This is a genomic window from Clavibacter sp. GW821-FHT01D01, assembly GCF_059422605.1.
Genome location: NZ_JBWKXC010000001.1, coordinates 1 through 57,333, shown reverse-complemented (window position 1 = coordinate 57,333; position 57,333 = coordinate 1). Strand labels below are relative to the sequence as shown.

46 protein-coding genes (1 of these 46 only partly in view) are annotated in these 57,333 nt (G+C 73.1%); 26 read left to right on the top strand and 20 right to left on the bottom strand.

Features of this window, described 5'->3' with window-relative positions:
• A protein-coding gene (locus AC07VC_RS00230; protein ID WP_494674877.1) for a maleylpyruvate isomerase family mycothiol-dependent enzyme crosses the window boundary here: on the top strand, positions 1-579 show its 3' portion. It extends 72 nt beyond the left edge of the window; the window shows 579 of its 651 coding nt (coding positions 73-651); its start codon lies off the left edge, out of view; its stop codon occupies positions 577-579.
• Between the two features lie 175 nt (positions 580-754).
• On the opposite strand, the gene AC07VC_RS00225 is transcribed toward AC07VC_RS00230, so the two are convergent.
• Entirely contained in the window at positions 755-1,297 is a 543-nt protein-coding gene (locus tag AC07VC_RS00225; protein ID WP_494674878.1) for a hypothetical protein, read from the bottom strand.
• A 262-nt stretch (positions 1,298-1,559) separates the two neighbouring features.
• Between AC07VC_RS00225 and AC07VC_RS00220 the strand changes: the two genes are divergently transcribed.
• Complete coding sequence (locus AC07VC_RS00220; protein ID WP_317229703.1) at positions 1,560-1,952, top strand: hypothetical protein; 393 nt, start codon at positions 1,560-1,562, stop codon at positions 1,950-1,952.
• Between the two features lie 117 nt (positions 1,953-2,069).
• Here AC07VC_RS00220 and AC07VC_RS00215 read toward each other — a convergent pair whose 3' ends face one another.
• The 3 genes from AC07VC_RS00215 to AC07VC_RS00205 form a co-directional block, all read right to left on the bottom strand.
• Positions 2,070-5,270, bottom strand: coding sequence for an alpha-mannosidase (locus AC07VC_RS00215; protein WP_494674879.1), 3,201 nt, complete (start codon positions 5,268-5,270; stop codon positions 2,070-2,072).
• Between the two features lie 63 nt (positions 5,271-5,333).
• Positions 5,334-6,677 (bottom strand): 6-phospho-beta-glucosidase, encoded by a 1,344-nt coding sequence (locus AC07VC_RS00210; protein WP_494674880.1) that lies wholly within the window; start codon positions 6,675-6,677, stop codon positions 5,334-5,336.
• On the bottom strand, positions 6,674-7,420 hold the full coding sequence (locus AC07VC_RS00205; RefSeq protein ID WP_258071837.1) for a DeoR/GlpR family DNA-binding transcription regulator: 747 nt from the start codon (positions 7,418-7,420) through the stop codon (positions 6,674-6,676). Before AC07VC_RS00205 ends, AC07VC_RS00210 begins: the two co-directional genes overlap by 4 nt.
• A gap of 201 nt (positions 7,421-7,621) precedes the next feature.
• Between AC07VC_RS00205 and AC07VC_RS00200 the strand changes: the two genes are divergently transcribed.
• From AC07VC_RS00200 to AC07VC_RS00170, 7 genes are all read left to right on the top strand, one after another.
• Positions 7,622-8,626: a carbohydrate kinase family protein gene (locus AC07VC_RS00200; RefSeq protein ID WP_494674881.1), complete on the top strand. Its 1,005-nt coding sequence runs from the start codon at positions 7,622-7,624 to the stop codon at positions 8,624-8,626.
• Positions 8,627-8,688: 62 nt separating this feature from the next.
• A complete protein-coding gene (locus tag AC07VC_RS00195; protein WP_494674882.1) occupies positions 8,689-9,975 on the top strand; it encodes an ABC transporter substrate-binding protein in 1,287 nt (428 codons plus the stop codon).
• A complete protein-coding gene (locus AC07VC_RS00190) occupies positions 9,972-11,006 on the top strand; it encodes a carbohydrate ABC transporter permease (RefSeq protein ID WP_172407142.1) in 1,035 nt (344 codons plus the stop codon). The genes AC07VC_RS00195 and AC07VC_RS00190 overlap by 4 nt, the downstream gene beginning before the upstream one ends.
• Complete coding sequence (locus AC07VC_RS00185) at positions 11,003-11,926, top strand: carbohydrate ABC transporter permease (RefSeq protein WP_494674883.1); 924 nt, start codon at positions 11,003-11,005, stop codon at positions 11,924-11,926. The genes AC07VC_RS00190 and AC07VC_RS00185 overlap by 4 nt, the downstream gene beginning before the upstream one ends.
• Positions 11,923-12,687 (top strand): glucosamine-6-phosphate deaminase, encoded by a 765-nt coding sequence (locus AC07VC_RS00180; protein ID WP_494674884.1) that lies wholly within the window; start codon positions 11,923-11,925, stop codon positions 12,685-12,687. Before AC07VC_RS00185 ends, AC07VC_RS00180 begins: the two co-directional genes overlap by 4 nt.
• Positions 12,688-12,806: 119 nt before the next feature.
• The gene (locus tag AC07VC_RS00175; RefSeq protein ID WP_494674885.1) at positions 12,807-15,797 is read left to right on the top strand and encodes a glycoside hydrolase family 2 TIM barrel-domain containing protein; all 2,991 of its coding nucleotides are present in this window, start codon (positions 12,807-12,809) and stop codon (positions 15,795-15,797) included.
• A 122-nt stretch (positions 15,798-15,919) separates the two neighbouring features.
• Positions 15,920-16,492 carry an NADPH-dependent FMN reductase gene (locus AC07VC_RS00170; RefSeq protein WP_494674886.1) on the top strand — a complete coding sequence of 191 codons (573 nt, stop codon included), beginning with the start codon at positions 15,920-15,922 and terminating at the stop codon, positions 16,490-16,492.
• Positions 16,493-16,555: 63 nt separating this feature from the next.
• Here the strand turns inward: AC07VC_RS00170 and AC07VC_RS00165 are convergent, their stop codons facing one another.
• The 5 genes from AC07VC_RS00165 to AC07VC_RS00145 are packed head-to-tail and all read right to left on the bottom strand — an operon-like array spanning position 16,556 to position 22,111.
• Positions 16,556-17,464, bottom strand: a complete 909-nt coding sequence (locus AC07VC_RS00165) for an ABC transporter ATP-binding protein (RefSeq protein WP_494674887.1) — start codon at positions 17,462-17,464, stop codon at positions 16,556-16,558.
• Positions 17,461-18,360 (bottom strand): ABC transporter ATP-binding protein, encoded by a 900-nt coding sequence (locus tag AC07VC_RS00160; RefSeq protein WP_494674888.1) that lies wholly within the window; start codon positions 18,358-18,360, stop codon positions 17,461-17,463. Before AC07VC_RS00160 ends, AC07VC_RS00165 begins: the two co-directional genes overlap by 4 nt.
• Positions 18,357-19,352, bottom strand: a complete 996-nt coding sequence (locus tag AC07VC_RS00155; protein ID WP_094114833.1) for an ABC transporter permease — start codon at positions 19,350-19,352, stop codon at positions 18,357-18,359. Before AC07VC_RS00155 ends, AC07VC_RS00160 begins: the two co-directional genes overlap by 4 nt.
• A 17-nt stretch (positions 19,353-19,369) precedes the next feature.
• Positions 19,370-20,356, bottom strand: coding sequence for an ABC transporter permease (locus tag AC07VC_RS00150; protein ID WP_374953174.1), 987 nt, complete (start codon positions 20,354-20,356; stop codon positions 19,370-19,372).
• A 60-nt stretch (positions 20,357-20,416) separates the two neighbouring features.
• Entirely contained in the window at positions 20,417-22,111 is a 1,695-nt protein-coding gene (locus tag AC07VC_RS00145) for an ABC transporter substrate-binding protein (RefSeq protein WP_104344843.1), read from the bottom strand.
• A 166-nt stretch (positions 22,112-22,277) separates the two neighbouring features.
• Between AC07VC_RS00145 and AC07VC_RS00140 the strand changes: the two genes are divergently transcribed.
• Entirely contained in the window at positions 22,278-23,579 is a 1,302-nt protein-coding gene (locus AC07VC_RS00140) for an ROK family protein (protein WP_494674889.1), read from the top strand.
• A 48-nt stretch (positions 23,580-23,627) separates the two neighbouring features.
• On the opposite strand, the gene AC07VC_RS00135 is transcribed toward AC07VC_RS00140, so the two are convergent.
• The gene (locus AC07VC_RS00135) at positions 23,628-24,575 is read right to left on the bottom strand and encodes a LacI family DNA-binding transcriptional regulator (RefSeq protein WP_494674890.1); all 948 of its coding nucleotides are present in this window, start codon (positions 24,573-24,575) and stop codon (positions 23,628-23,630) included.
• A 111-nt stretch (positions 24,576-24,686) separates the two neighbouring features.
• On the opposite strand from AC07VC_RS00135, the gene AC07VC_RS00130 reads away from it, so the two are divergent.
• Together AC07VC_RS00130 and AC07VC_RS00125 are read left to right on the top strand one after the other, a co-directional pair.
• Positions 24,687-25,895 carry an ROK family transcriptional regulator gene (locus tag AC07VC_RS00130; RefSeq protein ID WP_317230957.1) on the top strand — a complete coding sequence of 403 codons (1,209 nt, stop codon included), beginning with the start codon at positions 24,687-24,689 and terminating at the stop codon, positions 25,893-25,895.
• 159 nt (positions 25,896-26,054) lie between these two features.
• Positions 26,055-28,553 (top strand): glycoside hydrolase family 2 protein, encoded by a 2,499-nt coding sequence (locus AC07VC_RS00125; RefSeq protein ID WP_494674891.1) that lies wholly within the window; start codon positions 26,055-26,057, stop codon positions 28,551-28,553.
• 15 nt (positions 28,554-28,568) lie between these two features.
• Here the strand turns inward: AC07VC_RS00125 and AC07VC_RS00120 are convergent, their stop codons facing one another.
• Positions 28,569-30,863: a beta-L-arabinofuranosidase domain-containing protein gene (locus tag AC07VC_RS00120; protein ID WP_494674892.1), complete on the bottom strand. Its 2,295-nt coding sequence runs from the start codon at positions 30,861-30,863 to the stop codon at positions 28,569-28,571.
• Positions 30,864-31,104: 241 nt separating this feature from the next.
• On the opposite strand from AC07VC_RS00120, the gene AC07VC_RS00115 reads away from it, so the two are divergent.
• From AC07VC_RS00115 to AC07VC_RS00100, 4 genes are all read left to right on the top strand, one after another.
• The gene (locus AC07VC_RS00115) at positions 31,105-32,391 is read left to right on the top strand and encodes an ABC transporter substrate-binding protein (RefSeq protein WP_494674893.1); all 1,287 of its coding nucleotides are present in this window, start codon (positions 31,105-31,107) and stop codon (positions 32,389-32,391) included.
• Positions 32,388-33,338: a carbohydrate ABC transporter permease gene (locus AC07VC_RS00110; RefSeq protein WP_494674894.1), complete on the top strand. Its 951-nt coding sequence runs from the start codon at positions 32,388-32,390 to the stop codon at positions 33,336-33,338. Before AC07VC_RS00115 ends, AC07VC_RS00110 begins: the two co-directional genes overlap by 4 nt.
• The gene (locus tag AC07VC_RS00105; protein ID WP_494674895.1) at positions 33,335-34,240 is read left to right on the top strand and encodes a carbohydrate ABC transporter permease; all 906 of its coding nucleotides are present in this window, start codon (positions 33,335-33,337) and stop codon (positions 34,238-34,240) included. The genes AC07VC_RS00110 and AC07VC_RS00105 overlap by 4 nt, the downstream gene beginning before the upstream one ends.
• Positions 34,241-34,332: 92 nt before the next feature.
• Positions 34,333-35,355 (top strand): LacI family DNA-binding transcriptional regulator, encoded by a 1,023-nt coding sequence (locus AC07VC_RS00100; protein WP_494674896.1) that lies wholly within the window; start codon positions 34,333-34,335, stop codon positions 35,353-35,355.
• On the opposite strand, the gene AC07VC_RS00095 is transcribed toward AC07VC_RS00100, so the two are convergent.
• The 3 genes from AC07VC_RS00095 to AC07VC_RS00085 all read right to left on the bottom strand — a co-directional run bounded on the left by AC07VC_RS00095 (position 35,352) and on the right by AC07VC_RS00085 (position 39,149).
• Positions 35,352-36,416, bottom strand: coding sequence for a LacI family DNA-binding transcriptional regulator (locus AC07VC_RS00095; RefSeq protein WP_494674897.1), 1,065 nt, complete (start codon positions 36,414-36,416; stop codon positions 35,352-35,354). The two genes, AC07VC_RS00100 and AC07VC_RS00095, sit on opposite strands and share 4 nt — an antisense overlap.
• Positions 36,417-36,464: 48 nt before the next feature.
• Positions 36,465-37,721, bottom strand: a complete 1,257-nt coding sequence (locus AC07VC_RS00090) for a Gfo/Idh/MocA family protein (protein ID WP_494674898.1) — start codon at positions 37,719-37,721, stop codon at positions 36,465-36,467.
• Between the two features lie 159 nt (positions 37,722-37,880).
• The gene (locus AC07VC_RS00085; protein WP_494674899.1) at positions 37,881-39,149 is read right to left on the bottom strand and encodes a glycoside hydrolase family 27 protein; all 1,269 of its coding nucleotides are present in this window, start codon (positions 39,147-39,149) and stop codon (positions 37,881-37,883) included.
• Between the two features lie 122 nt (positions 39,150-39,271).
• Here AC07VC_RS00085 and AC07VC_RS00080 point away from each other — a divergent pair, with 122 nt between their 5' ends.
• Positions 39,272-40,288 carry a LacI family DNA-binding transcriptional regulator gene (locus AC07VC_RS00080; RefSeq protein WP_494674900.1) on the top strand — a complete coding sequence of 339 codons (1,017 nt, stop codon included), beginning with the start codon at positions 39,272-39,274 and terminating at the stop codon, positions 40,286-40,288.
• 26 nt (positions 40,289-40,314) lie between these two features.
• On the opposite strand, the gene AC07VC_RS00075 is transcribed toward AC07VC_RS00080, so the two are convergent.
• On the bottom strand, positions 40,315-42,561 hold the full coding sequence (locus tag AC07VC_RS00075) for a glycoside hydrolase family 36 protein (protein ID WP_494674901.1): 2,247 nt from the start codon (positions 42,559-42,561) through the stop codon (positions 40,315-40,317).
• A 202-nt stretch (positions 42,562-42,763) separates the two neighbouring features.
• Here AC07VC_RS00075 and AC07VC_RS00070 point away from each other — a divergent pair, with 202 nt between their 5' ends.
• The 8 genes from AC07VC_RS00070 (at position 42,764) to AC07VC_RS00035 (ending at position 52,829) form a co-directional block, all read left to right on the top strand.
• Positions 42,764-43,738: a carbohydrate ABC transporter permease gene (locus tag AC07VC_RS00070; RefSeq protein WP_317229904.1), complete on the top strand. Its 975-nt coding sequence runs from the start codon at positions 42,764-42,766 to the stop codon at positions 43,736-43,738.
• Positions 43,739-43,746: 8 nt separating this feature from the next.
• Positions 43,747-44,712 (top strand): carbohydrate ABC transporter permease, encoded by a 966-nt coding sequence (locus tag AC07VC_RS00065; RefSeq protein WP_317229903.1) that lies wholly within the window; start codon positions 43,747-43,749, stop codon positions 44,710-44,712.
• A gap of 11 nt (positions 44,713-44,723) precedes the next feature.
• Positions 44,724-46,112 (top strand): ABC transporter substrate-binding protein, encoded by a 1,389-nt coding sequence (locus tag AC07VC_RS00060; protein WP_494674902.1) that lies wholly within the window; start codon positions 44,724-44,726, stop codon positions 46,110-46,112.
• Positions 46,113-46,204: 92 nt separating this feature from the next.
• Positions 46,205-47,005, top strand: a complete 801-nt coding sequence (locus AC07VC_RS00055) for an NAD-dependent epimerase/dehydratase family protein (protein WP_104291315.1) — start codon at positions 46,205-46,207, stop codon at positions 47,003-47,005.
• Between the two features lie 398 nt (positions 47,006-47,403).
• Positions 47,404-48,714, top strand: coding sequence for an MFS transporter (locus tag AC07VC_RS00050; RefSeq protein WP_494674903.1), 1,311 nt, complete (start codon positions 47,404-47,406; stop codon positions 48,712-48,714).
• Positions 48,715-48,818: 104 nt separating this feature from the next.
• Positions 48,819-51,545: a phosphoenolpyruvate carboxylase gene (locus tag AC07VC_RS00045; protein ID WP_494674904.1), complete on the top strand. Its 2,727-nt coding sequence runs from the start codon at positions 48,819-48,821 to the stop codon at positions 51,543-51,545.
• A gap of 767 nt (positions 51,546-52,312) precedes the next feature.
• Entirely contained in the window at positions 52,313-52,579 is a 267-nt protein-coding gene (locus AC07VC_RS00040; RefSeq protein ID WP_494674905.1) for a hypothetical protein, read from the top strand.
• Between the two features lie 94 nt (positions 52,580-52,673).
• Positions 52,674-52,829 carry a hypothetical protein gene (locus AC07VC_RS00035; RefSeq protein ID WP_494674906.1) on the top strand — a complete coding sequence of 52 codons (156 nt, stop codon included), beginning with the start codon at positions 52,674-52,676 and terminating at the stop codon, positions 52,827-52,829.
• Between the two features lie 42 nt (positions 52,830-52,871).
• On the opposite strand, the gene AC07VC_RS00030 is transcribed toward AC07VC_RS00035, so the two are convergent.
• Entirely contained in the window at positions 52,872-53,177 is a 306-nt protein-coding gene (locus tag AC07VC_RS00030; RefSeq protein WP_094116877.1) for a DUF7882 family protein, read from the bottom strand.
• Positions 53,178-53,815: 638 nt separating this feature from the next.
• On the opposite strand from AC07VC_RS00030, the gene AC07VC_RS00025 reads away from it, so the two are divergent.
• Positions 53,816-54,310, top strand: coding sequence for a GNAT family N-acetyltransferase (locus AC07VC_RS00025; protein ID WP_494674907.1), 495 nt, complete (start codon positions 53,816-53,818; stop codon positions 54,308-54,310).
• Here AC07VC_RS00025 and AC07VC_RS00020 read toward each other — a convergent pair.
• From AC07VC_RS00020 to AC07VC_RS00005, 4 genes are all read right to left on the bottom strand, one after another.
• Positions 54,200-55,057: a CPBP family intramembrane glutamic endopeptidase gene (locus AC07VC_RS00020; RefSeq protein ID WP_494674908.1), complete on the bottom strand. Its 858-nt coding sequence runs from the start codon at positions 55,055-55,057 to the stop codon at positions 54,200-54,202. The genes AC07VC_RS00025 and AC07VC_RS00020 overlap by 111 nt on opposite strands.
• Positions 55,058-55,215: 158 nt before the next feature.
• Positions 55,216-55,572, bottom strand: a complete 357-nt coding sequence (locus AC07VC_RS00015; RefSeq protein ID WP_494724441.1) for a GntR family transcriptional regulator — start codon at positions 55,570-55,572, stop codon at positions 55,216-55,218.
• Positions 55,573-55,594: 22 nt separating this feature from the next.
• Positions 55,595-56,530, bottom strand: coding sequence for a hypothetical protein (locus AC07VC_RS00010; protein WP_494674910.1), 936 nt, complete (start codon positions 56,528-56,530; stop codon positions 55,595-55,597).
• Positions 56,531-56,955: 425 nt separating this feature from the next.
• On the bottom strand, positions 56,956-57,333 hold a 378-nt coding region (locus AC07VC_RS00005), incomplete at its 5' end, for a hypothetical protein (RefSeq protein ID WP_494724440.1).

The following is a 57,333-nucleotide window of genomic DNA, read 5'->3' as shown; positions in this document are numbered from 1 at the left end:
GCGGGGGTGCCCGCGGACCGGTGGTCGCGGCCGTCCCCGTGCCCGGGGTGGGACGTCCATGACGTCGTCGCGCACCTGATCGACTCCGCGCGGACGACCCGGTGGGGCTTCGCCCGGCGGATGGTCGCGGCCCGCCTCGACTTCGACCGCGACAACGCGGCGGGCATCGCGCGCGAACGGCGGGCGGACCCCGCGGAAACGCTGGCCGCGTTCGCGCGGGTCATCACGATGACGCGGACGCCGCCGGCGCCGGCGGCGACCCGGCTCGTCGAGGCCGTCGTCCACGGGGAGGACGTGCGGCGACCGCTCGGGCTCGTGCGCGAGTACCCCGTCGAGGCCGTCCTCCCGGCGCTCCGGCACCAGCTCCGCACCTCCGTCGCGATGGGCGGCGGTCGGCAGCTCGCGGCCGGCTTCCGCGTGGTCGCCCTCGACGCCGACCTCGTGTCCGGCACGGGCCCGGAGCTGCGCGGCACGGCCCTGGCGCTCCTGCTCGCCGTGTCCGGGCGCCCCGTCGGACCCGACGAGCTGTCGGGCCCTGCGGCGTCCGCGTTCCGGCAGCGGGGCTCCGGCCGGGTCTGATCCGGACCGGCCTGATCCGGACCGGCCTGATCCGGACCGGCCTGATCCGGACCGGCCTGATCCGGGCAGGGTCGATCCCGCTGTCCCGGACCACCTGGGCCACGACGGCGACGGCGGGGCGCCCAGGGCACCCCGCCGTCGTCGTCGCACCGCGGATCCGTGTCCGCGCCGGGCGTCAGCCTGTGAAGCGGTCGATCCAGCCGGCGACCGGACGCTGCTGCTCGCCCTGCTGGGCGGCGAGCACGACGAGCACGGCGGTCGCCGCGGGGATGATCCACTGCAGCGCCTTCTGCTTCCGCTGCGCCGCCTCGAGCTCCTTCGAGACGCCGGCGCCGGGCTCGGTGGTGCCCGCGGGGGCCTCGTCCGAGTGCTTCGCCATCTTCGCGCCGACGAGCGCCGAGTAGAGCGTCGTGCCGGCGGCCGCGATGGTGAGCACGGCCTTCACGTTCGTGTTGCTGCGCGCCTCGCCCTGGCCCGCGAGGCGGCCCTTGTTGGCGTAGATGAGCCCGAGGCCGCCGATGGCGTGCGTGGCGAGCGCACCGAGCTGCACCGGCGCCCACTTCGCCCAGCCGATCGAGGAGAGGCGGAGCCGCTCCTGCGGCTGCTTCGCCGCGGCCGCAGCGCCGTTCAGGCCGACCGCGCCCATGAGGGAACCGCCGAACCAGGCCGCGAGGCCGAGGTCGTGCATGCTCCGGATCACCGTGTTGCGTTCTGACATCGTCGTTCTCCTAGTCGTCGTCGATGGGCCGGCCCGCGGGTCGGCCGGATGTCCCGTGCGTGGGACGCTACGCCCGGGAACGCGCAGTGTGTGGGCCGATGCCGGATGCCCAGGTGGCGTCCGGCGGGGCGCCCGGAGGCGTCACCTCAACGTCAGCTGGGAGTCCCGCGACTGCACCTTGGCGCTCCTCGCGGTCCCCGGTTCGGTGGGACGTGGAGCCCGTCGAGCGACGGGCCCGCGAGCGGTCGAGGGGATGCGTGCCATGGGCAAGGCGTGGATGGTGATGGTCGCGGCGGTGCTCGGCGGCCACGGTTTCGTGGGGCTGTTCATCGAGGGGTCGCACCTCCTCGGGATCCTCAACGTCGACCTCTTCGTCGACGTCCTCTACCTCCTGAGCGCGGGCGTGCTGCTGTTCGCGGGCACCCGCCAGCTCCGCCCCCTGCCGATCCGCGCGACGCTGGCGGCGTTCGGCGGCCTCTTCACGCTGATGGGCGTGCTCAGCATCGTCGACAACGAGCTCGGCGGCCTCACGCCCACCGGCTTCACGATCGTCGACGACTTCCTCTTCTTCGGGATCGGCCTGTCGGGCCTGGCGCTCGCGGCGACCCCCAGCTCCGTCGAGCCGCTGACGACCGGCGGCCGGGCGCTCAACTAGCGGCGTCCGACCCGCGCCGTCCGACCCGCGGCGCGCGACCCGCACGACCGACGAGGGCGCGACCCGGCCGGAGCCGGGGCGCGCCCTCGTGTCGTCGTCCGCGGTCGCGGGCGCGGATCAGGCCCGGTGGATACGCACGGTGACCACCTGGAACGGCCGCAGCGCGATGCGCACCCCGGCGGCGTCCGCGTCCGGCTCGAACGCGATCGAGCGCGGGAAGCCCTCGCCGAGGGGGCGCTCCAGCACGTCGACCTCCGTGAGGCGGTCGGCGTCGAGGTGCGCCTCGAGGCGCGTGACGGCGCGCGCGCCGGTGGACTCGTAGAGCCGCACGATGACGTCGCCGGACCCGTCGTCGGCGAGCTTCAGCGCCTCGATCCGCACCGTGCCGCCGTGCACGGAGACGAGCCCCGACGCGGTCGGCAGCGAGGACGGGACGGCACCGGCGGACGCGGACGCGGGCGCGACGGCCGACGCGGGCGCGGTGCCGGCCGGTGCCGCGGTGGCGTCGCCCGGGTGCACCACGCGCACGGGCAGGTTCTGCTCGAGCCCCGCGTCCGCGGCGCCCTCGATGCCCACGCCGGGCACGAGCGCGTACTCGAAGCGGTGGTGGCCGATGTCCTGCGTCGGGTCGGGGGAGCGCGCCGCGCGGACCAGGCTGATCCGCATCTCGGTCTCGACCTCGCCCGAGGCGCCGACCGTGCGCGTCACGTCATGCCCGTAGCTGCCGGCGTTGGTGAGCGCGACGCCGTAGCCCGGCTCCTCCACGTGCAGGTACCGGTGCGCCATCACCTCGAAGCGCGCCTCGTCCCACGAGGTGTTCGTGTGGGTGGGGCGGCGGACGTGCCCGAACTGGATCTCGGCGCTGTGGTGCTGCGCGTGGATCGTCAGCGGGAACGTGACCTTCAGGAGCTTCTCGTCCTCGAGCCAGTCGAGGTCGGCCGTGGCGTGGATGCGCGCGTCGTCGGCGTGCAGCGCGACCCGCTGGACGACGCGGGAGCGCCCGAACTGCCGGACCACCTCCACGACCGCGCGGAGCGGCGAGTCCTCGACGAGCTCGACCGACGCGGCCTCGACGAGGTCGGTGCGGCTGGCGCGGTAGTGGGCGTCGACGTCCCACGCGTCCCACGCGGTGGGGATGTCCTCGTGCAGCTGCAGCAGGTTCGCGGTGCGGCCGGCGGGCACGAGCTCGCGGTCGGCGTGACGCAGGTCGAGGATCGACGTGATGAGCCCGCGGGCGTCGAGCGTGACGCGGAGCAGGCCGTTGTCGAGCACCGTGCCCGCGGCGTCGCGGGTCGTCGTGACGGGGGAGGCGGGCTCCACGGCGACGAGCGGCGCGATGCCGCTGCCGGGCACCGCGACGAGCGCGAGCGCGGATCCGTCGGGGGCCTCGACGAGCGCCGTGCGCGCATGCCCGGTGGAGTTCACCGCGAACGCGCCGGAGCCGACGCCCTCGCCGTCCGCCACGGCCCGGGCGGTGACGCGCGCGATGGCGTCGGCGACGAGCGCGTCGAGCTCGGCGAGGCTGCGGACGTAGTCCTCCTCGTTCTCGCGGTGCACCCACGCGATGGAGGAGCCGGGGAGGATGTCGTGGAACTGCTGCAGCAGCGTCTGCTTCCACAGCCGGTCGAGCTCCGCGTACGGGTAGTCGGCGCCCGTGCGCACCGCGGCGATGGTCCACCACAGCTCGGCCTCGCGGAGGCGGTGCTCGGCCTGGCGGTTGCCGCGCTTCTCGCGGGCGTGGCTGGTGGAGGTGCCGCGGTGGAGCTCCAGGTACAGCTCGCCGACCCACACGGGCGCATCGGGGTACTCGGCCTCGGCCTTCCGGAAGAAGTCGTCGGGGTGCTCGACGATGACCTTCGGCGAGCCCTCGAGGTCGGCCGTGCGGCGCTGGCGCTCCATCATCTCGCGGGTGGGGCCGCCGCCGCCGTCGCCGTAGCCGAAGGGCGCGAGCGACATCGTGGCCCGGCCCTTCTCGCGGAACTGCCGCACCGCGTGGTGCGTCTCCTCGGCCTCGAGGGTCGAGTTGTAGGTGTCGATGGGCGGGAAGTGCGTGAAGATCCGCGACCCGTCGATGCCCTCCCAGTAGAAGGTGTGGTGCGGGAACGTGTTCGTCTGGTTCCAGGAGAGCTTCTGCGTGAGGAACCAGTCGAGGCCCGCGAGCTTCGCGATCTGCGGGAACGACGCCGTGTAGCCGAACGAGTCGGGCAGCCACACGCCGTGCGTCTCGACGCCGAGCTCCTCCTGGAAGTAGCGCATCCCGTGGGTGAGCTGGCGGATCATCGCCTCGCCGCCCGGCAGGTTGCCGTCGGGCTCGATCCACATGGACCCGACCGGGTACCAGGTGCCGTCCGCGATGGCCTGCTGGATGCCCGCGAAGACCGTCGGGTAGTTCTCCTTCACCCAGACGTACTGCTGCGCCTGCGAGCACGCGAAGCGGAAGTCGGGGTACTGCTCGGCGAGCTTCAGCACGTTCGAGAAGGTGCGCGCGGTCTTCCGCTTGGTCTCGCGGATGGGCCAGAGCCAGGCGCTGTCGATGTGGGCGTGACCGACGCCGCTCAGCGTGTGGGCGCTCGGGACGGCGGGGCGCGACAGCACCTCGGCGAGCTCGGCCCGCGCGGCGGCCGCGGTGCCGACGATGTCGTCCATCGCGAGCACGTCGAGCGCGCGCTCGACGGCGCGCAGCACCTCGTGGCGGCGGGGCTCGGTCTCGGGCAGCTCCATCAGGAGCTGGTAGAGCACCTCCACGTCGAACCGGAGCGCCCACACCTCGGGCTCGAACACCGCGAGCTCCGCCTGGCGGAAGCGGTAGATGGGCTCGACCGGGGCCGTCGCCTTGTCGCCGTACGGCGTGGGCACGAACTCGTTCACCAGGATGTCCGGGTTGCCCGCGGCCTCCACCAGGAAGCGCACCTGCTCTCCCCCCGCGGCCTCGTCGGCGAGGCGCACGTAGGTGTTGCGCGGGTGGATGCCCTTGACCGGCACGCCGTCCATGGTGTGCACGAGGCACTCGGCCTGGTTGCCCGGCCAGTCGCCGATGAAGCCCGGGTCGATGAGGAGCTCCACCGTGCGGCCGGCCCACTCGGCGGGCACCTCGCCCGTCACCTCGAACCACCACGTGGACCACGCACGGCCCCACGGCTGGCCGAGCTCGAACGGCGCGTACTCCTGCCGCATGGCCTCCGCGACGGGGACGGGCTCGTCGGGCGCCATCCACGCGCGGAGGGTCACGGGCGTCTTCGTGGAGTACACGGCGGGGGTGATCCGCTCGTCGAGCGCGCGGAGGATCCGCTCCTGGACGAGCTTCTGGTTCTGGTGCATGGGGGTCCTTCGGGAGGTCGGGAGGCAGGCGGGCGGGTGGCCGCGGCAGGTGGGGCCGGCGCGTCAGCGGAGGTAGGAGAGCACCGGGAAGGCGTGCATCGCGTCCTCGAGGAGCGAGCGCGCGACCGTCACGGAGTCGACGAGCGGGTGGTGGGCGAGGGCGCGGACGGCCGCGGCGCGGGATCCGCCGAGCCCGGCCTCGATCGTCTGCCGCTCGACGTACTTGGCGTTCGTCACGAGGCCCACCCCGAAGTCGGGCAGCTCCGTGCCGGCCACCGGGTGCGCGCCCGAGGCGTCGACCACGCACGGCACCTCGACGACGGCGTCCGCGTCGAGGGCCGCGAGGGTGCCGCGGTTCCGAACGTTGAGGATGAGCCGGGCGCTCTGGTCGTACGCGATGCCGCGCATGAGCGCGATCGCGACGTCCTCGTAGCCGCCGGAGACGAGGTCGTCCTCGTCGCGGTCGCCCATGCCGGCCGACTGGCGGTTGGTGGCCATGTACGTGGTCTCGCGGTCCAGGCGCGTGCGCTCCCAGAGCGCCAGCGCGGACACGTCGTGCCGGTGCTCCAGCTGCGCGTAGAACCGGCCCTGCTGCTCCACGAGGAACGCGCCGCGGGTCTGTGCGGCGAGCTGGTCGGCGTGCCGCACCTCGCGCCGGAAGTAGTAGTAGTGCAGGTACTCGTTGGGCACCGCGCCGAGCTCGGTGACCCACTCGGCGCCGAACAGCCGGCCCTCCTCGAAGGTGCCGATGAGGTCGGGCCGGGCCATGAGGTCCGGCAGCACGTCGCGGCCGTCGACCCGGAGCCCGCGCAGCCAGCCGAGGTGGTTGAGGCCCGCGTAGTCGATGACCACGTCGTCGCCCGTCACCCCGAGCGCGCCGAGCACGCGGCGGGCGAGTCCGATGGGGGAGTCGCAGATGCCGATGACGCGGTCGCCGAGCACGCGCGACATGGCCTCGGTGACGACGCCCGCCGGGTTCGTGAAGTTGATGACCCACGCGTCGGGGGCCTGCACGCGGATCCGCTCGGCGAGGTCCATGACCACCGGCAGCGTCCGGAGCGCGTAGGAGATGCCGCCGTAGCCGACGGTCTCCTGCCCGATGACGCCGTGCGCCATGCCGAGCCGCTCGTCGCACGAGCGCCCGGCCATGCCGCCCACGCGGATGGCCGAGAACACGAACGCGGCGCCCGCGAGCGCCTCGTCGAGGTCCGTGTGCAGCGTGACGACGGGGGCGTCGGCGTACGCCGCGGCCTGCTCGGCGAGCACGCGCGCGACGGCCGTGAGGCGCACCTCGTCGGTGTCGTAGAGGGCCACGTGCGAGACGCGCCCGGCCTCGTGGTCGCGCAGCAGCGCCGAGTAGACGAGCGGGACGCGGAAGCCGCCCCCGCCCAGGATGGTCAGTCTCATGCGACGGTCACCGATACTCCCTTGTCCGCGAGGCCCTGCGACACCCGCGCGTGCGGGGCGGCCTCGGTGATCAGCTGCGTCAGAGACGCGGTGGGGGCGACACGGCCGGCGCCGGTGCCCGGGAACTTGGAGGAGTCGGCGAGCACCGTCACCCGGTCGCTCACCTCCGCCATCGCGCGCTTGATGGGCACCTGGGCCATCGTCGTGTCGCGCAGGTCGCCGTTGTCGGCGATGCCGCTCACGCCCACGAAGGCGTGGTCGGCGTGCAGCATCCGGAGGCTCTCGGCCGTGAGCGGGCCGGAGACCGAGCGGTAGACCGGATCCCAGTCGCCCGGCAGCAGGATGAGCCGCACGGCCCGGTCGTCGCGCAGCACGTCGAACGCGGCGATGCTCGCCGTGATCACCGTGAGCGGGCGTCCGCGCAGCTGCTCGGCGAGGTGCAGCGTCGTCGTGCCGATGTCGAGCACGACCGACTGGCCGTCCTGCACCTGGGCCGCGGCGGCACGGGCGATGCGCTGCTTGGCCTCGCGGTTCACCTGCTCGACCTCGGCGAAGGGCGCGTCGGCCTCCACGAGCACGGCACCGCCGTGGGTGCGCCGGAGCGCCCCCTGCTCGTCGAGGCGCGCCAGGTCGCGGCGGATGGTCGCGTCGCTCGTGCCGGCGGCCTCGGCCAGCTCGGCGACCGTCGCGCTGCGGGTGGCGCGCAGCCGGTCGAGGATCACGAACTCTCGGGCGTCTCTCATGGACTGAACATTAGCGCGCAAGATCGAGCAGAAACAATCTTGTAATAATCAAAGTCTTCCATCCATGTGCTCACATGGGCTAGAAACGTCACTACCGGTCGACGGCTCCCGCCGACCCGGTCCCGCCGGCAGCGTCGCCGTCGGCGGACCCCCACCGCTCGCCGTCCCGCACGGCGCCACCCGACGAAGCAGAGGTCCCGAGTGTCCGCAGCACCCCGCCCCGAGCGGTCCGCCGGCCTGCTGGTCGTGGGCCAGCTGTTCGCGGACGTCGTGTTCGGCGAGCTGCCGGGCGGCCCGCGGCCCGGCCACGAGATCTGGACGTCGTCGTTCGGCCACGGCCCCGGCGGCATCGCCAACTTCGCCCTCGCCGGCGCCCGCCTCGGCGTGCCGACCGCCATCGCCGCCGCCGTCGGCCGCGATCCGTTCTCCCACCTGGTCCGCGGCGCCCTCGCCGCCGAGGGCGTCGCGCTCGACCACCTCGTGACCCTCGACGACTGGGCGCTGCCCGTCACCGCCTCCCTCGGGTACGACGACGACCGGGCCCTCGTCACGGGCGGCGTCCCGTGCCCGCTCGGCTCCGACGAGCTGATCCCGGGCGACGTGCCCGCGGCCGCCGCGGCGCTCGTGCACCTGGACCCGCACCGCAGCTCCTGGATCGGCCGCGCCGCCGCCGCGGGCACCGACGTCTACGCGGACGTCGGCTGGGACCCGTCCGAGCGCTGGGACCCCGCCATCCTCGACCAGCTCGACGAGTGCCACGCCTTCCTGCCGAACGAGCTCGAGGCCGTCGCGTACACGGGCGCCGACTCCGCCGTGGGCGCCGCCCGCGCGCTCGCCGCTCGCGTGCCGCTCAGCGTCGTCACCTCCGGATCGCGCGGCGTCGTCGCCGTCGACTCGGCCCGCGGCGAGGAGGTCGTGCGCCCGCCGCTCGCCGTGCGCGCCATCGATGCGACCGGCGCGGGCGACGTGTTCGGGGCGGCGCTCGCCGCCTCCGCCGCCGCGCCCTGGACGCTGACCCAGCGCGTGGACCTCGCGTGCCTGGTCGCGGGGATCACGGTCACCCGCCCCGGCGGCGCGTCCGGCGCCCCGCGGCTCGCGGAGCTCGTGCCCTGGCTGCGCGCCCACCCCGACGCCGCCGAGCCCGGCCGCTACGACTACCTCGCCGACGCCCTCGACCACCCCGACGGCGCCCGGCTCCTCGCCTGACGCCCCCGTACCCGGATCCCCCGCCCGCCCCTCCGCCCCACCCCACCGAATCGAGAACCACCATGTCCCACCACCCCGCCCGCCGCACCCGTGCCCAGCGCCTCGTCGTCGGCGTCGCGACCCTCGCGCTCGTCGCGCCGGTCCTCGCCTCCTGCTCGTCGTCGTCGGGATCCTCGGCCGGCGGCGAGCTCGACCTGTGGATCTGGCCGGACGGCCTCAGCCAGACGGTGCTCGACACGGTCCCGGACGCGGTGCCCGGCACCACGCTCAACGTCTCGACCATCGGCGGCGACTTCAAGCAGAAGCTCGTGACGACGTTCACGGGCCGCTCGGGCCTGCCGTCCGTCACGGGCGTCAAGGGCGAGGACATGCCGTACTTCCTCAGCGAGGACGGCCTCTTCGAGAACCTGGACGACCTGGGCGCGCAGGACATCGCCGACCAGTACCCCGCGTGGAAGCTCAAGGAGGCGACGACGGAGGACGGCGAGCTCATCGGCCTCCCCATCGACATCGGCCCCACCGCGCTCTACTACCGCGCCGACGTGTTCGCCGCGGCCGGCCTGCCCAGCGAGCCCGAGGAGGTGGCCGCGGCCACCGCCACCTGGGACGACTACTTCGTCTTCGGCAAGAAGCTGAAGGACGCGACCGGCGGCGCGATCTTCGTCGACGCGTCCGACGTCTTCACCAAGTCCATCGGCCAGGGCACCACGCGCTTCGTCGACGAGTCCGGCGACTTCACGGGCGACAGCCCCGAGATCAAGGAGGCGTGGGACCGCGCGGTGCTCGCCTACCAGGACGGCCTCACCGCCAACGTGACCGACGGCAGCCCCGACTGGGCGTCCGCCATCACCAACGGATCCCTCCCCGCGCTCCTCGGCGCCTCCTGGTACCAGGCGGACCTCAAGAGCGCGACGGCGGACACGTCCGGCGACTGGCGCGTGGCGCCCATGCCCGGGGGACCGGCCAACATCGGCGGCTCGTTCCTCTCCATCCCCGCCGGCACGGAGGACCCGGAGGCCGCGTTCGCGGTCATCAAGGACGTGCTGAGCGAGGACAACCAGGTCACCGCGTACGCCGACAAGGGCATCTTCCCCTCGGCCACCGCCGCCTACGACTCCCCGGAGCTGCAGCAGGGCGACGAGTTCTTCGGCGGCCAGTCGACCGTCGGCGTCTTCGCCGACGCCGCCGCGGAGATGCCCACCGCCTACGTCAGCCCCTACGACAACCAGGTCCAGGCCGCGTTCGTCACGGAGCTGCAGAACGTCACGTCGCTCGGCAAGGACCCGGCGCAGGCCTGGACCGACGCCGTCGCCGCGGGCGAGGCCGCGCTGAAGACCGCGAAGCAGTGATCCCGACCGTCGTCCGCCCGGGCGGGCGTCTGCGCGCGTCCTCCCGGGCGGGCGCGGGTGCCCCGGGCCCCGCGCGCTCCCGCGGGGCCGCCGGCACCCGCGGCATCCGCCGCACGTGGCCGTACTACGTCGCGATCGCGCCGTTCTTCCTGCTGTTCCTGGTCTTCGGCCTGTTCCCGGCGCTCTACTCGCTCGTGCTCTCGTTCCAGGACTGGAACGGGCTCGGCACCGCGGAGTGGGTGGGCCTCGCCAACTTCCAGGCCCTCGCGGCCGACGCCACGTTCTGGCTGTCGATCCGCAACACGCTGATCATCTTCGCGCTGTCGACGTTCCCGATGATGGCCATCGCGGTCGTCGTCGCCGCCATGCTCAACTCGGCGAAGCGCCTCAGCACCTTCTACAAGATCAGCTACTTCGTGCCGAACGTGACCTCGGTCGTCGCCATGGCCGTGCTGTTCGGCTCGATCTTCGGCGACAGCTTCGGGCTCGTGAACGCGGGCCTCCGCGCGATCGGCCTCGACGGCGTGCCGTGGCTCTCCACGCCGTGGGCGATCCAGGTGACCATCGCCGTGCTCATCACGTACCAGTGGACGGGCTACAACGCGATCATCTTCCTCGCCGGCATGCAGGCCATCGGCACGGAGGTCTACGAGGCCGCCAAGCTCGACGGCGCCGGCGCCATCCGCACCTTCTGGTCGGTGACGCTGCCGCTGCTGCGCCCCACGATCCTCTTCGTGCTGGTGGTCTCGACCATCACGGGCCTCCAGAGCTTCACGGAGGCGCAGGTGCTCACCGCCTCCTCCAGCACCACCAACCCGAACTCGGGCGGCGCGGGCCAGGCCGGCCTCACCACCGTCCTGTACTTCTACCAGCAGGCCTTCAACTACAACCGCTTCGGCTACGGCGCCGCCATCGCGTGGGGCGTCTTCCTGCTCGTGGTGATCTTCTCCATCATCAGCTTCCGGCTCGGGTCGGAGAAGAAGGAGAAGGTCGCGAAGGCGCCCGGCACGAGGAAGGGACACCGCGCATGAGCACGACCGTCCACGCGGCGGGCTCCGCCGCGGCCCGCATCGCCGACCAGGCCTCCGGGCGCCCGCGCGACGAGCGCACCGGCCGCCCCGCCGGCCGCCGCCAGCTGCCGCCCGGCCGGGTCGTCCTGCACGGGGTCCTGTTCGCCGGGTCCATCGTCAGCCTGTTCCCGCTCTACTGGCTCGTGGTCATGGCGAGCAACACCACGAGCGACATCTACAAGTCGCCGCCCGTGCTCGTGCCGGGGCCGTACCTGTGGGAGAACATCCAGGCGGTGTTCCGCACGATCGACTTCGGCGGATCGCTCATGAACACGGTCATCGTGGCCGTCTCCATCACGGTGCTGGTGCTGTTCTTCGACTCGATCGCGGCGTTCACGTTCGCGAAGTACGAGTTCCCCGGCCGTCGCCCGCTGTTCGCGCTGCTGCTCGTGACCTTCATGCTGCCCGCGCAGCTGTCGGTGATCCCGCAGTTCGTGACCATGATCAACCTCGGCTGGGTCGGCCAGCTGCAGGCGCTCATCGTGCCCGCCGCCGCCAACGCGTTCGGCATCTTCTGGCTGCGGCAGTTCATCGTCTCGAGCGTGCCGGACGAGCTCATCGACGCAGCCCGCATCGACGGGGCCGGGTTCTTCCGGCAGTACCTCACGGTGTGCCTGCCGCTCATCCGTCCGGGCCTCGGCTTCCTCGGGATCTTCACCTTCATCGCCGCGTGGAACGACTACCTCTGGCCGCTCATCGTGCTCAACGACCCGGGCACGCTGACGCTGCAGGTGGCCATGAGCCAGCTGAACAGCGCCCACGGCAAGGACTACGGCATGGTCATGGCGGGCGCGCTGCTCGCGGTGATCCCGCTCATCATCGTGTTCCTCATCGGCGCCAAGCAGTTCATCGGGGACATCGCGAAGGGCGCCCTGAAGTGACGGCCGCGTCGACGCGCGCGCCCCGCGTCCGCGCCGTGGACGACCGGGCCGCCCTGGGGTCCGCCGCCGCCGACGTGGTGCAGGCCTTCCTCGCCGGGTCGCCGGCGGGCGTGCTCGGCGTCGCGACCGGGTCGAGCCCCGAGCCGCTCTACGCGGAGCTCGCCCGGCGGCACGCGGACGGCGCGCTCGCGGTCGCGGGCATCGCGCTCGTGGCGCTCGACGAGTACGTAGGGCTCCCCGCCGGGCATCCCGAGTCGTACCTCTCCTTCGTGCGGGCGCGCATCGCCCGGCCGCTCGGCGTGCCCGACGCGCGCGTCGTCGTGCCCGACGGGACCGCCGCCGACCCGGATGCCGCCGCGGCCGAGCACGAGCGGCGGATCCGCGCGCTCGGCGGCGCGGGCCTCCAGATCGTGGGCATCGGCGCGAACGGGCACCTCGGCTTCAACGAGCCGGGCTCGCCGTCCGCCGGCACGACCCGCGTGGTGGAGCTCGTGGCCGCGACCCGGCGCGACAACGCGCGGTACTTCGGCGGGGACCCCGCGCGGGTGCCGTCGCACGCCATCACGCAGGGCATCGCCACGATCATGTCGGCCGGGCGCATCCTGCTCGTCGCCTCGGGTGCCGCGAAGGCCGACGCGCTCGCGCGCGCGCTCGCGGGGCCGGTCACCGAGGAGGTGCCCGCGTCGATCCTGCAGCGGCACCCCGACGTGACGGTCGTCGCCGACCGCGCCGCGCTGGCGGGGCTGGCCGCGCTCGCCTGAGCCGAGCGCAGCCCCGCGCGATCCGCCCGGCAGACCCGCCGCGCCGTCCCTCCGCCCCGCATCGCCCGGGCGCCCCGCCCGCGCCGCACCCGCCCGTCCCGCCCCCTGGAAGGACCCGCATGTCCCACCTCGACGACGTCGCCCCCGGATCCGCGGACCGGCTGCCGCCGCGCGCCCGGTTCGCGACCGACGCGCCCGTGCACGCCCTCGACGGCGACTGGCGCTTCCGCCTGCTGCCGGAGGTGCCCGTCGACCCGGTGGACGCGCCGCCCGCGGTCGCGGATCCCGCCCTCGACGACGCCGCCCTCGACGCGGCCGGGTGGACGACGCTGCCCGTGCCCTCCCACTGGGTGCTGCACGGGCACGGCGCCCCCGCGTACACGAACCTGCAGTACCCGTTCCCGATCGACCCGCCGCACGTGCCCGACGCGAACCCCACGGGCGAGCACCGCCGCGCCTTCGAGCTGCCCGCGTCGTTCGCCGACGCCGCGCGCGTGCTGCTGCGCACGGACGGGATCGAGGGTCTCGCCACGTTCTGGGTCAACGGCGTCGAGGCGGGCTGGACCACCGGCAGCCGCCTCACCACGGAGCTCGACGTGACGGCCCTCCTCGTCCCCGGCGTCAACCACCTCGGCATCCGGGTGCACCAGTGGTCGGCCGCCTCCTACCTCGAGGACCAGGACCAGTGGTGGCTCCCGGGGATCTTCCGCTCGGTCGAGCTGCTCGCCCGCCCCGCCGACGCCCTCGACGACGTGCGCGTGCGCGCCGACCGCGACCCGGCCGACGGCTCCGGCCTCCTCGAGGTGCAGGTCGACGGCGCCTTCCCGGTGGAGGTGCGCGTGCCCGGGCTCGGCATCCGCGCGACGTGGGCGACCGCCGCCGACGTCGCGCCCCTCGCGATCCCCGCGGTCGACGCGTGGAGCGCCGAGCTGCCGCGCCTCTACGACGCGACCGTCGCGTCGCCGGGGGAGACCGCGACCCTGCGCATCGGCTTCCGCACCGTCCGCATCGACGGCGACGCCCTCTTCGTCGACGGCCGCCGCCTCACCTTCCGCGGCGTCAATCGACACGAGTCCCACCCCGAGCGCGGTCGCGTGTTCGACGAGGCGGAGGCGCGCGCCGACCTGGAGCTGATGAAGAGGAGCGGCGTGAACGCGATCCGCACCTCCCACTACCCGCCGCACCCGCGCCTCCTGGACCTCGCCGACGAGCTCGGCCTCTGGGTCGTGCTGGAGTGCGACCTCGAGACGCACGGCTTCTGGGACGTCGAGTGGCACGGCAACCCGTCCGACGACCCGCGCTGGCGGGACGCCTACCTCGACCGCATCGGCCGCACGGTGGCCCGCGACCGGAACCACCCGTCGATCGTCATGTGGTCGCTCGGCAACGAGTCGGGCACCGGCCGGAACATCGCGGCCATGTCGGCCTGGGTGCGCCGCTCCGACCCGACGCGGCCCGTGCACTACGAGGGCGACCTCACGGGCGAGCACACCGACGTGTACTCGCGCATGTACCCGACGCTCGAGGAGATCGACTCCGTCTGCGGCACCCCGGTCGCGAGCATCCACGAGACGACCGGCGCGACGGGCGCCTCCCAGCGGGCGAAGCCCTTCATCCTCTGCGAGTACGGGCACGCGATGGGCAACGGACCCGGATCCCTCGCCGACTACGAGGACGCGATCGACCGCTGGCCGCGCCTCCACGGCGGCTTCGTCTGGGAGTGGCGCGACCACGGGCTGCGGACGCGCACGCCCGACGGCCGCCCGTTCCACGCCTACGGCGGCGACTTCGGCGAGCCCGTCCACGACGGCCCGTTCGTGATGGACGGCCTGCTGCTCTCCGACGGCACCCCCACCCCGGGCCTCGCGGAGCTGTCCGCGGTCATCGCCCCCGTGCGCGTGCGCGTCGCCGCCGACGGCACCACGGTGCGGGTCGAGAACCGGCGGCACAGCGCGACGACCGAGGACGTCGACCTGGTCTGGATCCTCGACCACGACGGCCGGCAGGCCGCGCGCGGGGTCCTCGAGCACGCCGCGCTCGACGCCGGGGACGCCGTGACGCTCCGGCTCCCCGAGGAGGCGCGCGCCGCGGGGCACGCGGAGGAGGCGCACCTCACCGTGCAGGTCGTCACGCGTCGCGACGCGCCCTGGGCGGAGGCGGGCCACGTGGTCGCGCAGCACCAGGCCCTCGTGCGCGACCGGCCCGCGGTCCGCTCGCGAACCACCGGGGGCTGGCGCGGCGACGCGCTCGGCGTCGGGCGGTTCGATGCGCGCGGCGACCTGGTGCGCTGGCACGGCGTGCCCGTCCGCGGCCCGCGCCTCGAGCTGTGGCGCGCGCCCACCGAGAACGACCGGGGCGCCGGCCAGGGCTCCTACGAGCTGGCGGAGCCGGAGCTCACCCGCGGCCGCGGCGCCGAGGAGACGCCGCCGTCGGCGGACCGCTGGCGCGAGCGCGGCCTCCACCGCCTCACCCACCGGCTGCTCGGGGTGGACCGCACGGCCGACGGCCTCGAACGGCGGGTCCGGGTGCAGGCGGCGCACAGCGGCGCGGGCGCGGACGTCGCGTTCCGCTGGCGCGCGACCGACCGCGGCCTGCTGCTCGCGACCGAGGTCGTGCCGTTCGGCGTGTGGGACTGCACGTGGCCGCGGGTCGGCGTGCGCATCGACCTGCCGCTGGAGCTCGCGGACCACCCGGTCTCCTGGCACGGCACGGGTCCCGGCGAGTCCTACCCGGACAGCCGCTCCGCGGTCCGCGTCGGCCGGTTCGCGTCGAGCGTCGACGGCCTGTCGGTGGAGTACGCGCGCCCGCAGGAGACCGGCCACCGGCCGGAGCTCCGCTGGCTCCTCGTCGGCGACGGGTCCATGACCCCGCTCACCGTGACCACCGTCCCGGACGCGTCCGGCCACCGCGCGGGCTTCCAGCTCAGCCGGTGGACCCCGCAGCGGATGACGGACGTCGGCCACCCGCACGAGCTGCCCGCGCCCGAGGGCCTGCACCTGATCCTCGACGACGCTCAGCACGGCCTCGGCTCCCGTGCCTGCGGCCCCGACGTCCTCCCGCGCCATGCGCTCTGGCCGTCCCTGCGCACGTGGGAGGTGCTGCTGGGGTGAGCCGGGGCGGGTGCGCTGTCCGGGATCCGCGCGCGGCGGCCGGCCGCTCGGGGAGCACCCACCTCGCGTGGCTATGCTCCATGCGCGCGCATGGAATGCCCGTGCGCGGGAAGGAACGCACCATGAGCACCACCTACCGCGTCGGCTACCTCGTCGGCAGCCTCTCGTCCACCTCCATCAACCGCGCCCTCGCCGCGGCTCTCGAGCGCCTCGGCGCGCAGGCGGGCCTCGAGCTCACCGAGATCCCCATCGCGCCGCTGCCGTTCTACAGCGCCGACATGGACGGCGGCTTCCCCGAGACCGCGAACGCCTTCAAGCAGGCCATCCACGACGCCGACGCGATCATGCTCGTCACGCCCGAGTACAACCGCTCCGTGCCGGGCGTCCTCAAGAACGCCCTCGACTTCGCGAGCCGCCCCTACGGTGAGAACGCGTTCCAGGGCAAGCCGAGCGCCGTCATCGGCACGTCCATCGGCGCGGTCGGCACGGCCGTCGCGCAGCAGCACCTGCGCAGCATCCTGTCGTTCCTCGCGTCGCCCGAGCTCTCGCAGCCGGAGGCGTACATCCAGAGCACCGAGGGCCTCATCTCGCCCGAGGGCGCCATCTCCGACGCGGGCACGGAGGAGTTCCTCCTGTCGTGGCTGCAGGCGTTCCACGCGCACATCGCCCGGAACACCGCGGCCGTCGCCGCCTAGGTCGCGCGCACGGAGGAGGGCCCCGACGGGATCGTCGGGGCCCTCCTCCGTGCGCGGCGCCGGTCAGCCCGCGCGCACCGCGCGTCCCACGGGGTCGCCCACGCCCTCCCACTCGCCCGAGTGGTGGTTGTAGCAGACGCTCCCGTCGAGGCCCGCGCGGTCGGGCACGGCCTCGTCGGACACGACCTTGCCGAGGCGCTCCGGATCCGGCGCCGCCAGCGCGAGCAGCTTCGTGTAGTCGTGGTGCGGATCCAGGATCACCTGGTCGCTCGGCCCCCGCTCGACCACGCGGCCCTTGTAGAGCACGAGGATCTCGTCCGAGAAGTGCCGGGCCGTCGCCAGGTCGTGGGTGATGTACAGCACGGCGAGGTTGTCCTCGCGCTGCAGCCGGCCCATCAGGTTGAGGACGCCCAGCCGGATGCTCACGTCGAGCATCGACACGGGCTCGTCCGCGATGACCACCTGCGCGCCCGGCGCCAGCGCCCGGGCGATCGCCACGCGCTGCCGCTGCCCGCCGGACAGCTCGTGCGGGCGACGCGCGGCCATGTCCTCCGCCGGGGTCAGGTTCACGCGCTCGAGCATCTCGAGCACCCGCTGGTGCGTCTGCGCCTGGCCGCGCGTGCGCTGGTGCAGGAGGAGCGGCCGGGCGATGTGGTGCTCGACCGAGTGGAACGGGTTGAGCGACGCGAACGGGTCCTGGAACACCATCTGCACGTGCCGCCGGTACAGCGACCCGACCACGGGCGTGCCGTCGTCGAGCTCCACGTCGATGCGCCCCGCGGTGGGCTTCTCCAGCTTCGCGAGCATGCGCGCGATGGTGGACTTGCCGGATCCGGACTCGCCCACGAGCGCGACCGTCCGGCCGGGCAGGAGGTCGAACGAGACGCGGTCGACGGCGCGGAACGCCTGCCGGCCCACGCCCTTGCGGATCGAGAAGTCCTTCGTCAGGTCGGTCACCGACACGCGGGTCATCGCGCCTCCTCCATGTCCTCGCCGCTGCGGATGAACGCGCCGCGCTCGCCGCTGAGGCTCGGGAACGAGCGCAGCAGCTTCCTCGTGTACTCGTGCCGGGGCGCGCGGTAGATCTCCTCCGCGCTCGACAGCTCGACGATCTCGCCGCGCAGCATGACGGCGATCCGGTCGCTGATCTCCAGCAGCAGCGGGAGGTCGTGGGTGATGAACACGACGGCGAAGTCGAGCTCGTCGCGCAGCCGCACGATCTCGCGCAGGATGTCGCGCTGCACGACCACGTCGAGCGCGGTCGTCGGCTCGTCCATGATCATGATCTGCGGCTCGAGGAGCATGGCCATCGCGATCATCACGCGCTGCCGCATGCCGCCCGAGAGCTCGTGCGGGAACGACGAGAGGCGGGCCGGGTCGACGCTCACGCGCTCGAGCACCTCGGCGCAGCGGGCGCGCCGCTCGGCCTTCGACATGCCCGGCCGGTGGGCCCGGAGCGTGTCGTCGAGCTGGGCGCGGACGCTCGTGACGGGGTTGAGGGCGTTCATCGCGCCCTGGAACACCATCGAGAGCTTCGACCAGCGGAAGGCCCGCAGCTCCTCGTCGCCGAGGGCCAGGAGGTCGACGTCCTCGCCGCCGCGGTCGTGGAAGGTCACCGAGCCCGACGCGATGCGGGCCGGCGGCCGGTGCAGGCGGTTGATGGCGTAGGCGAGCGTGGTCTTGCCGCAGCCGGACTCGCCGGCGAGGCCGAGGATCTCCCCGGGTGCCAGCGTGAACGACGCGTGCTTGACGGCGGTGACCGGGTTCTCGGTCTCGTAGACGACCGTGAGGTCCGCGACCGTCAGGACGCTCGACCTCCCCCCGCCGGGGGCGCCGCCCGTGCGGGCGGTGGGGACGGTGGCGGTCATGAGGCGGCCTTCCTGCGCTCGAGGCGGCTGGCGAGGCGTGCGCGCTTGCGGTGCAGGCGCACGTTCTTCAGCTTGGGGTTGATGATCTCGTCGATCGAGAAGTTGATGAGCGAGAGGCCGGTGCCGAACAGGGCGATGAGGAGCCCGGGAGGCCCGAACCACCACCAGGCGCCGAGCGACAGGGCGAACCCGTTCTGCGCGTAGAACAGCATCGTGCCGAGGGTCGAGGAGTTCGACGCCCCGAGGCCGAGGAAGGACAGGCCCGCCTCGCCGAGGATGGCCGCGATGACGGCGAACACGAACTGGCTCGCGAGCACCGGCAGCAGGTTCGGCAGGATCTCCACCGCGATGACGCGCCACGCCCGCTCCCCGGCGACGCGGCTGGCGGCCACGTAGTCGCGGGTGCGGATGGAGAGCGTCTGCGCGCGGAGGACCCGGGCGGAGGCCGCCCAGCCCGTGACCGCGAGGACCACCGCGATGGTCCAGAGGCCCCGGGACTCGCGCGGCACGAAGCCGGAGATGACGATCACCAGCGGGAGGCCGGGGATCACGAGGAAGACGTTGGACAGCAGCGAGAAGGCCTCGTCGGCGAAGCCGCCGACGTAGGTGCCGAAGATGCCGAAGAACGCCGAGAGGACGGTCGCGAGCACCCCGACGAGGAGGCCGATCTGCAGCGAGCCGCGCGTGGCGTACGCCAGCTGCGCGAGCACGTCCTGCCCGGTCTGGGTCGTGCCGAGCAGGTGCTCCCAGCTCGGCGGCTGGAGCCCGGAGTCGCGGATGGTCGTCGGGTCCTGCAGCAGCAGGGGGCCGATGAGGCCGAACAGGGCGATGAGGCCGACGAGCGCGAGGCCCGCGGCGAGCCACGGGGTCATGGTCGGCAGCATGAGGCGCCAGGCGGAGCGCGGCGGCTTCCCGCGCTCGGCCGCCGCGGCGGCGAGGCCCTCGGTCGCCTGGGCGACGTCCGGCTCCGTGGAGGACTGGATGTTGGTCATGTCCGTTCCTTCCCGCCCTAGGCCCGGGCCCGGGTGCGCGGGTCGACGATCCCGTAGAGGAGGTCGACCACGAGGTTCGCGCCGAGCACGGCGAGGGTGATGAACAGGAAGATGCCCTGCATGAGCGCGTAGTCGTTGTTGGTGACCGCGTTGAGGAGCTTCGACCCGATGCCCGGGTACGAGAAGACCTGCTCCGTGACGATGGACCCCGAGACCACGAACCCGAGCGAGATGGCGAAGCCCGCCACCGACGGCAGCACGGCGTTGCGCGCCGCGTAGCTGCGGAGGATCCGGCCCTGCGTGAGCCCCTTGGCCTGCGCGGTGAGCACGTAGTCCTCGCTGAGCGTGGACACCATCATGTTGCGCATGCCGAGCAGCCAGCCGCCGAGGGACGCGATGACGATGGTCGCCGCGGGCAGGATCCCGTACTGCACGGCGGAGGAGATGAACTCCGCGTTCCAGCCCGGGTCGAGCACCACGTCGTAGCCGCCCTGCGAGGGGAACAGCTTCAGCGTCGTCGCGAAGACGTACACGAGGATCAGCGCGAGCCAGAAGTACGGCACCGCGGCGAGCATCGTGGTCGCCGGCACGAGGGAGTCGAGCCAGGTGCCCGGCTTCCAGCCGACGAAGGCGCCGAGCGTGACGCCGATGACCGCCGCGACGATCGTCGACAGCCCCACCAGCACGATGGTCCACGGCAGCGATCCGCCGATGACCTCCGACACGGGGGCGGGGAAGTAGCTGACCGACACCCCGAGGTCGCCGCGGAACACGTTGACGAGGTAGCTCCCGTACTGCGCGATCAGCGGCTGCGAGGTGTCGCCCCCGAGGAGGAGCTCGTAGGCCCGGCGGGTCTCGGGGGTGATGGTGCCCCCGCGCTGCTGCAGCTTCGCCAGCAGGATGTCGACCGGGTTCCCCGGCAGGAGCCGGGGGATCAGGAAGTTCAGGGTCAGGGCGGCCCAGAGGGCCACCGCGTAGAACCCCGCCTTGCGGACGAAGTACATCACCGTCCGACCTCCTCTCCGGCGCCCGCTCGGGCCACGCGCTCCTCCTCGGTCATGCGGCTACTCCCCGGCCGGCTTCAGCGCCTTGAAGACCTGCGCGTTGTCCGGCGAGGCCCAGATGGCGGGGAAGGCGTACAGGTCGTCGTCGGTCGGCCAGCCCGTGAAGCCGGCGTCGTTGTACTCGCTCGTCGTGCCGCCGGTCATGATCGGCACATAGGGCATGACGTCGACGAGCTTGCGCTGGATGATGTCGAACTGCGCCTGGCGGGCCGCGGTGTCGTCCGTGGACGTGGCCGCGAGGACCTCGAGCGCGGCGTCGACCTCGGGGTCGGCGAACCGGGAGAGGTTCGTGGACGCCGGGGTGCCGACCTCGGTGGTGTTCGCCGAGCTGAGGAAGTTGTTGTACAGGTAGTACGGGTCGCTCGAGGGGCCCTGGCCGAGCGAGTCGATGACCAGCTCGTAGTTGCCCTTCGTGCGCTTGTCGGTCCACTCGTTCCAGGAGGACTGCGCGGCGTCGAGCTCGATGCCGGCCGCCTTCATCTGCTGGGACATGGTGTCGATGGCGGTGATGTAGTCGGTCCAGCCGGTGACGACCTCGACCGTGAGGGCCAGGCGCTCGCCGTCCTTCGCGTAGATGCCGTCGGAGCCCTTGGCCCAGCCGGCGGCCTCGAGGGTGGCCGCGGCGCCCTCGGGGTCGGCCTTCATCGGGGCGACCTTCTCCTCGATGTCGGCGGAGATGGTGTCCTCCTGCGTGGGCAGGAGCGCGAAGGTCGGGGAGACCTCGCTCGAGGTGCCCTGGAACGCGAGGGCGTTCATCTGGTCGCGGTCCATCGCCTGGTAGAGCGCGTGGCGCACGGCCGGGTCGGTCTGCGGCCCGGCGCAGCCGAGGTCGGCGTTGGAGCACGTGATGAGCGCCATCTGGTTCTGCCCGATGGTGACGGCCTTGTAGCCGGGGTAGTTCTCCTCGACGTTGGCGATGTCCGGCACGGGGCCGGTCTGCCAGTCGATGGTGCCGGCTGCGAGGGCGTCGGCGCCCGCGGTGTTGCCGGAGAGGGAGAGGTAGCGGATCTGCTTCACCGCGGGCTCGCCGTCCCAGTAGTCGGGGTTGGCGGCGAGGGTGAACGCCTGCGCCTTGAAGTTGCCGAGCGTGAACGCGCCGGTGCCCACGGGCTCCTTCATCACGTCCGTCGCGGGGTCGACGTCCTTCCACTGGTGCTCGGGGACGATCGGCATGCGGCCGAGGACGTTGGGGAGGCTGACGTACGCCGGGTGGTCCCACGTGATGGACACGTGGGTGTCGTCGGTGGCGCTGACCTGGCCGTCGAAGCCGGTCGAGTTGATCGACGGGGTGTCGGCGATCATCTGCAGGGTGAACACCACGTCGTCGGCGGTGAAGTCCTCGCCGTCGGACCACTTCACGCCCTCGCGGAGGGTGACGTCGAGCTGCGTGCCGTCCTCGTTCCAGGCGTAGTCGGTGCCGAGGAGCGGCACCGGGTCCTTCGTGTTGACGTTCGTGATGAAGAACAGCGACTCGTAGATCGAGCCGATGCCGCCGATGGACGACGGCGAGTAGGGGTTGAGGTTCAGCTGGTAGTCGCCGGCCTGGCCGGTGTAGACGACGAGCGTGTCGGCGGCGGACGAGCCGGAGCCCGCCCCGCAGCCGGTGAGGGCGATCGCGGCGGCGGCGGCGAGGGCGACGCCGGCGGCGGCCCTCCTCCGTCGACGGGCGGATCCGGGGGGAGTGAAGAGGGACATCGTCGTTCCTTTCCCGCCTCGAGGCGGACAGTCGGCAGTGACCGGGGAGTGCTCAGAGCGGCCCCGAGGGGCCGGTGCCGGTAATCCTCACTCGATAAATTAAGTGTGTCAAGTATTGTCGGACCACCTCAGCATCACGATGGGGTGACGATGCAGGAGGTCGCCCATGTCCCATCCGTCCGACCGGGCGTCCCGGCTCACGTCGCGCACCACCGTGCTCGACTGCATCCGCTCGGGCGGCACCGTGAGCCGGGTGGAGCTCACGGCCGCCTCTGGCCTCACCGGCGCGACCATCACGAACGTGGTGCGCGACCTCATCGCCGACGGGCTCGTGGTGGAGGTCGGGCGTGGGGAGTCCCGCGGCGGCACACCCCGCCGGCTGCTGCGGATCGACGCGTCGGCCCGGGCGACGGTGGGCGTGCAGCTGGACCGCTCGACCTGCGCCGTCGTCGTGGTCGACCTCGCCGGCGCCGTGATCGCGCGCGCCGACCTGCCCGGCGCCTCCACCCGCGCACCCGCCGACGTGCTGGCCGGCATCGCCGCGGGCGTCGACCGCGTGCTCGCCGAGGCGGCTCTGCCCCGCTCCCGCGTGCTGGGCGTGGGGCTCGCCACCCACGGTCCCCAGGACCGCGACGCCGGCGCGCTCATGACCGACGACCCCACGCCGCTCTGGCGCGGCTTCCCGACCGTCGACGTGCTCGAGTCGCTCGTGGGGCTGCCCGTGCTGCTCGCCAACGACGCCGACGCGGCGGCCGTGGGGGAGAGCGGGTCGGACCACGGCGGCAGCCGGCGCACGCACGGCGTGATCTTCATGGCCGGCGGCATCGGCGGCGGGGTCGTCGTCGACGCCGAGGTCTACCGCGGGGCGTCCGGGAACGGGCTCGAGATCGGCCACGTGTCGCTCGACCCCGCGGGGACCCCGTGCGGCTGCGGCAACCGCGGCTGCGTGGACGGCGTCGCCGGGCCCATGGCCGTGGTCCGCGGCGCCATGGCGGTCCCGCGGCTCCGCGCGTCACTCGGGCTGACCGGCGCCCTCGACGCCACGCAGGTCGAGTTCGACCGCGTCGCCCGCGCCGCGGTCGACGGCGACGGCGAGGCGCTCGGCATCGTCCGGACCGCGGCGGGCTGGCTCGGCCGGGCGGCCGTCACGCTCGCGAACCTGTTCGACCTCGACCGCGTCGTGCTCGCGGGCCCGAGCTTCGCCATCGCCGGCGAGGTCTACCGGGAGGCCGTGCAGGGGGAGCTCGAGCGCTCGGTGTTCACGCGGCGCGTGCGGCCGACGCGGGCCGTGGTGGCCGACCGTCCGCGCGACTCGGCGGCCATCGGCGGCGCGATGCTGCTGCTGCGGCGGGAGCTCGCGCAGCCCGGCAGGGCGGGGGCGCGCGCGGGATCCGCCGGGGCGGCGGCCCTCGTGGGCGCCGCGGCGCGGTCGGCCTCGGCCGCGGCCGCGGCGTCCGCGTCCGCCTGACGGGGACGCCGCGGATCCGGTCCGCCGGCGCGCGTCACCCGGCGCGCGTCAGCGCGTGCGCGGGGGCGCGGTCGTGCCGCGGGTCACGAGCGTCGCCGCGTCCACGTGCAGGACGGTCCGGCCGCGCCCGGCCACCACGTCGAGGAGCGCGCCCGCCGCGGTGCGCCCGAGGTCCTGGATCTCCCGCCGCATGGCCGTGAGCGGCGGGTGCGCGAGCCGGCAGAGCGCCGAGTCGTCCCAGGCGAGGAGGGACACGTCGCCCGGCACGTCGAGGCCGGCGGCCTGGGCGGCCGCGAGGCCGGCCACCGCCATCACGTCGTTGTCGTAGACGAGCGCGGTGGGGCGGCGGTCCTCGCCGAGCAGGATCCGGGTGAGCTCCGCACCGGACGCCGCCGCGTAGTCGCCGTGCACCGTGCGGCCGGTGAGGCCCGCCTCCCGCACGGCGGCGTCGAAGGCGCGGTCGCGGGACCGCGTGTGCCGGAGCTCCGGGCGCCCGCCGACGCGTCCGATGCGGCGGTGGCCGAGGGCTGCCAGGTGGCCGATCGCCGTGCGCATGGGCGCCGAGTCGTCGACGACCACGGTCGTGTGGTGCGCGTCCACGGCGTCGCCGAGCATGACGGCCGGGAGCCCGAGCTCGACCAGCAGCGCGCCGCGCGGATCCGGGTCGACGAGGTCCACCACGAGGACCCCCGCGATGGCCGGGTCGGCGGCCCACCGCCGGTGGATGTCGCGCTCCTCGGCGTCGTCGCGGGCGATCTGCATCAGGACCGTGCGGTCCTCGGCGTCGAGCGCCTCCTCCATGCCGCGGACGAGCTCGCCCCAGAACGGGTCGAGCGCGTACGAGTGCGGCGGCTGGACGACCACGAGGCCGACGGACGGGCGCTCGGCGCCGGGCGCGTCGGGCCCGGGCGGGGCGGGGGCCTCGAGCGCTCCCGACCCGACGGGCTCCGGGACGGCGGGCGCCGCGAGCGCGGCGGGGTGCGCGGGGGCGGGCATGGATGCAGTATCGCCCATCGGCCGGGAGGCCCCGGCGGCCCGCACGCGGACGGACAGCCGGGAGCCCTAGGATCGCAGGGACGAGAGCGGGGTCGGGTGGTCAATCCACGGGTGACGCTGACCACGGCGACCAGCAGGGGCCTCGTCCTCGACCTGGTCCGCAGCCGCGGGCCCATCAGCCGCGTGCAGATCGCCGAGCTGACCGGGCTGACGCAGGCCACCATCTCCAAGATCGTCCGCGCGCTCCTCGCCGACGGCATCGTCGCGGAGACCGGCGAGCGCGAGTACACGGGCGGCAAGCCGCGCGTCATGCTGCAGATCAACCCCACCGCGCGCTTCGCCGTGGGGGTGCAGCTGGGTGCCGACTCGATCACCTACGTCGTCACCGACGTGAACGGGTCGATCGTCGGCCGGACTCGCACGCGCGGCGCCCGGGACGCGCCGCCGGACGACGTGACCGCCGCCATCGGGCGGCGCATCGGCGTGCTCCTGCCCGCGCTGGGGCTGGATCCGACGCGCGTCGCGGGCATCGGCCTGGTCGCGCCCGGCCCCCTCGACCTCGCCGCCGGCAGCGTGCTCGACGCCCCCACCCTCCCCGGCTGGAGCGGCTACCCGGTGCGCGGCGCCCTCGCCGACGCGACCGGGCTGCCGGTGCTCCTCGACAACGACGCGACCGCCGCGGCGATCGGCGACTTCTGGGGCGGCGACGTCGCCGACGCGGTGGCGCACTCCACGATCTACATGGGCGCGGGCGTCGGCGCGGGCATCGTGCTCGGCGGCACGGTCTTCCGCGGGTCCAGCTCGAACGCGGGCGAGCTCGGCCAGATGCGCATGCACCGCGGGGAGGCGCCGCGCGGGCCGTCGACGGAGGAGCTGGCGGGCCCGGCGGCGGTGGCGGCGCGTGCCCGGCAGGCCGTCGACCAGGGCCGGGAGGCCGGCTTCGCGCTCAGCGCCGACGCGGATCCCTTCGCCGACTTCGCCGCCGTCGCGGCCGCGGCCGTGAAGGGCGACGCGCTCGCCGTGGACCTCGTGACGGAGTCGGCGGAGCACCTGGCGGACGCCGCGATCGCGCTCGCGAACCTGCTCGACCTCGACTCGCTGTCGCTCGCCGGCCCGTCGTTCGAGACCGCGGGCAGCCTGTACCTGCAGGTGGTGGAGCGGCGGCTCGACGCGGGCTTCTTCGCCCGGTCGCGGCACCGCGTGCGCGTGCAGCTGTCGGCGCACGTGGCGGACGCCGCGGCGGTCGGCGGCGCCGCGCTCGTGCTGCAGCAGGAGCTCTCGCCGCGCACGCTCGGCCTCGTGACGCCCGCGCGGGGCTGACGCCGTACCGCGTCCGGGGTAGTGGCCGAGGTCGCATCCGCGGCCGCGCCGCCGTGCCGGTTGACATTACTTAAGTCGGGAACGAAACTAAGTCGGTCGCCTGGGACCGGGTCATCCGGCAGGCGGAGCGCAGTGCCGCGCTGACCCTGGAAGGACCCCATGCCCCACCTGAGCCTCGACGGCCCCTGGACCCTCACCGCCGTCTCCGGAGCCGCGCCCGACGGCATCCTCGGCCGCGACGTCCCCGCCACCGTGCCCGGATGCGCGCACACCGACCTGCTGGCCGCCGACCTCATCACGGATCCCTTCGACGGCGACGCCGAGGCCGCGCAGCAGTGGATCGGCAGCACCGTCTGGCGCTACGCGCGCACCTTCGACTGGCGGGACGACGGCTCGGAGCGGCACGACCTCGTCGCCGACGGGCTCGACACGCTCGCGACCGTGGTGCTCAACGGCACGGTGGTCGCGCAGACCCGGAACCAGCACCGCTCCTACCGCTTCAGCGTCGGGCACCTCCTGGTCGCCGGCGAGAACCGCATCGAAGTCGTGTTCGACGCGCCCGTGGAGGCCGCCGAGCGCCTCTCCGCGGAGCACGGCGGCGCGCTGCCGCACGTGAACCACCACCCCTACAACGCGCTGCGCAAGAACGCGTCGAACTTCGGCTGGGACTGGGGCATCGACGTCGCGACGAGCGGCATCTGGCGCTCCATCGGCATCCACTCCTGGTCGGGCGCCCGCATCGCCGCGGTGCGCCCGCTCGTCGACGTCTCCGGCGGCACCGGGATCCTCACGACCGCGGTCGAGATCGAGCAGTCGGGCGCGCGCGCCTCGGTGCCCGTCACCGTGCGCGTCTCCCGCGACGGCCGCGAGCTCGCGGCGGCCACCTCGGACGTGCTCGCCTCCGGCAGCGTCGTCGTGGCCGTCCCCGACGCCGCGCTCTGGTGGCCCGTCGGCCACGGCGCGCAGCCGCTGCACGACGTCGAGGTCGAGGTCGCGGGCGACGTCCGCCGCACCCGCGTCGGCTTCCGCACGGTCTCCCTCGACACCACGCCCGACGAGCACGGCAACCGCTTCGAGCTGCGCGTGAACGGCGAGCTCGTGATGATCCGCGGCGCCAACTGGATCCCCGACCACGCCTTCCTCACGGAGATGACGCGCGAGCGCTACGGCCGCCGCATCGACGACGCGCTCGACGCGAACATGAACCTGCTGCGCGTCTGGGGCGGCGGGATCTACGAGTCCGAGGACTTCTACCAGCTGTGCGACGAGCGCGGCGTGCTGGTCTGGCAGGACCTCCTGTTCGCCTGCGCCGCGTACGCGGAGGAGGAGTGGCTGGCCGCCGAGGTGCGCGCGGAGGTGCGCGAGGCCGTCACGCGGCTGTCGCCGCACGCGTCGCTCGTGGTCTGGAACGGCAACAACGAGAACATCGTCGCGTTCGCCGAGTGGGGCTGGCGCCCGCGGCTCGCGGGCCGCACGTGGGGGAACGGGTACTACCGGGAGCTGTTCCCGGCGATCCTCGCGGAGCTCGACCCGAGCCGCGTCTACACGCCCGGCAGCCCCTACTCGTTCGACGACTACCTCCACCCCAACGTCGACACCGACGGCACCGTCCACATCTGGGACGTCTGGAACACCAAGGACTACACCGCCTACCGCGAGTGGAACCCGCGCTTCGTCGCGGAGTTCGGCTTCCAGGGGCCCGCCGCCTGGACGACCCTCATGAGCACCGTGCACGACGAGCCGCTGGACCCGTACGGCCACGAGATGCTCGTGCACCAGAAGGCCCACGAGGGGAACCTCAAGCTCGAGCGCGGCATGCAGGGCCACCTGCCCGCACCCGCGGGCATCGACGACTGGCACTTCGCCACGCAGCTCAACCAGGCCCACGCGATCCGCTTCGGCATCGAGCACTTCCGCTCGCTCGCGCCGTACAACACGGGCACGGTCGTCTGGCAGCTGAACGACGACTGGCCCGTGGTCTCCTGGGCGGCCGTCGACTTCGCGGAGCGCCGGAAGCCCCTCTGGCACGCCCTGCGGGACGCGTACCGGCCGCGGCTCGCCACGTTCCAGCCGCGGGACGGCGGCCTCGCGCTCGTCGTGCTCAACGACACGGCCGAGGCGCTCGCGACCGACGTGGACATCGCGCGCGTCGACGTCGACGGCGACGTGCGGGCGAGCGCCACCGTGCGCGTCGAGGTGCCGGCCCGCGGATCGGCGTCCTTCCCGGTGCCGGCCGACCTCGCCGCGGCGGGCGACGCCGCGCGCGAGATCCTGGTGGCGACCGCCGCGTCCGGCCTCGACCGGGCGATCCTCGACCTCGCCGAGGTCGTCGACCAGGCGCTCGACGCCGACCCGCTCGTCGCCGCGGTCGAGGAGACCGCGACCGGCTGCCGGATCACCGTCACCGCGACCTCCTACGTGCGCGACCTCACCGTGCTGGCGGACCGCGCGCACCCGTCCGCCGCGGTCGACCGGGGGCTCGTCAGCCTCCTGCCCGGCGAGACGTGCGTGCTCACGCTCACGGGCGACGGGCCGATCGACGCCGACGCCGCCCTGTCGCCGCTCGTGCTGCGGCACGCCAACGGGCTCGTGGCGGCCGCCGCGCACCCGGGCGGATCCGCGGACGACGCCGTCGGCGCGGAGGCCGCGCGGGCCTGACCGCGCCGTCCCGGGTCAGGCGCCGGGCGCGCGCCGCACCTGCACCTCGACCAGGTCGCGCGTGCGGCCGCCCGCCGCCGCGTGCAGGGCGACCTCCACGCCGCCCTCCGCGTCCCCGCGCATCGCGTCGGCGAGGGGGACGTCGAGGACCTCGTCGCCCGCCGCCGGGCCGGGCACGTCGACGCCGCCCACGCGGACGACCTGGTCCGTCGGGCCGGCCGCGCCGTCGGCGGCCCGGAAGCGGAGGCGCACGACGGCGGCGCCCTCCGGCGCGCGCAGCCGGTACGAGAACCAGCCCGTCGCGCTCCGCCAGTGCACGCCGTCCGCGCCGCCGGCCCGCGTGCCCTCGCCGCGGAACCCGTGGTCGACCTCGGGCTGCTGCTCGCCCGCCGCGACCCGGTCGAGGACGTCCGCGTCGCTCCCGGCGACGTCCATCGCCCGCAGCTCGGCGACGCGCGCCGCGGGATCCGCGCCGGTCGGCCAGACGAGCGTCGTGCGCTCGTCGTGGATCCCCGCGAACGGCTCGAGCGCGATCGCCACCCGCGCGCCGTCCCGCCACGCGTCGAGCCGGAAGGAGAGCGCGTCGTGGTCCACCAGGGCCACGGCGGACGCGGGATCGGCGGCGGTCACCACGGGCGTCCGCTCCAGCGGCACCCTCGGCGCGGGGGTCACGTGGCCCATGCGCGTGTCGGCGGCGAGGGAGGTGGCGATGCCGTCGCGTCCGTCGCGGGAGGCGAGCGCGACCGGGCCGTAGCGGAACGACGTCCACGCGGATCCATCGGGCAGCGGCTCCGCCCGCACCTCCATGCCGAGCCGCACGGTCACGACCGTGGTGCCCGACCAGGTCCGGCGCACCACGGCCTCCGCGGCGACGACCGGGGCCGACCCCGCCACCTCGACCTCCATGGAGGTCGCCCAGCCCGGCCGGCGCAGCCGGAGCTCCAGGTCGACGGGCGCCTGGGCGGTGAGCGTGACCGTGACCGCGCCGGTGCGGGCGACGTCGCCCTCGATCCTGGCCCGGATCCCCCGCTCGGCCCAGTCCAGCTCGGCCGGCACGTACAGGCCCACCAGCAGGGCGTCGTCGGCGTGGGCGAACACCTGCTCGCCGGCGCGGGCGTGGTTCTCCATCCCGGTGCCCGCGCAGCACCACATCGACTCCTCCGCGACCGAGTAGACGCGGTGGTGCGCCGGGCGGAGCGACGTGAAGTAGACGAGCCCGCCGTGCTCGGGGTGCTGGGTGGAGAGCACGTGGTCGAGGGTCGTGCGCTCCACCTGGTCGAGGATCGCCGCGTCGCCGGTGCGCGCGTACCGGAGCCGCGCGAGCTCGAGCATGTTGCGGCTGTTGCAGGTCTCGGGCCCCTGCTCGTCGAGCACCATGGGCGCGAAGTCGCGGGCCGGGTGGAAGTGCTCGCGCACGCTGTTCCCGCCGATCACCACGCTCCGCCGGTGCACCACCGAGTCCCAGAAGGCGTCGGAGGCGGCGAGCAGCCGGGCGTCGCCGGTCATCCGGCCGAGGCGCTCGACGCCGACGAGCTTGGGGATCTGGGTGTTGGCGTGCAGGCCGTCGAGCGGGTCGCGGCCGGCGGCGAGCGGATCCACGAGGGCCCGGTGCACGAACCGCCCCGCCTCCCGCAGCAGGTCGTCGCGGCCGGTGACGTCCGCGAGCGTCGCGAAGGCGTCGCACATGCCGCCGTGCTCGGTCGCGAGCATCCCCTCGAACGCCTCGTCGGAGAGGTGCGCGGACACCCCGAGCCACCAGTCGGCCATGCCCTCGGCGAGGCGGAGCGCCCGCGCGGATCCGGTGTGCGCGTGCGCCTCGAGCAGCCCGGCGAGCGTCTTGTGCAGGTTGTAGAGCGGCACCCACCGGCCCTCGAGGTCGAAGGTGTCCGCGTCGATCCGTCCCGCGGCGATGGCGCGGCCGAACTCCCGCCCGTCGGGGACGCCGCCGAGGAAGCCGTCGCCCGCCGCCTCCTGGCACCGCTCGAGCACGTCGAGCATGTGCTCGAGCCGGGGGAGGAGGCGCGGGTCGCCCGTCGCCGCGTGCAGCTGCGCGAGCGCGGAGAGCACGTGCCCGCCGATGTGCCCGTCGAGGCCGATCGCCTCCCAGCTGCCGTAGGAGGGGACGGGGGAGTCGAGGCCCGCCTCCCGCAGGTAGGGCGCGAGCAGCCGGTCGGGGTCGAGGCGCAGCACGTACTCGACGTCGGTCAGCTGGGCGTGGCGCAGCGGGCCGTCGCCGAGCCGCACGGCGGAGAGGGGGAAGCCGCGGACGGCGGCGGGGTCGGGGTGCGGGGCGGAGGGGGCGACGGTCATCGGGATCCTCGGGTGGGTCTGCCGCGGGCCGTCGGTCCACGGGGCGGGTCCCGGGCGGCGGTGCCGGGGACGCGATGCCGGACGCGGTCCGGGCGGTCCCGCCGCGGCCGGGTCGCGGCCTTGACGGGTAGTACATCGATGCACATAATCTAGTACAACGATGTAGAAGGCGCCATGGTGGCGCGTGCGGCCGCCCGGCCGAGCCCCGCGGGGCCGACACGTCACGGACACGAGGAGCGCGATGAAGCGGACCACGAGGAGGCTGGTCGCCGCGGCGACCCTGGCGATCACGGGCCTCGCGCTCACCGGGTGCTCGTCCGGATCGGGATCCGCGGACGACGGCACCGTCACGCTCTGGATCCGCGACTACGAGAAGGCGCTCGTCGAGCCGCTCGCCGAGGCCTACAACGCCACCCACGAGACGCAGGTGGAGATCACCCTCGTACCGTCGCCGAGCTACGTGCAGAAGCTCGCGACCTCCATCGCGGGCGGCGACCCGCCGGACGTCGCCGCGCTCGACCTGGTCTTCACGCCCTACTTCGCGCAGGCCGGCGCCCTCGTCGACATCACCGACCGGGTCGACGCCCTCGGCTACGCCGACGACTTCAGCCCCGCGCACGCGTCGGTCTCCTCCTTCGAGGACCGCACCTACGCCGTCCCGTTCACCGGCGACGTCTCCGTGCTCTTCTACAACAAGGGCCTGTTCGCCGAGGCCGGGCTCGACCCGGAGGACCCGCCCACCACGCACGAGGAGATCCGCGCCGCCGCGAAGGCCATCACGGAGCTCGGCGGCAGCACGTACGGCTACTCCATCCCCGGCGCCTGCGGCGGCTGCCTCATCTTCGGCTTCACCCCGCTCATCTGGGGCAGCGGCGGCGACGTGCTCTCCGAGGACGGCCGCACCGCCACCCTCGACAGCCCCGAGGTGGCCGACGCGCTCGAGCTCATGCGCGGCATGTGGACCGACGGCAGCATGCCGTCGCTCGCCCGCACCGACGCCGGCCCGAACACCGCGACCGCCTTCCAGCAGGGAACGGTCGGCATGATCGCCGACGGCACCGCCACCATGGGCGCGCTCGTCGCCGGCGGGAAGGTCGACTTCGGCGTCACGCCGCTGCCCGGGAAGGACGGCGGATCCGCGTCCTTCGGCGGCGGCGACACCCTCGCCATCCTCGAGGGCTCGCGGAACGTCGACGCCGCGTGGGAGTTCGTGGAGTGGGCCACGGGCGACGAGGCGCAGACGATCCTCGCCGAGCAGTCCGTCGTGCCGATCCGCACCGACCTCCTCGACGACGTGTACGTGCCCCAGGACCCGCGCTACCAGGTCTTCGCCGACGCGCTCCGCGTGGGCCACGTGCCCTTCAGCCCGGTCGAGAACGAGCTGTTCAACGACAACAACGGGGTCTGGGTCAACCTGATCTCGCAGTCCGTGTTCGGCGGGGACATCCCGGAGGCGCAGCGCGAGGCCCAGGCCGACGCGCAGCGCATCCTCGACTCCGTCGTCTACGTCGAGGAGGACGAGAAGTGACCGCACCCGTGATCACCCGGCTGGAGGGCGCCGTCGCGTCCCCCGCCCGCACCGCCGTGCGCGACCGCGGCGGCATGGCCCGGCGGCGGCGGCGCATCGGCATGCTCCTGGTGCTGCCCGCCGTCGCGATGCTCGTCACGTTCTTCATCTGGCCGCTCATGCGGACGGTCGCCATGTCGACGTACACGTGGCCGCTCCTCGGCAACCGCGCCTTCACCGGCCTCGCCAACTACGTCGAGGCGTTCCAGGACCAGGCGTTCCTCCGGGCGGTCGGCTTCACGCTCGTCTACACGGCGGTCGTGACCCCGGTGCTGCTCGTCATCGGCTTCGCGCTGGTGCTCCTCATCCAGCGCCGCACGCGCGCGGCCCGCGTGTTCCAGTCGGTGTTCTTCCTGCCGGTCGTGGTCGGCCTCGCCTCCGCGAGCTACCTCTTCCTCTTCATGTGGCAGCCGGTGATCGGGCCGACCATGACGGCGCTCGCGGGCCTCGGGATCGTCGACGTCTCGACCAACATGTTCGGCGGTCCCGTGACCGCGTTCCTCGTGGTCGTGAGCATGGTCGCGTGGAAGTCGGCGGGGCTGCAGATGCTGCTCCTGCTCTCGGGCTTCCAGTCGATCCCGCAGGAGGTGAACGAGGCCGCCGAGGTGGACGGCTCCACTCGCTGGCAGCGCTTCGTCTACATCACGCTGCCGCTGCTGCGGCCGACCCTGGCGCTCGTGCTGGTGTTCAGCGTCGCCGGGTCGCTGCTGGCGTTCGACCAGTTCTACATCATGACCGCGGGCGGGCCCGACAACGGCACGATCACGGCCGTGTACGAGATCTACCGCTCGTCCTTCATCCGGCTCGACCTCGGCTACGGGGCCGCGCTCTCCATCATCCTCATGGTCGTCCTCGGCCTCGTCAGCGCAGCGCAGATGCTGCTCCTCAGGAACTCGGACCACGCATGAGCACCCAGGCCCCCGCCCGTCCCGCCTCGCCCGCCGACGCCCCGCGCGGTCCGGCGCCCGCCGTCCGCGGCCGGGACGCCCGCGGCCTCGGCGCCGTCCGCGCGTCCATGCCGCGCGTCGCCTGGTACGTCGCGTGCGGCTGCGCGGCGCTGCTGTTCCTCTACCCGCTCGGGATCATGCTCGGCACCGCGCTCACGGCGCCGGACGGCACGGTCGGCCTCGGCAACCTGCAGCGGCTGCTCACGCCCACCGGCGGGCTCGACCTCGTGACGAGCCTCCGCAACAGCGTCTTCGTGTCGCTGCTGGTCACCGCGCTCACGGTCGTGGTGTCGACGCTCGCCGGATACGCGTTCGCGCGGCTGCCGTTCCGCGGGAGCGACGTGGTGTTCTTCCTGGTGCTGATCACGTTCATGATCCCGTTCCAGGCGATCATCACGCCGCTGTTCCTGACGCTCATCGAGCTGGAGCTCGACAACAGCCTCGTCGGCCTCTCGCTGGTGCTCGCCACCTTCAACCTTCCGTTCGGGATCTTCCTCATGCGGAACTCCTTCCAGGCGGTGCCCGCGAGCCTCGAGGAGGCGGCGCTCATCGACGGCAACACGCCGCTGCAGGCGATGCGCCGGGTGATGCTGCCCATCGCGATCCCGGGGGTCGTGTCCACCGCGCTCCTCACCTTCTTCTCGGCGTGGAACGACTTCTTCGCGACCCTCATCCTCATCACCGACCAGAGCCTCTACACGCTGCCGGTGAGCCTCAACATCCTCTCCGCCGGGCAGAACAACACGGTCGACTGGGGCCTGATGCAGACGGGCGTCGCGGTCACGGTGATCCCGTGCGTCGTGCTGTACCTGCTGCTCCAGCGCTACTACGTGGCCGGCCTCATCAGCGGCGCGGTCAAGTAGGCGGACCGCGCCGCCCCCGCGTGCGAGGCTGGGGCGGCGCACCCGACGCCCGCACGGTCGGACGGGCGGCGCCGGGATGCGAGGGGGAGCGGATGGCGGCCACGATGAGCGACGTCGCGCGGGCCGCGGGCGTCTCCGTCAAGACCGTCAGCAACTTCTTCAACGGCTACCCGTACATGCGCGACGGGACCCGCGCGCGCATCGAGGCGGCGGTCGCCGAGCTCGGCTACCGCATGAACGCGTCGGCCCGGAACCTGCGCTCGGGCCGCTCGCGCATGATCGCGCTCGTGATCCCCGAGCTCGCCAGCGCCTACCTCGCGCCCCTCGCGCAGGACGTGATCGACGCCGCCGACGAGCTCGGCCTGTCGGTGCTCGTGGAGACCACCGCCGGCCGCCGCGACCGCGAGATCGGCGCGCTCTCGGGCCTGCACCGCCAGGTGCTCGACGGCGTGATCTACGAGCCGCTGGCCCTGCACCAGGAGGACGTCGGCTCCATCGACCCGGGCATGCCGCTCGTGATGATCGGCCAGCGCTTCCTCGAGGGGCTCGCGGACCAGGTGCTCATCGCCGACCGGGACGCCGCGCACGCCGCCGTCGCGCACCTCGTCGCGACCGGGCGGCGCCGTGTCGCCCTCATCGGCGCCCGCGACGCGGGGGAGCCCGCCGGCTCCGCGCTGCGGCTGCGCGGCGCGGAGGAGGCCCTCGCCGCCGCCGGCATCGCCCCCGACCCGCGCCTCCGGGTGGATCCGGGCCCCTGGCACCGCGAGAGCGGTGCCGCCGCGACGGCGCGGCTCCTCGACGCGGGGGTCCCGTTCGACGCCGTGTTCGGCTTCAACGACTCGATCGCGCTCGGCGCCCAGTGGATGCTGCAGGAGCGCGGAGTCCGCGTTCCCGAGGACGTGGCGGTCGCGGGCCTCGACGACACGGAGGACTCCCGCTTCGCCCAGCCGCCGCTCACCACGGTGTCGCCCGGACGCCGCGCCATCGCCCGCCGCGCGGTCGCGATGCTCGCCGAGCGCATCGAGCACGGCGCCGACGCGGGCCCGTTCCGCAGCGAGACGATGGGCTTCGAGCTGATCGTCCGCGGGTCGACCGTGGCGCGCGGCGCGCGCTAGCGGGCGGCGGGCGCCGGTGCGCCCGGTGCGGTCCCGGTACCGGCCTCGACCGGCGCCGCGCATCCGCACGACCGGCCGACGACCAGCGTCGGGGTGAACGACGCGTGGTGCGGGGCGCGCTCGGGGTCCGGCGCGACGATCCGCGCCACGGCCTCCTCCGCCATCTCGTCGACCGGCTGGCGCACGACCGTCAGCCGCGGCGTCGCGTACTCGGCCTCGTCGGTGCCGTCGAAGGACACGACGGCGACGTCCTCGGGCACGCGGAGGCCCAGCTCGCCGAGCGCGCGGAGGGCGCCGACGGCCTGCATGTCGGAGCTCGCGAACAGGGCGGTCGGCCGGTCGGCGCCGCCGAAGAGGCGCATCGCGCCGCGGTATCCGCCGGCGCGCGTGAAGGGCTCGCGGGCGAGGGGCCCGTCCGGCAGGCCCGCGGCGCGCGTCGCGTCCAGCCAGCCGTGCTCGCGGACCTCGCCCTCGGGTCCGCCGACGATCAGCGCGATCCGCGCGTGGCCGTGCTCCACGAGGTGCGCGACGCCGACCCGGGCGCCCTCGCGGGCGTCGACGCCCACGGTCTCGATCCCCTCGAACGCGTCGAAGGAGTTGAGGAGGACGACCGGGGCGCCGAGGGCGGCGAGGTCGTCGGCGAGGCTGCTGCGCTGGGCCGTGCTGACGATGATGCCGTCCACCTGCCGTGCGGTGAGCGAGCGCATCAGGGTCCGCTCCCGTCGCGGGTCGCTGCCGCTGTCCACGAGCAGCACCGCGTGGCCGCGCCGGGCCGCGGCGCGCTCGACGGCGACCGCCAGCTCCGCGAAGAGGGGGTTGCCGATCTCCGGCACGACGAGGCCGAGCATCTGCGTGCTGCCGGTGCGGAGGGCCCGGGCGCTCGCGTTCGGCCGGTAGCCGAGGACGCGGATCGCCTCGCTGACCCGGGCCGCGGTCGCGACCGCGACCGGCCGGGGACCGCCGTTGACGACGTAGCTGACCACCGCCGTGGAGACGCCCGCGTACCGGGCGACGTCGGCCCGGGTGACCTGGCCGCGGGGGCGGGGGGAGGGGGACGGCATGCGCCTCGCTCCTCCCGCCCGGCCGGTCGGCGGGATCCTCAGGGGATCCTATTCCGCGGTGCCCGCCGCGGCCGCCGGCGCGGCGTCCGCCGGTGCGTCGCCGAAGTCCCGCACGTCGAGGCGCTCGCCGCCCTGGAGGGCGGAGCGGTGCGCGACGATGCCCGGCATCGTGTAGCGCGCCGCGACCCACGCGTTCACCGGAGGCAGCGTGCCGTCCACGACCGCGCGCACGAAGTCGTCCACCAGGAAGTGGTGGCTGCCCTCGTGCCCGCTCGGGACGCCGTGGTAGACCGCCGGCAGGCGGTCCTCGTCGTGCACGGGCGCATAGCCGGAGACGAAGGCCTCCCGCAGCTCGGGCGCGATGTGCGCGAGCGAGGGGTCGTCGAGCGGCATGCTCGGCCGGGTGGTGAGCTCCTCCGAGATGTCGGTCACCTCCTGCTTGTCCTGCCAGACGCTCACGGTCGCGATCTGCTCGAGGCTCGCCTCGGTGCCGAAGTAGCGGAAGCGCGACTCCCGGATCTGCGACGGGTAGCCCACGCGGCGCATCTCGTTGATCCGCATGATGCCGCCGTCGTCGAGCTCGAACAGCGCGGTGGCGTTGGAGAAGTCGTTGCCGAACTGGCTCACCTCGCGGTCGAAGACCCCGTCGCCGCGGTCGTCGCGCACGCCGATGCAGCTGACGCTGACCGCGTGGCCGGGGATGGCGCCGAGGACGCCGCCGATGGAGTGCGTGGGGTAGTGCATGGGCGGGTAGCTGGCGGTGCGCTTCCAGTCGGCGCCGCCGCTGTACTGGTACGCCGCGTAGAAGCCGAGGTCCATGTCGTGGACGTAGTCGCCCTCGGCGTAGAAGATCCGGCCGAACGCGCCCTCGGCGACCTTCTTGCGGGCGAAGACGGTGGCGGGGTTGTAGTAGCTCGTCTCGCCCATCATGTAGGTGAGCCCGGTCTCGCGCACCGCGTCGATGATCTCGGCGATCTCCTCCTCGGAGACGGCCATGGGCACCGCGGAGTACACGTGCTTGCCGGCGCGGAGGGCGCGCACGACGAGCGGACCGTGCGTCCAGCGCTGCGTGAACAGGGCGACCGCGTCGACGTCGGACTCGAGGAGCGCGTCGAACGACGCGACGGCGCCGTCGAGCCCCTCGCGGGCGACGAGCTCCTCCGCGCGCTCGGGGAGCAGGTCCGTGATGAGGACCCGGTCGACGTCGGGGTGGATCCTGAAGAGCTTGGCGAACTGCCCGGCGAACTGCCCGGCGCCGACGATCCCGAGGGAGAGCATGGACGGCCTTTCGGTGATGAGCGTCATCGCTCGGTGGGTGCGGGAGGCGCCGGCCGAATGGATCCCGGCTGCGGCGCCTCCCCAGTGTGACGGGCGCGGTCTACTCGTGTAAACCCCTGATGTGCGCCGTAGCGATCAATAGGCAGCGACCCGACCCTTGCGCGGCGCTATTCGAGTAGACCGGGCTCAAGCGGCGTCGAAGCGGAGGACGCGGGATCCGTGGCCCGGCACGTCGAGCACGAGCGCGTCGCCGTCCGCCGCGACGGGCGATCCCGTCCACACGTCGGTCCAGGTGCCGGCCTCCCCGGGCCGCACGCCGACCGAGGACACGGGCACGCGGTGCTCCGCGCCCGCGTCGCCCAGGTGGAACACGGCCGCGTACCGCGCGTCCGCGTCCGTCGCCACGGCCGTCCAGACGACCAGGTCGCCCTCGCGGACGACCTCGCGGTTGTCCTCGGAGCGCTGCAGGATCCGGATCACGTCCGGCACGGTCAGCAGCGCGATCGTCTCCGGGCGGCTCCGCGGGAGGTCGCCGCCGTACATGAGGGGCGACCTCGACATGATCCACAGGCTCATGAGGGTGCGCTGCTCCTCGAGCGTCAGCTGGCTGTCGCGGTCCTCGCCGCGCTCCGCCCGGATCCCGATGCGCCCGAGCGGCAGCATGTCGGCGTCCGCCCACCCGCCGGCGCGCTGGAACGGGGCCCAGCGGGCCATGCGCGCGAACTGGTCGTGCACGTCGCTCCACCGGTCCCACAGGTCGTCGGACACGCGCCACATCGCGGCCGAGGCGCGCAGGTGGTCGAGGTGCGCCGTGGACAGGTGCGTGCCGGGGGAGAGGCTCAGCGCGATGTCGCGCCCGCTCCGCTCGATGGCCCGGTGGTACGCGCCGATCTCGCGGTGGTGGTACGGGCTGAGCATGTCGTCGGCCTTCACCAGGTCGACGCCCCACGCGGCGAACTGGGCCAGCTGCCCGTCGTAGTAGGCCTGCGCGTCGGGGTGGTCGTGGTCGAGGCCGTAGTTGTCGGGGTTCCAGGCGCAGACGGAGGAGGTGTCCGCGATGACGGACGCCGTGCTGCCGGTCCCCTCCACGGGGAGGTCGCGCTGCACGGCCAACCGCGGGATCCCCCGCATGATGTGGATGCCGAACCGCAGCCCCAGGTCGTGGACGGCCCGGGCCAGCGGCCCGAAGCCCGCCCCGCCGGCTGCGGACGGGAAGCGGTTGACGGCTGGCATCTGCCGGCCGAAGCCGTCCAGCTCGACGGGCGGGTCCTCGTTGTAGCCGCCCGCGCGCGCCGTCGGCTCGTACCACTGGATGTCGACGACCACGGTGTCCCAGCCGAAGGGGAGGAGGTGCTCGGCCATGAAGCGCGCGTTGGCCAGGACCTCCTGCTCCGTCACGGTCGTGCCGTAGCTGTCCCAGCTGTTCCATCCCATGGGGGGAGTGAGGGCGGTCATCGGTGTCCTTCCGTCGTGCAGGTGGTCGGGATGCGGGGAATGCGGGGGATGCGGGAGGCCGCGGGACGCGGGGAGCCCCCGCGGGCCGGTCGGCGGGAGAGCGCTCCCGCTACTGTCGGAGCATGAGCGAGCCGCGACGCGCAAAGCAGCCCGGCCTCGCCGACGTCGCGCGGCTCGCGGGGGTCTCGAACGCCACCGCGTCGCGGGCGCTCAACGGCAGCCCGCAGGTGAGCGCGCGGCGGCGCGCCGCGGTCATGCGCGCGGTCGACGAGCTGGGCTACCGGCCGAACGAGGCCGCGCGGGCGCTGGTCAGCGGCCGGAACCGGCTCGTCGGCGTGCTCGCGGAGGACACGACGCGGTACGGCTTCGCCTCCACCATCCAGGGCATCCAGGAGGCCGCCATCGCGCACGGCCTCCTCGTGACCGTCGCCGTCGTGCGCACCGGGCACGCGGACGACGCGCGCGAGGCCGTCGACCTGCTGCTGCGGCTGCCGCTCGCCGGGGTGGTCGGGATCGAGTTCGACAGCCCGGTCAGCCGCGCGCTCGAGCTCCTGCCCGCCGACCTGCCCGTGGCCTCGGCCACGCTCATGGGCACGCACCTGTCGGGCGTGCCGCACGCGCACATCGACGACGAGGTCGGGGCGCGGCTCGCCACCCAGCACCTGCTCGACCTCGGCCATGCGACCGTGCACCACCTCAGCGTCGACCACCCCTCGGGTTCTGGGCGCGGGCGCACCCGCGCGTACCTCGAGACGCTCGCCCGGGCGGGCGCCTGCGCCCCCGAGGTGGCCATGACGGGGTGGCACCCGCTGCAGGCGCACGACGCGACCCAGCGGGCGCTCGACGACGGGGTGACGGCGCTGTTCTGCTTCAACGACGACATCGCGCTGGGGTCCCTGCGGGCCCTCGCCGAGCGCGGGGTCCGCGTCCCGGAGGACGTGAGCGTCGTCGGCTTCGACGACGCGACCTACGCGCAGGTCCTGTCGCCCGCCCTCACGAGCGTGCGGATGGACTTCCGCGGCCTCGGCCGCGCGGTGCTCGAGCAGCTCGTGGCGCGGATCGAGGGGACGCCCGCCCCGCCCGAGGTGGACCTGCCCGCGCGGCTCATCGTGCGCGAGAGCACCGCGCCGCCCCGCTGACGGAGCCCGTCGGGGGCGGCGCCGCCTCATGCGCGCCGCACGCGGTACATGCGCGCGGAGGCGACGCCCGGGGCGGCGTCGCCCGAGTCCAGTCGGAGGCCCTCCGCGGTGCGGCGCGCGGACCACTCGGCGCCGATCCCCTGCGGCGGGTAGACCTGGACGACGTCCACGGGCGCATCGCCCAGGTGCGGCAGGGCGAGGTCCACGGCGCGGTCGGCGTGCGCCTGGCGCCAGGCGATCACGTAGGTGTCGGGAGAGTCGGCGACGTCGAACGCCACCGTCGTCCACGCGTCGTCCCAGGACGGGAGGCCGGTGGGGAAGCGCGGCGTGGACGCCGCGAGGTCGTGCCGCGTCTCCTTGTGCACCCGCACGGCGTCGGCGACGAGGTCGAGCCCGTGGTCGTCCATCCCGCTCAGCACGCCCGCCTGGTAGAGGCGCCCGGCGAGCCCGGTGCACTCCGTGAAGACGACCATCTCGTCGTCCATGTCGGGCTGCGGGTAGGCCCAGTTGCCGGCCTGCTCGGGGAGGATGTGCGCGAGCGCGCCCACCGCGATCATCGGGTAGAGCAGCGGGTCCTGCTGGTCCGAGGTGGACTGCATCTGGAGCACCCGCAGCATGGCGGCGTCCGACCGCATGGCGCCCGATCCGCAGTTCTCGAGGATGAGGTCGGGGTGCCGGTCGAGCACGTCGGAGAGCCAGGTCAGCAGGGCGCGGTTGTGCTCGAGGAGCCCGGCGCCCACGGAGGGCGCGTCGAGGTCGGTCCCGGCGCCGGGCGTGACGTTGTAGTCCAGCTTGAAGAACCCGACGCCGAGCTCGCCCACCAGCCGGTCGACGGCCTCGTCGAGGTGCGCGCGGGCCTCCGGCGAGCGGAGGTCGAGCAGGTACCGGGCGTTCTCGACGACGCGGACGCCGCCGCGCTGCAGGAACGCGGAGTCGGGGAGCGTGCGGGCGGCCCGGCTCTCGAGCCCGACCACCTCGGGCTCGAGCCAGAGCCCGGCGACCATGCCGTGCGCGCGGATCCGGTCGAGCACCGACGGCAGGCCGGAGGGGAACCGGGCGGTCGAGGGCTGCCAGTCGCCGACGCTCGCCCACCATCCGGCGGTGTCGTCGTACCAGCCCGCGTCGATGCAGAAGACCTCCGCGCCCACGCGCGCGGCGGCGTCGATCAGGGGCAGCAGCTTCCCCTCCGTGGGGTCGCCCTCGAGCGTGTTCATGTAGTCGTTGAAGACCACGGGGAGCGCGTCGCCCGCCGCGTGGGGGCGGCGGATCGCCCGGCGGTGCGCGGCGAGGGCGCCGAGCGCGTCGTCGAGGGATCCGGCCGCGGTGAAGGAGACCGGGACCGTGGTGAACGAGGTCGACCCGTCGAGCACGACCGACCACTGGTGCAGCGCGTCCGTCGGGCCGAGCACGGCGACGTACGCGCCGTCGCGGGAGCGGTCGGCGCGCGGCGGGCCGAAGGGCGTCTCGCTGAACAGGCGGTCCTCGAGGGGCACGCCGCCGTGGCCCCAGTCGGGGTCCTCGCCGAGCTCGAACGCCCAGGCGCCGTTGTGCTCGACCTGCCAGGCGAGCGTGCGGCCGGTGCGGCGGTCCTGCGCGGCTCCCGCGGGGTTGGCGACGCCGGAGGACCAGGTGCTGAGGCTCGACACGGCGAGCCGGTTCCGGCTGGTCTCGCCCCGCGCCGTGCGGTCGATCGCGACGAGGCCGGGCGAGCGCAGCGGACGGGAGGTCCACCGGTTCTCGGAGCACCAGCCGCTGTCGGCCCACCACAGGTCGACGTCGTTCGGGGAGTCGGACACGACCGCGCCCGTGGCGAGGCTGGTGACGGACCACACGGGCAGCGGCGCGTGGCCCGGCTCGACCGCGAGCGTGGTGGTGGTGCGGACGGCGGGCACGCCCGCATGCGCCTCGAGCACCGTGGTGGCGACGAGGCCGGACGCCGCGTGGCGCTGCACGATCTCGAGCCGGTCGACGCCGTCGCGGGACGTGGCGGAGGAGTCGACGAGGCGGAGGCCCGCCCCGAGCGCGGTGCCGTCGTAGCGGTAGCTGTTGTTCAGCCGGCCCCAGGCGGGGGAGAGCACCTCGACGAGCGGCTGGCGGGGCGTCGACCGGTCGGCGCGCTCGCCGTCGGCGCCGGTGCCGACCCCGGTGCCGCCGTCGGGTCCGTACACCGCGACGAGGCGCACCGGCCCGTCGGGATCGTGCTCGAAGGCGAGGGCGAGGCCGCCGCCCTCCCACTCGATCCGGGTGGTCGGGGCGGTGTCGATGACGGTCACGAGGGCTCCGTTGCGCTTCGTCGGGCAGGTGTCAGGAGCGACCCTAGCCCGGCTCGGGCACCGAATGGAAGCGTTTCCATTCGTTACCGTCTCGTTACCCGAGCGCGTTGTGCCCCTCGTCGCCGGTGGTCACACTGAGGGCGGCGAGGGCCCCCACCGGCCGCGCCGCCCGCGATGGAGCGGGATGGACGAAGGAGTCTCGATGGCACTCTCCGTGAACGCCCGGAGCGCGGATCCCGCGCCGGCGGCGGTCCCCCTCACCACCGGACTGCGGCCGCCCTCGCGCGGGGCGCCGCCCCGCCGCGGGCGACGGCGGGACGACACCCGCCTCGCGGCGCTGTTCCTCATCCCGGCCTCCGTGGGGCTCGTGGTCTTCTACTTCTGGCCCCTGCTGCGCGGCATCTGGCTGAGCTTCACGTCGTGGGACCTGCTGTCCCCGGCCCGCTTCATCGGCATCGAGAACTACCAGCGCATGCTCGCCGACCCGGTCTTCTGGAACGCGGCCCGCGTCACGATCTACTACGTCGTGCTCAACATCGGGTTCCAGACCGTGATCGCGCTCGGCATCGCCGTGCTCATGCAGCGGCTGACGCAGTCGACGCTGCTGCGCGGCGTGATCCTCGCGCCCTACCTCGTCTCGAACGTGGTCGCGGCCCTGGTGTTCCTCTGGATCCTCGACTTCCAGCTCGGCATCGGCAACCAGCTGCTCGAGTGGATCGGCCTCGACCGCATCGGCTTCTTCACGACCGAGGCGTGGGTCATCCCCACCATCGCCGGCGTGAACGTCTGGCGGCACATGGGCTACACCGCGCTCCTGATCTTCGCCGGCCTGCAGGCCATCCCCGCCAACTACTACGAGGCCGCCCGGGTCGACGGCGCGAGCGAGTTCCGCATGTTCCGCGGGATCACGATGCCGCTGCTCCGCCCGGTGCTCGGCCTCGTGCTGATCATCTCGGTGATCGGCTCGTTCCAGGTCTTCGACACCGTCTCGGTGACGACCAACGGCGGACCGGTCGACTCGTCCCGGCTGCTGCAGGTCTACATCTACGACAAGGCGTTCGCGCAGTTCGACTTCGGCTACGCCTCGACGCTGAGCGTCGCGATGCTGATCATCCTGGTCATCGTCACCTACTTCCAGTACCGCCTCACGCGCGCCGGCCAGTCCGACCTGAACTAGGAGACGTCATGACCCAGCTGCAGAGCCCTCCCACGGCGCGTCCCCGTCCCGACGGCGCCGACGCCCCGCCCCGCGCGCCCCGCCCGGCCCGCCCCCGCCGACCCGTCCCCTGGGGCCGCATCGCCGCGTGGGTGGTGATGGGCCTGCTCATCCTCGCCACGGTGTTCCCCTTCTACTGGATCCTCCGCACGGCGCTGTCGAGCAACGGCGCCCTCTACGGCAACGCCACCTCGCTCCTGCCCGTCGACTTCACCTGGAACGGCTTCCTCCGCGTCTTCGGCCTCCAGTCGGTCGATGACGCGATCGCCGACGGCGGATCGGGCGCGAGGCTCGACTTCTGGCGCTACCTCGGCAACTCCGTCGTCGTCTCCACGACCGTCACGGTGTGCCAGGTGTTCTTCTCCGCCATGGCCGCCTACGCGTTCTCGCGCCTCGTCTGGCGGGGACGGGACTTCGTGTTCGGGTTCTTCCTGCTGTCCCTCATGGTGCCCGTGATCTTCACGCTGCTGCCGAACTTCCTGCTCGTGAAGCAGCTGGGCCTCATCGACAGCCTGCTCGGCATCATGCTGCCGTCGCTGTTCATGACGCCGTTCGCGATCTTCTTCCTGCGGCAGTTCTTCCTCAACGTGCCCAAGGAGGTCGAGGAGGCGGCGCTGGTGGACGGCGCGAGCAAGCTCGCGATCTTCTTCAAGGTGATCATCCCCATGTCGGCGGCGCCCATCGCGACGGTGAGCATCCTCACCTACATGACCAGCTGGAACGACTACTTCTGGCCGCTCATGGTCAGCTACACGGACGACTCGCGCGTGCTGACGGTCGCGCTCGGCGCCTTCAAGTCGCAGAGCCCGCAGGGCGGGCCGGACTGGTCGGGGCTCATGGCCGCGACCCTCGTGGCGGCGCTGCCGATGATCGTGCTGTTCGGGGTCTTCGCCAAGCGCATCGTCAACAACATCGGCTTCAACGGCATCAAGTGAGGACCACGACCATGTCGACGACGACATCCCGCGCCCCCCGTCCGACCCGAGCGCGCCGCCGGCTGCGGAGGCTCGCCGCCGCCGCGGTCGCGGCCGCCTCCTTCGCGGCCCTCACCGGCTGCGCCGCAGCCCCCGGCGCCGCGGCCGGCACCACCGCGGTCGACTACTGGCTGTGGGAGTCCCTGCAGCTGCCCGGCTACGAGAAGTGCGCCACCGCCTTCGAGGCGGAGAACCCCGACATCGACATCCGCATCACGCAGTACGGGTGGGGCGACTACTGGCAGAAGCTCACCGCGGGACTCGTCGCGGGCGCCGGCCCCGACGTGTTCACGGACCACCTCACCAAGTACCCCGAGTTCGTCAGCCGCGGGGTGATCCTGCCGCTCGACGACTTCGCGGCGACCGCCGACCTCGATCCCGCCGACTACCAGGAGGGCCTCGCCGAGCTGTGGGTGGGCCAGGACGGCAAGCAGTACGGGTCGCCGAAGGACTTCGACACCATCGCGCTGTTCTACGACGAGGCGGTGCTGGCCGAGGCGGGCATGACGCCCGCCGACCTCCAGGGCCTCACCTGGAACCCCGAGGACGGCGGCACCTTCGAGCAGGTCATCGCGCACCTGACGGTCGACGCGAACGGCGTCCGCGGCGACGAGGAGGGCTTCGACCCCGACGACGTCGTCACCTACGGGCTCGGGTCCAACGGCGCGGGCGACACCAACGGCCAGACCCAGTGGTCGTGGCTCGCCGGCGCGACCGGGTGGGAGTTCACCAACGCGCCCGTCTGGGGCGACCGGTACAACTACGACGACCCGCGCTTCAAGGACTCCATCGCGTGGCTGTTCGGCCTCGTCGACAAGGGCTACCTGCCGTCGTACGAGCGCGTCGGCACGGCGCCGAACCTCGTGCAGCAGCTCGGCTCCGGCCAGGCGGCCCTCGTGGCGGACGGCTCGTGGACCATCTCGAGCTACGCGCGCCTCCAGGGCGTCGACCTCGGCATCGCCAGCGTGCCCATCGGCCCGATCGGGCACCCCGTCTCCATGTACAACGGGCTCGGCGACTCCATCAGCGCGCAGACGGACGCCCCCGAGGAGTCGGCCCGCTGGGTCGCCTTCCTCGGCTCGGACGCCTGCCAGACCATCGTCGGCGAGGAGGGCGTCATCTTCCCGGCGCGCCCCGCCGGCACCGAGGCGGCCATCGAGGCCTTCGCCGACAAGGGGTTCGACGTGAAGCCGTTCACCGACCTCGTCGACGCGGGCGACACGATCCTGTTCCCCGTCACGAACAACGCGGCGGAGATCCTGTCGATCATGAAGCCCGTCATGGACAGCATCTACATCGGCAGCGAGCCGGTCGACTCCCTCGACCAGGTGAACGAGCGGGTCAACCGGCTGTTCGAGTGAGGCGACCGGCCCTTCTCGCGCGGCCGTCCGTCCCGGAGGATGGGAGGACGGCCGCGCGGCCGCGGCGCTTTCCGACGACGAGGGGATCCGACATGGGCACGATCACGATCACGGGAGGATCCGGCCGGATCGCGACGAGCATCCGTCCCCTCCTCCGCGCCGCCGGCCACGAGCTGCGGCTGCTCGACGTGGTGGAGCCGCCCACGCCGCTCGAGGCGGGGGAGACCTCCGCCATCGTGGACATGACCGACGTCGACGCGTGCACGGAGGCGTTCCGCGGATCCGACCTGGTGGTGCACCTCGCGGCGCACGCGGCCGAGCGCCCGTGGGAGGCGATCCAGGCGGTCAACAACGACGGCGCCCACGCCGTGCACGAGGCGGTGGTGCGGGCGGGCGTCCCGCGGATCCTCGCGGCGAGCTCCGTCCACGCGGTCGGCTTCCTGCCCGCCGTCGACGCGGCGCGCGAGGACGTACCCGCACCGCGGCCCGACACCTTCTACGGCCTGAGCAAGGTGCTGCTCGAGGGGCTCGGCAGCCTCTACGCCGACCGGAACGGGCACGTGGTCGTGAGCGTCCGGATCATGACCGCCGAGCCCGAGCCGTCGCAGGCCCGCAGCGTCTCCACCTGGCTCTCCCCGGGCGACGCCGCCCGGCTGGTGGAGGCGGCTCTCCGCCTCGACGAGCCCGGCCACCGCATCGTGTGGGGCGTCTCCCGGAACACGCGCCGCTGGGTCTCGCTCGCGGCGGGCGAGGCGATGGGCTACCACCCGGAGGACGACGCCGAGGTCTTCGCGCACCGCTTCCCGGAGCTGGGCGAGGACACGTCGCCGCCCGCGGGCGTGCTCATCGGCTCGATCTTCACGACGGTCGAGCTCGGCTCCGACATGGGGTGACATCCCGCGGGCGCCCTGGTGCGCCCGCGCCGGGGGCGGGAGGATCGCCCCGACGACCACGACAGGGGGAGCCGGATGCTGGGCACGGGAGGATGGCTCGCGGCCGCCGTCGCGGAGGCGCGCGCTCGCCGGGACAGGACGGAGGCCGGGCGGGCGCCCGTGAATGCACGCGGTGACCGGGCGGATGCGTTCGACGCCGGCGCGACCCCGCTCCCGGGCTACGCGCCGCTCGCGCGCCCGGAGCGTCGGCTGCGCTGGTGGCGGAGGCGGCGCGGCTGACGGCCACGCGCACGGTGGGCGGCCCGCCCGCGTGCTCGCACGCGCGCCCGCTCCCGCGACCGGGTCCGCGACCGCCGCCCGCGGCATCGCGCGCCGCAGGCCGGACGTACGCTTGCAGCATGCGGTCCTTCCGGCGTGCGGGGTCCGCGCGCACCCCCCAGCCCGGAGCGGGGGACGCCCCCGGCGACGGGTCGATGCCCGACGCGCGCGGCGCCGCACGCGGATCCCGCGCTCCCCGCGCCCCCCGGGCGAAGCTCCCGCGCGACGTGCTCGTCCTCGGCATCATCGCGTTCTTCGTGATGGTCGGCTTCGGCGTGGTCGTGCCCGTGCTCCCCGTGTACGCGCGCAGCTTCGGGGTCGGCAGCTTCGAGATCGGCGCCGTCATCTCCGCGTTCGCGCTGATGCGGCTCGTGATGAGCCCGTTCGTCGCCCGCCTCATGGACTGGACCGGCGAGCGCACCGTGCTCGCCGTCGGCCTCGGCGTCGTCGCGGTCTCCTCGGGGCTCGCGGGTCTCGCGCAGGACTACGTGCAGCTCCTGCTCCTGCGCGGCGCGGGCGGCATCGGGTCGGCCATGTTCTCGGTCGCCGCCATGACGCTCCTGCTCGGCTCCACGGATCCCGCGCGCCGCGCCCGCGCGATCGGCTTCTACCAGGGCGGCTTCCTCATCGGCGGCATGGCGGGGCCCGCGCTCGGCGCCGTCCTCGCGACCATCTCGCTCACCGCTCCCTTCTTCTTCTACGCGGCCACCCTCGCGGTCGCCGGCGCCATCGGCCTGCTGCTCCTCTCGAAGCGCACCGGCAGGGTCGACCCGGCGGCCCCCGTCGAGGCGCCGCGCGCGTTCCGCGAGGTGCTGCGCGACACCCGGTACCGCGGGGCGCTCCTCGCGAACCTCGGCAACGGGTGGGCGTCCATGGGCGTCCGCAGCTCGCTCATCCCGCTCCTCGTGGTCGAGGTGATCCGGGAGCCGGCCGCCTCCACCGGCATCGCGTTCGCGTGCGCCGCCGTCGTGCAGGCGCTCGTGCTCGCGCCCGCCGCGCGCTTCGTCGACACGGTCGGGCGGCGCCCTGCCATCGTCGGCGCGTTCGGCGTCGCGGGGGTCCTGATGATCGCGATCCCGTTCGCCCCGAACGTGATCGTGCTCACCGTGCTGCTCTGCCTGTTCGGCGCGGCGGCCTCCTTCATGGGCACCGCGCCGGCCGCCGCGGTCGGCGACGCGGCCGGCGGCCGCAGCGGGCGCCCCGTCGCGGTGTTCTCGATGGTCGCGGACCTCGGCGCCATCGTCGGCCCGCTGGTCGCCGGGTACCTCGCCGACGCGGTCTCGTTCCCCGTGGCCTTCGCCACGGGCGCCGTGCTGCTGCTCGCGGCCTCCGGCTACGCGGCCCTGCGCATGCCGCGGGACGAGCGGGCCCCCGCCGCACCCGCCGCCTGATCCCGTTCCCGCCGGGGTCCCGGACGGCGGGATCGGTCGTCCCGGAGGCCGTCCTCGGACGTCATGCGCAGGATCCGCCTCCCGGGTTCCGTATCCTCGTGACCGTGACGACTCCCCCGAAGCCGCTTCCCCTCGAGCACGACTCCACCCGCGACGGCACCCGCGACGCCGTGGAGCCGGCCCTCCGATCCGACGTCAGCCACCTGGGCGGCCTGCTCGGCCAGGTGCTCCGCGAGTCCGGGGGCGACGACCTCCTCCGCGACGTGGAGCGTCTCCGCGAGCTGGTGATCGACGCGTACGAGAGCGCGCGCGACGCGTCCATCGACGACGCCGAGCGCCTCGTCGCGACCTTCACGCCCGAGCGCGCGGAGCAGGTCGCCCGCGCGTTCACCTGCTACTTCCACCTCGCGAACCTCGCCGAGGAGCACCACCGCGTGCGGGTGCTCCGCGAGCGCGAGGCGGCCGCGGGCTTCGTGCCCGACTCCGTCCCCGACGCCGTCGGCCGCCTCACCGAGGAGCTCGGTCGCGAGGAGGCCATGCGCCGACTCGGCGAGATGCGCTTCCACCCGGTGCTCACGGCGCACCCCACCGAGGCGCGCCGCCGGGCCGTCGCCACCGGGATCCGCCGCATCGGCGACCTGCTCACCGAGCGCGACGGCGCCGCCGCGGGCACCCTCACGGGCCAGGACGTCGACCGCCGCCTGCTCGAGGAGATCGACGGCCTGTGGCGCACCTCGCCGTTGCGCACCACCCGGCCGACCCCGCTCGACGAGGTCCGCACCGCCATGGGCGTCTTCGACCAGACGCTGTTCGAGGTCGTGCCGCGCGTCTACCGGCTGCTCGACGACTGGCTCCTGGGCGACGAGGCCGGCGTCCGCGAGGCCGTGGCACCCGCGTTCTTCCGGCTCGGCAACTGGATCGCCGCCGACCGCGACGGGAACCCGTACGTCACCGCCGCCGTCACCGAGGAGGCCGCCGGGATCGCGAGCGAGCACATCCTCCTCGGCCTCGAGCGGGTCGCGCTCCGCGTCGGCCGCTCGCTGACCCTGGGCGACGCCGACACCCCGCCGAGCCCGGAGCTGCGGGAGCTGGCCGCCGCGCAGGACGCGCTCGCACCGCACCTCACGGCCCGCATCGGCACGCGCGCGCCCGCCGAGCTGCACCGCCGCGTGCTGCTCGTCATCGCGGGACGCCTCGCCGCGACGCGGGAGCGCCACGACGACCCGATCGCCTACCCGTCGGCCGCGGAGCTGCTCGCCGACCTGCGGGTGCTGCAGGGCTCGCTGCGGAGCGCCGGCGCGCACCGCATCGCCGGCGGCGAGCTGCAGGGCCTCATCTGGCAGGCGGAGACCTTCGGCTTCCACCTGGCCGAGATGGAGGTGCGCCAGCACTCGCAGGTGCACCGCGAGGCGCTCCGCGAGGCGCGGGCGGCGGCCGACGCCGCCGCATCCGGTGCCGATGCGCCCGAGCTCGCCCCCATGACGGTCGAGGTGCTGGACGTGTTCCGCACGCTCGCCCGCCTCCAGGAGCGGCACGGCGTCGCCCCGTTCTCCCGCTTCATCGTCTCGTTCACGCAGTCCGCGGACGACATCCGCACGGTGCACGAGCTGGCGGCGCTGGCGCTCGGCTCGGCGGAGGAGGCGCCCGTCCTCGACGTGATCCCGCTGTTCGAGACGTTCGCCGACCTCGACGCGAGCACCGAGATCCTCGACGGCATGATCCGCCTGCCGCAGGTCGAGGCGCGCCTCACCGCCACCGGCCGGAACCTCGAGGTGATGCTCGGCTACTCCGACTCCTCGAAGGACGTCGGGCCCGTCTCCGCGACCTTCGCGCTGTTCGACGCGCAGGCGCGCATCGCCGCGTGGGCGCGGGAGAACGACATCGAGCTGACCCTCTTCCACGGCCGCGGGGGCGCCCTCGGTCGCGGCGGCGGGCCGGCCGACCGCGCCGTGCGGGCGCAGCCGCCGGGATCCGTCGACGGCCGCTTCAAGCTCACCGAGCAGGGCGAGGTGATCTTCGCCCACTACGGCGACAAGCGCATCGCGGCCCGTCACATCGAGCAGATGGCGGCGGCCACCCTGCTGGCCTCCGCCCCGTCCAACGAGGAGCGCAACGCGGCCGCGGCGGAGGGCTCCGCCGAGATGGTCCGCATCATGGACGAGGCGTCCCGCGCCCGGTTCTTCGAGCTCGTGAAGGCGCCCGGCTTCGCGCCGTGGTTCGCGCAGGTCACGCCCATGGAGGAGATCGGGCTGCTCGCGCTCGGGTCGCGTCCCGCCCGCCGCGGCCTCTCCGTCGAGTCGCTCGAGGACCTGCGGGCGATCCCGTGGGTGTTCGCGTGGACGCAGGCGCGGATCAACCTCACCGGCTGGTTCGGGCTCGGCTCGGCGCTGGCCGCCGTCGGCGACGAGGCCGTGCTCCGGAAGGCGTACGACGAGTGGCCGCTGTTCACGTCGATGATCGACAACGTCGAGATGTCGCTCGCCAAGACCGACGGCCGCCTCGCCGAGCGCTACCTCGCCCTCGGCGACCGGCCCGACCTCGCCGCGCTCGTGAGCGGCGAGATGGAGCTGACGCGCGAGTGGGTGCGGAAGGCCACGGGCCGCGGCGAGATCCTCGAGGGCCGGCCGGTGCTCCGCCGCGCGGTGCGCCTCCGGAGCCCGTACGTCGACGCGCTGTCGCTCCTCCAGCTGCGGGCGCTGCGCGCGCTGCGGACGGCGACGGACGCTCCCGCGGGCGGCGCGCCCGGGCAGGCCGACCCGACGGATCCGGACCACCGGCTCCTCCTGCTCACGGTCAACGGCATCGCGGCGGGGCTGCAGAACACGGGCTGACCCGCGCGAGCATCGGGTGGCGCTCCGACAAGCTGCGTCCGCCATCTCCTCCGAGGACGACACCGGAGGGGATGGCGGTGGCGTGCGGCTGACTGTCCGTCCTCTCGCACGTCACCGGGCCGCGAGACGTCCCACGAGGTCACGGCCCTGCGCTGCTGCTCGCCGACATCTGACGCGAGGGAGGCTCTGGCGCGCTCGGGAGCGGATCACGGGCTCCGTGTCGACGCGTCGAGCGGCGGGCGAGGACCTGCCGGGTGGACCGCGACATGACCATTTCGACGGCGATTCCGTACCCCTGACTTCCGGGAAGGCGGAGAGCGGGAGCGGAGGCCGCGATCAGCGGCTGACAGGCCACGGAAGGTGTCTCACGTGAACCCCCTTCACCGGACACTTCACCGGACGGGTCAATTGAGACTCGCGGCCCCGGCGGGGCAAGGGCCGGACCTCCGCCATCGGGGCCGTCCGGTGGGCGGTCCCCCACCGGACTGGGGCGTGACGGAACGTGCGATGCCCGTCGCGAGCGTGCGAGCGATCGCGGATGGCGAGGATGGCTCGCCGATCACTGTGGAGGCGAGGGGGCGGGCCCATGAGAACGCCGACCTTCCCCTCAAGAGGCACTGCACTGAGTGCTGAGGTTCGCAAGGGGGCAGTCGGTTCTCGCGACTCGTTCTAGGTTCGGACGTGCCATCTGGCATTCATTTTTGCGTCCGTGCCCCGGGACGTCGACGTGGATTCCACCACGTACGACCTATCAGGAAGACCCTTGCATGCGGATCACCAGACTCCGGATCCACGGCCAGTTCTTCTACCTCGATGCCGCACCGGACGTGGCGGCGCTCCAGGACCAGATCGTCGAAGCTGCGGCCACGAGAGCGGCTTTCGTGCACTTCGAGACGGTCGGGCATGGCCGCGTGTCCGTGCTGGTGCCGCCTCATGTGGGGGTGCGGTTCGAGACCCAAGAGCACACGGCAGAGGAAGTGGCGGAATGGGAAGCGCACCCGCCGGTCATCGACATTCCCCTACCGGACCTGTAACGACATTGCCCTGAGCTACGCCGTTGCCCCCTCCGAGGGAGATAGCCGCATCGATGAGACAGATCCTGGTGCCCGACGTCTTGATCGACGCGACGTGTTGAGGGAGCTCCGGTTGGTGATCGCGCGTCAGCCGACCGCGGTCCGGATCGCCGTCGAAAAGCACCTGGACCTGCCGCAGTTCACCGATGTTCCGGAAGCACCGGCGTCGATGGCCGGGCTGCCCGCGGACAAGGTCCAGAACCCCAAGTGACCCCAGAAGTGCCGTCTCTGCACAACGGCGCGCGCACCAGGTCTAGCTCGGCTGGACCGGCTCCGGGACGAGGTGCAGGCCGCGGGACGCGTTGGCGGCCAGCATGAGGGCTTCGACCCACGCCATGTTGATCACCGGTGCGCGGTCGCTGTCGTAGACGAACTCGAGCGAGATCTCGGCAGCTATCCAGATGGTGCGGCGCCCGTCGCCGTTGACGGCGGGGTTCTTCCACGAGAACGCGAACGACTCCCTCCGGCGGAGCTTGTTCGTGATCACGATCTGGAGGTGCGCGAGAGTTCGGTCGTCAAGTTCAGTGCGGCTGTTCGTGGCGTAGATGAGGTGTCCCATGAGCGGTGTGAGCATAGGCAATCGGAAGCGTTGGACGCAAACGATTGGTGCCCATGCGGATACTCGGCTCCGGCGTCCGGGTAGGGATCCCCTCTCGGGCGCCAAGCCAATGCGACGCTTGGGCCAGGGGGAGCAGCGCAGCGGCCGACCATAATGGCTCAACGAAGGGCGAATGGTTGCGCCCGGGGTGTACCTGGAGGAGTAGGGGAGCAGCGGTTGCGTTCTCGGTCGGAGCAAGTCGTGCTCGGGATGCTTCTGCTCGTGACAGGACTTTTCGTCGGCGCGGCACAGGTCGGGATGAGCATCTATCAGGGCGTGACCTACAAGTGCCTCGTGGACGGTCCGTTCTCATCCCAGGCGGAGGTGTCCGAGAGGTCCGACGTCGTCGAGGGGTCGGTCGCATTGTGGCCCCTTGGGCGCGCGTGCGAGTGGGCACGTGCTGATGGTGCGGGGACCGTCACGGTCTACTCCGGCAGTTGGGCGCTGACGTTCATTGCGTTGGGTCTGATACTCGGAGGACTCGTATTCGCCGTCACATCTGTGACGCCGCGAAGGCGACGCACCTCACCCCTCGTGTCTCATTGAGGGATCCCTTGTCGAGACGAACTCGTGTGGCATAGCGGCGCTAGGTTCTGGGCATGTCCTCTTCCCCCGTGCTGCGCGACCTGGAGCGAGGTGACCCGCAGTGGGCGACTGCGCTCCCTGTTCTTCGTGAGCTCCGTCCGCACCTCACCGACGAGCTGCTCGACCACGTTCTCAGGGACGGGGCGTCGCAGGTCCTCCGCTTCACGGCGCTGTTCGAAGATGACCGCTGCGTCGCGGTCGCGGGCTGGCGAGTCGTGGTCAACACGAGCGCGATCCGGAAGCTCTACATCGATGACCTCGCCACGGACGCGGCAGGCAGCGGCTCCACGAACATCATCCGCCCACGATGGCATGCGGTCACGGACGCCCACATCGTGTCCAGGTGGGAATCGATGACTGAGACCGTGGAGGCGGTCGCAAGCCACGCGATCCATCTGTCAGAGCAAGGCGGCAGCTACAGCCCAGCCGTTGCTGATGATGTGGATGAGGATGACGGCGGCGAGGTTCCGGTATCGCCACCACATCACGCCCACGAACATCCCGAATGATCCCTGGATGACGATGACGCGTGCAATGTCGAGAAGCGGCGCGCCCGACCCGTGCGAGCCGAGGTGCATGAGCGCGAACGCGAGGGAGGCGACGACGATGCCCGGCCAGGCGCCCAGAGCGGCCTCTAGTCGCGTCTGCAACCAGCGGCGATAGAAGAGCTCTTCGCCCACACCGGCGGTGACGGCGGTCGCGATCGCCGCCGTGAGGATGAGAGACGGATCGGACCCCGCCGGGTCGAATACCGGATTCCATGGGGCGACCTGAGACAAGAGCGTCCACACCAGCACCACCACCGCCGGTGCCCACCACCGCGAAGCGTCATTGCGCCACATGATGCTCACGCTCTTCCGGACAGCAAGCAGCAGGATCGCCGGCACGATCATGAACAGAGCCAGCTTGCCCAGGACGTAGGACTCGCCGACGAGGGGAACCGCGACCGTCAGAACCGGAAAGAGGACCGCCAGCACGACAAGACCGATGGTCGTCACGAGGAAGGGCCGCCGGGAGTCGATGGCCACTGGCCGGCGGGGCGAGGGATGAGGAAGCAGCAGAGTGAGGGCAATTCCCACTGCCACCGGCATCAGCGTTACCCAATAGGCAACCGGCTGGGCTGCGGTGTCACTGGAGATCCGCGTACCCGACGGCGAGGCGATCAGGAGACCCGCGAAGCTGGCGACCCACAGCGCAGCTCCCGCGGCAACGATCCATGAGATCCCACCGCGGCTGATGCTCCCTGGAGTGCGCATGGATCGACTGTAGGAGGTCCGGCATTCGGCCCGCAGGTGCTCGTCTTGTCCCCGCCGGTCAGAGCCCCCGATCGGCTCAGATCGGTGTCCGGGGAGGGGTTCCCTGTTGAAACAGGAAGTACGGGTCGGACGTCTCTCGCGCTTAGGCATTTGCGCGGTCATGGATCTGATCGTGTTGCCCATGCCGCTCGGACCGCGCCGAGCGCTTGCTCTAGATCGACTCCCGCGACCGTCGCGACGTATCGCTGCGCTGCTTCCTGGACCGTGGCGGCGTGGTGGTGGCCAGCGGCCACGCGCGTGCCTTTCGAGCGGTTGGTGGCAAGGAGCCCTTCTGACTCAAGGAGCGCGTATGCCTTGCCGACTGTCCCGGGGGCGACTTGCAGGTCCGCTGCGAGCTGGCGGACGGTTGGCAGGCGCTGGTCTGCAGGTAACGTGCCCGCCCGAACGAGGTCCGCGATCTGCACACGAATCTGTTCGTAAGGAGGCAGGGCGCTGCTCGGGTCGATGCGGATCACAGCCGGTGGTCCGGGGTGCGCGTCATCGAGTCGGCCCGGCTGCACGGAGGCTGGCGCCGGGGAGTGCGAGAGCGTGACGGGTCGCGAAGGCGAGACTGACGCCGGAGAGGACGACGCTGACCAGTCCCGTGGCCACGAACATGATGCCCAGCGCGGTCCATCCTGGGTGGGAGGTCGGGAGGACCGCGGAGAGCAGGGCCCGTCCCGAAATGGCTGCGGCGCCGCCGAAGGGCAGCGTGAGAGAGAAGACCGCGATCGCCGAGACGATGCGCATGGACTCGCGCCGCCAGGCCGTGTCCAGACTCACGAGAGCGGGGTCGGGGAACGCAGGAGTCGCGCTGATGCTGGCCATGGTCGAGATCGTGACGACGACCAGTACGACGCAGGTGCCCAGAAGGGGCAGGCCGTAGAACCATCCGGCGTACGGGCTGGACGCAGACACGGTGTCCGGCGAGGTGAATGCGATCGCTCGTGACAGGCCGAGGTCATCGGGCGAGGACGTGACTCCCGTGACGATCACGAAGGCCACGAGACAGATCAGGGCAATGATCGGTGGCAGGGACAGCGAGCCGCTGAGGTACGACGCCACAGTTCGCGGGGTGAGTGAGGCGCTACGCACCGCGGAAGGCGAGACGGCATGACGCACGGCAGGGACGAGGTTGTAAAGCAGTAGCCCGACAGATGCAGACACCGGTGCTGCTAATAGGAGCGGAAGGCCCAGGAGCGGGGCGACGCTCAAGCCCAGCGTCGACATCACAACCGAGACCACGACTGCGGCACCGATCGCGGCGACCGCTCTCTGGCGAGCTCTACGTAATGCCGACATGTGCATGGCGTCAATATTCACGTCTGCAATCACCGCCCGTCGTCTTGCCGACGCAGTAAAGACCGCGATCGCGCACGTGAGAATGAGAGTGACCGCGAGCAGCGGTAGGCCGAGTGCTATCGGGTCCACCATGACCCACCTCCTGTGTCACCTGGACGGTACAAGGGGGAAAATGGGTGTGTCAAGTACGTAGTACAAGATCTGCCGATACGGTGGGGGTGCGTCCGGGGAGGGATCCCTTGGGGGTCATCCTGAGGAACCGGTTGACGTCCACGGTGCAGGCGTCCGGTCGGTGCACGTGGCATGGGCGCGCTGGGGGTGTGCGACCTCACTGGAGGACACCGACAGCCCAGTACGGTCGCAACGCGGGTAGTAAGAAGCGGGCGGACTACGGGCCAAGAGGTCGCGCGGTCAACGCGAGAACCCCCAGCCGGGGCTAGGGGTTCGCGGGGCGCAAGAACCCGTGAGCGACTACGAAGAAGATCGCAGAGGGCCCGCTTCAACCACTGCGAGCCACGGCTTCTGTGCCACCGAGCTGCTGCGCGGACTGTGTGACGTCATGCAGCGCTGTCGAGACCCTCTGGCGAGTCGGGCGTCTCACGCCGCAGTGCGTACCGTGCCGCGCCCGCGGCGATGGCAGCGAGCACGACGGAGATGACCAGCAGAGTCACGGCGTCGATGACGGCCTCGGGCGAGAGGAGCAGGCGTGGTCCTCCGATGGTGAGGACGACGAGCATGATGATGGCGAACGTGCGTCGGGAGGAGCCGAAGAAGTAGGCCACCAGCGGTCGGGATGCGATCGTGATCGCTGGCACGGCGAGGGATCCGGCGATGACTGCTGCACCCAAGAGCCATGGTGCCGCATCTCCCGTGCCCTGGCGCCATGCGGTGACGGCGGCCCAGAGGCTCCCCCACGCGCTACCCAGCAGAAGCGG

Excerpts from the sequence above, each read along its gene's own strand:
- AC07VC_RS00225 (WP_494674878.1), bottom strand. The coding sequence starts at position 1,297 with ATGTCAGAACGCAACACGGTGATCCGGAGCATGCACGACCTCGGCCTC.
- AC07VC_RS00220 (WP_317229703.1), top strand. The coding sequence starts at position 1,560 with ATGGGCAAGGCGTGGATGGTGATGGTCGCGGCGGTGCTCGGCGGCCAC.
- AC07VC_RS00215 (WP_494674879.1), bottom strand. The coding sequence starts at position 5,270 with ATGCACCAGAACCAGAAGCTCGTCCAGGAGCGGATCCTCCGCGCGCTC.
- AC07VC_RS00210 (WP_494674880.1), bottom strand. The coding sequence starts at position 6,677 with ATGAGACTGACCATCCTGGGCGGGGGCGGCTTCCGCGTCCCGCTCGTC.
- AC07VC_RS00205 (WP_258071837.1), bottom strand. The coding sequence starts at position 7,420 with ATGAGAGACGCCCGAGAGTTCGTGATCCTCGACCGGCTGCGCGCCACC.
- AC07VC_RS00195 (WP_494674882.1), top strand. The coding sequence starts at position 8,689 with ATGTCCCACCACCCCGCCCGCCGCACCCGTGCCCAGCGCCTCGTCGTC.
- AC07VC_RS00185 (WP_494674883.1), top strand. The coding sequence starts at position 11,003 with ATGAGCACGACCGTCCACGCGGCGGGCTCCGCCGCGGCCCGCATCGCC.
- AC07VC_RS00175 (WP_494674885.1), top strand. The coding sequence starts at position 12,807 with ATGTCCCACCTCGACGACGTCGCCCCCGGATCCGCGGACCGGCTGCCG.
- AC07VC_RS00170 (WP_494674886.1), top strand. The coding sequence starts at position 15,920 with ATGAGCACCACCTACCGCGTCGGCTACCTCGTCGGCAGCCTCTCGTCC.
- AC07VC_RS00165 (WP_494674887.1), bottom strand. The coding sequence starts at position 17,464 with ATGACCCGCGTGTCGGTGACCGACCTGACGAAGGACTTCTCGATCCGC.
- AC07VC_RS00160 (WP_494674888.1), bottom strand. The coding sequence starts at position 18,360 with ATGACCGCCACCGTCCCCACCGCCCGCACGGGCGGCGCCCCCGGCGGG.
- AC07VC_RS00155 (WP_094114833.1), bottom strand. The coding sequence starts at position 19,352 with ATGACCAACATCCAGTCCTCCACGGAGCCGGACGTCGCCCAGGCGACC.
- AC07VC_RS00150 (WP_374953174.1), bottom strand. The coding sequence starts at position 20,356 with ATGTACTTCGTCCGCAAGGCGGGGTTCTACGCGGTGGCCCTCTGGGCC.
- AC07VC_RS00145 (WP_104344843.1), bottom strand. The coding sequence starts at position 22,111 with ATGTCCCTCTTCACTCCCCCCGGATCCGCCCGTCGACGGAGGAGGGCC.
- AC07VC_RS00140 (WP_494674889.1), top strand. The coding sequence starts at position 22,278 with ATGTCCCATCCGTCCGACCGGGCGTCCCGGCTCACGTCGCGCACCACC.
- AC07VC_RS00135 (WP_494674890.1), bottom strand. The coding sequence starts at position 24,575 with ATGCCCGCCCCCGCGCACCCCGCCGCGCTCGCGGCGCCCGCCGTCCCG.
- AC07VC_RS00125 (WP_494674891.1), top strand. The coding sequence starts at position 26,055 with ATGCCCCACCTGAGCCTCGACGGCCCCTGGACCCTCACCGCCGTCTCC.
- AC07VC_RS00120 (WP_494674892.1), bottom strand. The coding sequence starts at position 30,863 with ATGACCGTCGCCCCCTCCGCCCCGCACCCCGACCCCGCCGCCGTCCGC.
- AC07VC_RS00115 (WP_494674893.1), top strand. The coding sequence starts at position 31,105 with ATGAAGCGGACCACGAGGAGGCTGGTCGCCGCGGCGACCCTGGCGATC.
- AC07VC_RS00105 (WP_494674895.1), top strand. The coding sequence starts at position 33,335 with ATGAGCACCCAGGCCCCCGCCCGTCCCGCCTCGCCCGCCGACGCCCCG.
- AC07VC_RS00100 (WP_494674896.1), top strand. The coding sequence starts at position 34,333 with ATGGCGGCCACGATGAGCGACGTCGCGCGGGCCGCGGGCGTCTCCGTC.
- AC07VC_RS00095 (WP_494674897.1), bottom strand. The coding sequence starts at position 36,416 with ATGCCGTCCCCCTCCCCCCGCCCCCGCGGCCAGGTCACCCGGGCCGAC.
- AC07VC_RS00090 (WP_494674898.1), bottom strand. The coding sequence starts at position 37,721 with ATGACGCTCATCACCGAAAGGCCGTCCATGCTCTCCCTCGGGATCGTC.
- AC07VC_RS00085 (WP_494674899.1), bottom strand. The coding sequence starts at position 39,149 with ATGACCGCCCTCACTCCCCCCATGGGATGGAACAGCTGGGACAGCTAC.
- AC07VC_RS00080 (WP_494674900.1), top strand. The coding sequence starts at position 39,272 with ATGAGCGAGCCGCGACGCGCAAAGCAGCCCGGCCTCGCCGACGTCGCG.
- AC07VC_RS00070 (WP_317229904.1), top strand. The coding sequence starts at position 42,764 with ATGGCACTCTCCGTGAACGCCCGGAGCGCGGATCCCGCGCCGGCGGCG.
- AC07VC_RS00065 (WP_317229903.1), top strand. The coding sequence starts at position 43,747 with ATGACCCAGCTGCAGAGCCCTCCCACGGCGCGTCCCCGTCCCGACGGC.
- AC07VC_RS00060 (WP_494674902.1), top strand. The coding sequence starts at position 44,724 with ATGTCGACGACGACATCCCGCGCCCCCCGTCCGACCCGAGCGCGCCGC.
- AC07VC_RS00055 (WP_104291315.1), top strand. The coding sequence starts at position 46,205 with ATGGGCACGATCACGATCACGGGAGGATCCGGCCGGATCGCGACGAGC.
- AC07VC_RS00050 (WP_494674903.1), top strand. The coding sequence starts at position 47,404 with ATGCGGTCCTTCCGGCGTGCGGGGTCCGCGCGCACCCCCCAGCCCGGA.
- AC07VC_RS00040 (WP_494674905.1), top strand. The coding sequence starts at position 52,313 with ATGCGGATCACCAGACTCCGGATCCACGGCCAGTTCTTCTACCTCGAT.
- AC07VC_RS00030 (WP_094116877.1), bottom strand. The coding sequence starts at position 53,177 with ATGGGACACCTCATCTACGCCACGAACAGCCGCACTGAACTTGACGAC.
- AC07VC_RS00025 (WP_494674907.1), top strand. The coding sequence starts at position 53,816 with ATGTCCTCTTCCCCCGTGCTGCGCGACCTGGAGCGAGGTGACCCGCAG.
- AC07VC_RS00020 (WP_494674908.1), bottom strand. The coding sequence starts at position 55,057 with ATGCGCACTCCAGGGAGCATCAGCCGCGGTGGGATCTCATGGATCGTT.
- AC07VC_RS00010 (WP_494674910.1), bottom strand. The coding sequence starts at position 56,530 with ATGGTGGACCCGATAGCACTCGGCCTACCGCTGCTCGCGGTCACTCTC.